The following is a 56,327-nucleotide window of genomic DNA, read 5'->3' on the forward strand; positions in this document are numbered from 1 at the left end:
GAAGATATTCAGCCCGTCCGGCGTTTGAGGACATCTTGTTCGGGGGTCCAGGGGGCGGAGCCCCTTGGTTTCGGGAAGGGGCGGGATTGGGGAAAGCCCCGCAGGGACCGCCCTACGCCCTCTCCTCAAACGCCGGCAACTCAAAGATCCGGACCTTGGCCGCGTCGTCCATCAGCTCGATCAGCGGCATCACCAGCTCCCACAGATCCCGCTTGCCCACCTCAAGGGCAAGCGCATCCAGGTCAGCCACGGGCAACGCCCCCGCCGCACCGGCAACGACCTTGCGGGACTCCTCCGGCAGCGCCCCGACCAGGGGCAGGAATTCCGCCCACAAGCCCGTCGCCACCACCGCCCGCACGACCCCGCCGAGCACCCCCGCGTCCCGCAGGGAAGGAAGCACCGCGACCGCCCGCCGCTCCTCCTCCCCGAGCAGCGCGACCACCGGCAGCAGTGACTCCCAGAGGTCCTGCTCGCTCACCGTCACGACCAGGGAGTCCAGCTCCTGCGGCGGACGCGCCGCGGCGAGCGAGGCGATGCGTGCCCGCTGCTCCCCCTGCACCATCCCCGCCACAGCCAGCGCCTCCGGCCACAGCCCCTCCCCCGACGCCGAAGCGATCACCGACGCGAGGCGCTCCGGGCCCATCAGCTCGATGATCTGGCCGAGCCGTTCGGGCAGGTCGATCAGGAAGCCGGTCCGCAGGACGGCCGCGTCGTCGACCTGCGGCAGGATCCGGCGCAGGGAAGAGTCGTGGAGGTGGCCCACGAAGCGGCCCATCGTCAGGTAGTCGCCGCGCTCGGCGAGCGCCACCGCGATCCGCACCACCAGGCCCTCGTCGAGCCGGTCGACGATGCCCTTGATCCTGCGCGGGTCGAGATGCCCGCACGACTGGGCCGTGAACGGCACCGGCAGCTTCTCGATGATGTCCGCGGCCCGGGTCGGTTCGAGCCGCCCGGCGACCCCGGCGGCGAGCCTCGGCCCCAGCGCCTTCTGCGAGATCGCCGCCGCCACCCCGGCCGGCACCAGCTTCGTCGCGGACGCGATCCGGTCCAGCATCTCGGGCGTACGGTCGAACAGCGCCGCGACGCAACTCTCGCGGAAGCGGCGGACGTCTTCGACGGGAAGGGTCCGCAAGAAGGCGAGCGACTCCGGCTCCACGTCGAGAAGACGCGCGATCTTCAGGGTCTCCGCCCTGCTCCGCAGCTTGTCCATGACGCCTGCCCTTCCTCTCTCCTACCGGAACAGAATTCGGCGTACGGGACCCCGCGCGAGTGCCGGCACGAGTTTCAGCGCCTCCTCGGCGGCCTCGTTCAGACCCGACGCCCGGCTCTCGCGTTCCCGCCTCAGTGCGTCGGTCAGCAGTGCCAGCTCCCTGGGCGTCAACCGGCCGAAAGATTCCGGTGGTTGGTCGCGCAGCTCCTTGCCCAGCTGCTCCCGCGCTTCGGTGCTCATAGGGCCTCCCATGGCCGGGTACGGCACCCGAGACTGATGCGATATTGACTAATAGTCAATAGAAGCGGAGCCGAGCGGATCCGGAAGGCGCGCTACCGCGAAACCGCACGTACTCTTGTGCGAATGAAACGAGCAGGCCTCCTTCTTCTCGCCGTCGCCCCGGTCGCCACGGTCGCCGTCTACCTCCTGGGCGGGGACTCGGACAGTGATGCCTCCGGAGCCGACGGGAGGCCCTCCGGCACCCAGCGTCCGTACGACAAGGACAAGTCGGCGGCCGAGATCAAGGCCGACGACGAGCTGATCGCGGATCTCCCCGCGGGTCTCGCGGCGCCCGCCAAGAAGGAGTTGGCCCAGCAGCTCATCGCCAGCGCGGAGAACTCCACGCTGAACTGGCGCGGGCAGTACGGCTACATCGAGGACATCGACGACGACCACGGCTACACCGCCGGGATCATCGGCTTCTGCACCGGCACGCACGACCTGCTGACCCTCGTCGAGCGGTACACGAAGGACCACCCGGACAACGGCCTCGCCCGCTATCTGCCCGCCCTGCGCAAGGTCGACGGCACCGACTCGCACGAGGGCCTCGACCCCGGCTTCACCAAGGCCTGGAAGGCGGAGGCCGAAGAACCCGCCTTCCGCAAGGCGCAGAACAGCGCCCGCGACCGCATCTACTTCGACCCGGCGGTCCGCCTGGCCAAGCTCGACGGGCTCGGCACGCTGGGGCAGTTCATCTACTACGACGCGATGGTCCTGCACGGCCCCGGCACCGGACCGCGCGGCTTCTACGGCCTGCGCGAGGCGGCGCTCAAGGAGGCGAACACGCCCGCGCAGGGCGGCAAGGAGAAGGCGTACCTCGACATCTTCCTGGACATCCGCCGGGCGGCCATGAAGGAGGAGAAGTCGCACCGCGACACGACGCGCGTGGACACGGCGCAGCGGGAGTTCCTCTACGACGGCAATCTGGGCCTGAAGACGCCGCTGACCTGGAAGGTGTACGGGGAGACGTTCAGGGTTCCGTAGCCATTTCCGCAGCCACCCCGAACGCCTCCCCCGGGCTCAGCCCTTGACCGCTCCCGCCGCCAGGCCCGAGCCCAGCTTCCGGTGCACGATCACGAAGAAGATCATCACCGGCACGGTGACAAGCGTGGAGCTGGCCATGACCGGGCCCCAGGCCGTGGAGTTCTCACCGAAGAACTGGTAGATGCCCACGGCGGCCGTGTACTTGTCGCTGCCCTTCATGAAGGTGTACGCGAAGACGAACTCGTTCCACGCCGTGATGAAGGCGAAGATCGAGGTCGCGACGAGTCCGGGCGCCACCAGCGGAAGCAGCACCGACCGGAACATCCGCCACCAGGAAGCCCCGTCGATGTACGCCGCCTCCTCGACCTCCTTGGGCACGGTCTGGACGAAGCCGCGCAGGGTCCAGATCGCGAAGGGGAGCGAGAGCGCGACGTAGACGATCGTCAGGCCGAGCAGCGAGTTGAGCATGTCGTAGTCCCGCATCTGGATGAAGAGCGGGATGACGAGCGCCTCCAGCGGCACCATCTGCACTATCAGGACCATGATCAGTACCGAGGTGCGGAACCGGAACTTGAAGCGGGCCACCGCGACGGCCGCGAAGAGCGAGAGCAGCGCGGCGGCCAGGATCGTGCCGAAGCCGACGAGCGCCGAGTTCAGCAGGTACGTGCCGAAGTTGCCCTTCTCGAACACATAGGTGAAGTGCTCGAAGCTGAGGCCGCTGGGCAGCACGTCCGAACCCCGGGTGATCGCCTTCGGGTCGAGCGCCGTGGAGATCATCCAGTACACGGGGAAGAGCGCGAAGAGCAGCAGCGCGGCGACCGCGACGGGCAGCCCGATACGTGCGCCGAGTGTGGCGCGACGGACACTCACAGGTCCTCCTCCCCCTGCCGGAACAGCGTGCGGATGTAGACGATCGTGATGGCGAGCAGCAGCAGGGTCAGCAGGACCGCCGCCGCCGCGCCCGTGCCGTAGTCGTTCTTGGCGAAGGCCTGGATGTACGAGAAGACGCCGAGGTTGTAGACCTCTTCGTTGGCTCCGTCGCCGCCCGGCATCAGATAGATCTGGGTGAAGACCTTGAAGTCCCAGATGGTGGAGAGGATGGTCACCACGAGGAAGACCGGCTTGATCGTCGGCAGCGTGATCTTCCAGAACCGCTGCCAGGCGTTCGCGCCGTCCAGCTCCCCGGCTTCGTAGAGCTCCTTGGGGATCGTGAGGAGGCCCGCGAGGACGGTGATGGCGACGAACGGGAAGCCGTGGTGGACGACGTTCAGGGTCGCGATCGCGTAGAACGGGCCGCGTTCCGTGAACCAGTTGGTGGTCTCGGGGTCGATGAGGCCCATCGAGCCCGCGATCTGGCTGACCATGCCGTCCTGCGGCTGGAAGAGCCAGATCCAGACGTACGTTCCGGTGACGGCGGGCATCGCCCAGGCCGCGAGGATCGCGATGGAGCAGATGAGCCGCCAGGCCGGACCGAGGCGGTTGAGCAGAAGTGCGACGAGCGTGCCGAGGGCGACGGTCAGGCCGACACAGGCGATCGCGAAGAACACCGTGTTGGGCAGGACCGTCTTCCACAGGAGTGCGCTGGTCAGCAAGTCGCTGTAGTGGTCGAATCCGGTGTACGTGCCGACTCCGCCGCCGAACTTGACGGCGTAGTCCTGCATCGAGAGCTTGCCGACCTGGATCAGCGGCCAGAGCAGCAGGCCCGCGAGGACCACGAGGGACGGCGCGAGGAGCAGCCAGGGCCGGGTGAGGCCGATCAGCCTCTTCTTGCGGAGGGCTGCTTCGTGTTCCGGTCGGGGGGAGGAGGGGGGACGGACCTCGGTCACCTTCGGCCCGTCCCCCACCAGCGTGTCTTTCACAGTGCCGACTCGCCCTTGCCTACTTGTCCTTGGCGAAGATCGCGTCCATGTCCTTGGCGGCCTTGTCCGCCGCCTCCTGGACGGAGGACTTCCCGGTCAGGATGGACTGCACCATGCCGGGGATGACCTTCGATGCCTGGATCTCGCCGTACGCCTTGGTCTTGGGGACGGTCGCGCCGGCCTCCAGCATCTGCTTGGCGAACGGCTCGACCAGCGGGTCCTTCTTCGCCTCGATCTTCTTGAGCTCGGAGTTCTGACCGGGGAAGTAGTTGGTCTCCGAGGCCCACTTGGCCGCGAAGTCACCCGTGGTCAGCATCTTCACGAACTCCCAGGCGAGGTCCTTCTTGTCCGTGTTGAACGTGGACAGGTAGGAGCCGCCCAGGAAGGACTTGCTCATGCCGCCGGTCTGGCCGGGGATCGGCACGGCGGCGAGCTTGCCCTTGAGGTCGGGGTTCGCGTCGACGATGGCCTTGGGGGTCCAGTTGCCGCCGACGGCCATGGAGATCTGGCCCTTGTTCCAGGCGTCGCCGACCTCCTTCTCCGTCCAGGTGTTGACCTTGGCCGGGGAGACCTTGTCCTTGGTGGCCAGGCCCGTGTAGAACTCGATGCCCTTCACGGCCTCCGGCGAGTTGATGCCGGACTTCCACTTGCCGCCCTGCTCGGTGGCGAGTTCGCCGCCGGCGCCCCAGATGAAGGGGGCGGCGAACATCTCGGCACCGCCCGCGACCGGGAAGGGGATCATCCCGGGCTCCTTGTCCTTCAGCGTCTTCGCCGCGGACTGGAGCTCCTTCCAGGTGGTCGGCGCCTTGAGCTTGTGCTTCTCGAAGATGTCCTTGCGGTAGACGATGCTGCGCACGCCCGCGTACCACGGCATGCCGTACTGCTTGCCGTCGAGCGTGCCCGCGTCCTTGAGCCCCTCGACGAGGTCGCCGTTGAGGCCCGACTTCTTGACGTTGTCCGTCACGTCGACGAGCGCGCCGGTCTCGGCGAACTGCGGCACCCAGGTCGTACCGACCTCGGCCACGTCCGGGACCTGGTCCTCGCCGCCCTCGATGGCGGTCGTGAACTTCTTCTGCGCGGTGGCCCACTGCTGGTACTCGACGTGGATCTTGGCGCCGGTCTTCTTCTCGAAGGCCTTGCCGGCCTCGGCGAAGAAGGGCCTGGCGTCGGGGTTGGTCCCCTCCATGATCCATACGGTCAGGGTCTTGCCCTTGCCGTCGGTGGCCTTGTTCCCGCTGTCGCTCCCGTCATCGCTGCCGCATGCCGTCGCGGTCAGTCCGAGCGTCATGGCGATACCTGCCGCGATGACCCGTCGCTTCATACCGGCCCCCTCATGGGTTCGTGCTGATTACTGCGCCGATCCGTTCGTGGGAGCGATTGTGGTCACAGGCTCTGGGTGCGGTCTAGACCCATTCGGCTAAGCGGGGCCGAAACGTGATTTGCGTTGCAAGCAATGAGCGTTGCACGGGCTGCATCGGCAATACGGGGCGATCGGGCGGGTGGGTGGGAGACATCGCCGCGCAGCGACGGCCCGGAAACGCCACGACGCCCGCCATGGTCCGGTCGGGGACGAGGCGGGCGCCGCTCAGTTCCGTACGCCGTTGTACGGGACGAATATGGGGTTGTGGTGGTGCTGAAGGACTAGACCATCAGAGATCGGTCCGTGGGGCGAATCGGCGACGGCAAGTCACTCGCACCGGTGAGGAACCGGTCCACGCCCTTCGCGGCCGAGCGCCCCTCGGCGATCGCCCAGACGATGAGCGACTGGCCGCGACCCGCATCACCGGCGACGAAGACGCCGGGCACGTTCGTCTGGAACTCGGCGTCACGCGCGACGTTCCCGCGCTCGTCGAGGTCCAGGGTGAACTGGTCCACCAGACCGTTCTCGCGGTCCGTACCCGTGAAGCCCATCGCCAGGGTGACCAGCTGGGCGGGGATCTTGCGCTCCGTGCCCGGCTTCGGGGTCAGCTTGCCGTCGATGAACTCCACCTCGGTGAGGTGCAGGAACTGGACGTTCCCGTCCTCGTCGCCCTCGAAGTGGGTGGTCGAGACGGCGTAGACCCGCTCGCCGCCCTCCTCGTGCGCGGAGGTGACCTTGTAGAGCATGGGGAAGGTCGGCCAGGGCTGGTTCGCGTTCCGGTCCTCGCCCGGACGCGGCATGATCTCCAGCTGCGTGACCGAGGCCGCGCCCTGGCGGTGGGCCGTGCCCACGCAGTCCGCGCCGGTGTCGCCGCCGCCGATGACCACGACGTGCTTGCCCTCGGCGGTGATCGGGGGCGCCACGAAGTCGCCCTCCTGCACCTTGTTGGCCAGCGGCAGGTACTCCATGGCGAAGTGGATGCCGCTGAGCTCACGGCCCGGCACCGGCAGGTCGCGGGAGATGGTGGCGCCCGCGGCGATGACCACGGCGTCGTGCCGCTTGCGCAGCTTCACCGCGTCTATGTCGCGGCCGATCTCCACGCCCGTACGGAACTTGGTGCCCTCCGCGCGCATCTGCTCGATGCGGCGGTTGATGTGGCGCTTCTCCATCTTGAACTCGGGGATGCCGTAGCGCAGGAGGCCGCCGATGCGGTCGGCGCGCTCGTACACGACGACCGTGTGACCGGCCCGCGTCAGCTGCTGGGCGGCGGCGAGACCCGCCGGGCCCGAGCCGATGACGGCGACGGTCTTGCCGGACAGGCGGTCGGGCGCCTGGGGCAGCACGTCGTTGGCGTCCCACGCCTTGTCGATGATCGAGACTTCGACGTTCTTGATGGTGACGGCCGGCTGGTTGATGCCGAGCACGCACGCCGACTCACAGGGCGCCGGGCACAGGCGCCCGGTGAACTCCGGGAAGTTGTTCGTGGCGTGCAGCCGCTCGGAAGCGGCCGACCAGTCCTCGCGGTACGCGAAGTCGTTCCACTCGGGGATCAGGTTGCCCAGCGGACAGCCCTGGTGGCAGAACGGGATCCCGCAGTCCATGCAGCGCGAGGCCTGCTTGGAGATGATCGGGAGGAGGGAGCCCGGAACGTAGACCTCGTTCCAGTCCTGGACGCGCTCGCCGACCGGGCGGGTCTGCGCGACCTCACGGCCATGGTTCAAAAAGCCCTTGGGATCAGCCATTGGTCGCCGCCTCCATCATCTTCTCGGTGATCTCGGTCTCGGAGAGACCGTCTCGCTCGGCGGCGTCCTTGGCGGCGAGCACTGCCTTGTACGTGCTGGGGATGATCCTGCTGAAGCGCTCCACGGCGGAGTCCCACTCGGCGAGCAGCTTCTCGGCGACGGTCGACCCGGTCTCCTCCTGGTGGCGGCGCACGACGTCGTGCAGCCACTGCTTGTCGGAGTCGTCCAGGGCCTCGACGGCGCCCACGTTGCCGGCGTTGACGTTGTCCCGGTCGAGGTCGATGACGTACGCGATACCGCCCGACATACCGGCCGCGAAGTTGCGGCCCGTCTCGCCGAGGACCACCGCGTGACCGCCGGTCATGTACTCGCAGCCGTGGTCGCCCACGCCCTCGGACACGACCGTCGCACCGGAGTTGCGGACGCAGAACCGCTCGCCCGTACGACCGCGGAGGAACAGCTCGCCGCCGGTCGCGCCGTACGCGATGGTGTTGCCCGCGATCGTCGAGTACTCGGCGAGGTGGTCGGCGCCGCGGTCCGGGCGGACGATGACGCGGCCGCCGGAGAGGCCCTTGCCGACGTAGTCGTTGGCGTCGCCCTCCAGGCGCAGGGTCACGCCGCGCGGCACGAAGGCGCCGAAGGACTGGCCCGCGGAGCCGGTGAAGGTGATGTCGATGGTGTCGTCGGGCAGGCCCGCGCCACCGAACTTCTTCGTCACCTCGTGGCCGAGCATGGTGCCGACCGTGCGGTTGATGTTGCGGATCGCGACCTGTGCGCGGACCGGCTGGGCGTCGGTCGCGCTGGAGGCGGAGAGCGCGTCGGCCGCGAGCTTGATCAGCTCGTTGTCGAGCGCCTTCTCCAGGGCGTGGTCCTGGACCGCGATCTGGTGGCGCACGGCGCCCTCGGGCAGCGACGGCACGTGGAAGAGCGGCTCCAGGTCCAGGCCCTGCGCCTTCCAGTGCTTCACGGCCCGCTCGGTGTCGAGGAGCTCGGCGTGGCCGACGGCCTCCTCGATGGTGCGGAAGCCGAGCTCGGCCAGGATCTCGCGGACCTCTTCGGCGATGAACTCGAAGAAGTTGACGATGTACTCGGCCTTGCCGGAGAAGCGCTCGCGCAGCGCCGGGTTCTGCGTGGCGATGCCGACCGGGCAGGTGTCCAGGTGACAGACGCGCATCATGACGCAGCCGGAGACGACGAGCGGCGCGGTCGCGAAACCGAACTCCTCGGCGCCGAGCAGGGCTGCGATGACGACGTCACGGCCGGTCTTGAGCTGGCCGTCCGTCTGGACCACGATGCGGTCGCGCAGGCCGTTGAGGAGCAGCGTCTGCTGGGTCTCGGCGAGGCCGAGCTCCCAGGGACCGCCCGCGTGCTTGAGCGAGGTCAGCGGGGACGCGCCCGTGCCGCCGTCGTGTCCTGAGATCAGGACGACGTCCGCGTGCGCCTTGGAGACACCCGCGGCGACCGTGCCGACGCCGACCTCGGAGACCAGCTTCACGTGAATCCGCGCCTGCGGGTTCGCGTTCTTCAGGTCGTGGATCAGCTGGGCCAGGTCCTCGATGGAGTAGATGTCGTGGTGCGGCGGCGGGGAGATCAGGCCCACGCCCGGCGTCGAGTGACGCGTCTTGGCGACCCACGGGTAGACCTTGTGGCCGGGCAGCTGGCCGCCCTCGCCGGGCTTGGCGCCCTGCGCCATCTTGATCTGGATGTCGTCCGCGTTGACCAGGTACTCCGAGGTCACACCGAAGCGGCCGGATGCGACCTGCTTGATGGACGAGCGGCGCGCCGGGTCGTACAGACGGTCCGGGTCCTCGCCGCCCTCACCGGTGTTGGACTTGCCGCCCAGCTGGTTCATGGCGATGGCGAGCGTCTCGTGCGCCTCGCGGGAGATCGAGCCGTACGACATGGCGCCGGTCGAGAACCGCTTGACGATCTCGGCTGCCGACTCGACCTCGTCGATGGAGATCGAGGGGCGGTCCGACTTCATGTTGAACAGGCCGCGCAGCGTCATCAGGCGCTCGGACTGCTCGTTCACGCGGTCCGTGTACTTCTTGAAGATGTCGTAGCGGCGGTTGCGCGTGGAGTGCTGCAGGCGGAAGACCGTCTCCGGGTCGAAGAGGTGCGGCTCGCCCTCGCGGCGCCACTGGTACTCACCGCCTATGTCGAGCGCGCGGTGCGCGGAGGCGATGCCGGATGCCGGGTACGCCTTGGCGTGCCGGGCGGCGACCTCCTTGGCGATGACGTCGAGACCGGCGCCGCCGATCTTCGTCGTCGTACCGCTGAAGTACCGCTCGACGAAGGCCTCGTCGAGGCCGACGGCCTCGAAGACCTGTGCGCCGCGGTAGGAGGCGACGGTCGAGATGCCCATCTTGGACATGACCTTCAGGACGCCCTTGCCGAGCCCGTAGATCAGGTTCCGGATGGCCTGCTCGGCGTCCATGCCGGGCAGGAACGTACCGGCGCGGACGAGGTCCTCGACGGACTCCATCGCGAGGTACGGGTTGACGGCCGCGGCGCCGAAGCCGATGAGGAGGGCCACGTGGTGGACCTCGCGGACATCGCCCGCCTCGACGAGCAGGCCCACCTGGGTGCGCTGCTTCGTACGGATGAGGTGGTGGTGGACGGCCGCGGTGAGCAGCAGCGAGGGGATCGGCGCGTGCTCGGCGTCGGAGTGCCGGTCGGAGAGCACGATCAGGCGGGCGCCGGCCTCTATGGCGGCGTCGGCCTCGGTGCAGATCTCGTCGATACGGGCGGCAAGGGCGTCGCCGCCGCCGCTGACGCGGTAGAGACCCGAGAGGGTCGCCGCCGTCATGCCGGGCATGTCGCCGTCGGCGTTGATGTGGATGAGCTTGGCGAGCTCGTCGTTGTCGATCACCGGGAAGGGCAGCGTGACGCTGCGACACGTCGCGGCGGTCGGCTCCAGGATGTTGCCCTGCGGGCCCAGCGAGGAGTGCAGCGAGGTGACGAGCTCTTCACGGATGGCGTCCAGCGGCGGGTTCGTGACCTGCGCGAACAGCTGCGTGAAGTAGTCGAAGATCAGCCGCGGGCGCTCGGAGAGCGCGGCGATCGGGGTGTCCGTGCCCATGGAGCCGAGCGGCTCGCCGCCGGTCTTGGCCATCGGCGCGAGGATGATGCGCAGCTCTTCCTCGGTGTAGCCGAAGGTCTGCTGGCGGCGCGTGACGGAGGCGTGCGTGTGCACGATGTGCTCGCGCTCGGGCAGGTCGGAGAGCTCGATCTCGCCGGCCTCCAGCCACTCCTCGTACGGCTTCTCGGCGGCGAGGGCGGCCTTGATCTCGTCGTCCTCGACGATGCGGTGCTCGGCGGTGTCGACGAGGAACATCCGGCCGGGCTGCAGGCGGCCCTTCTTGACGACCTTCGCGGGGTCGATGTCGAGCACGCCGACCTCGGAGCCGAGGACGACGAGGCCGTCGTCGGTGACCCAGTAGCGCCCCGGACGCAGACCGTTGCGGTCGAGAACGGCGCCGACCTGGACGCCGTCGGTGAAGGTGACACACGCCGGGCCGTCCCAGGGCTCCATCATCGTGGAGTGGTACTGGTAGAAGGCGCGGCGGGCAGGCTCCATCGAGGCGTGGTTCTCCCACGCCTCGGGGATCATCATCAGGACCGAGTGCGGAAGCGAACGTCCACCGAGGTGGAGGAGTTCGAGCACCTCGTCGAAGGACGCCGAGTCGGACGCGTCCGGGGTGCAGATCGGGAAGACCCGGTCCAGCTTGTCGGTGCTGGCCTCGCCGGCGGAGGCGAACAGGCCGGAGGCGAGCTGCGACTCACGCGCCCGCATCCAGTTCCGGTTGCCCTTGACCGTGTTGATCTCGCCGTTGTGCGCGACGAAGCGGTACGGGTGTGCGAGCGGCCAGCTCGGGAACGTGTTCGTGGAGAAGCGCGAGTGGACGAGCGCGACGGCCGTGGCGAAACGGCGGTCGGACAGGTCGGGGAAGAACGGCTCCAGCTGGCCGGTGGTCAGCATGCCCTTGTAGACGATCGTCCGGGCGGAGAGCGAGGGGAAGTAGGTCCCGGCCTCACGCTCGGCACGCTTGCGCAGGACGAAGGCCTTGCGGTCGAGCGCGATGCCGGTGCTCTCGCCGTCGGCCACGAAGATCTGCCGGAAGACCGGCATCGTCGAGCGGGCGGTGGCACCGAGCAGCTCGGGGGCGACGGGCACGTCGCGCCAGCCGAGGACCGTCAGGCCTTCCTCGGAAGCGATCGTCTCGATCTGTGAGACGGCGGCGTCGGTGGTGCCCGCCGTGTCGACCGGCAGGAAAGCGATGCCGACGGCGTACGCGCCGGCCTCGGGGAGCGCGAAACCCGCGACCTCGCGGAGGAAGGCGTCCGGCACCTGCAGCAGGATGCCCGCGCCGTCACCGGAGTCCGGCTCGGACCCGGTGGCACCACGGTGTTCGAGATTGCGCAGTACGGTCAGCGCCTGTTCGACCAGCTCATGGCTGGCTACACCGGTGAGGGTGGCCACGAACCCGACACCACAGGCGTCGTGCTCGTTACGGGGGTCGTACATGCCCTGAGGGGCGGGGCGACCGTCCATGGGCGACCAGGCGTGCGTACGCATTGGCTCTCCCGTCGTCGTCGTGGCATAGGCAAAAAGCGAGGGACGACGTTGGCCCAGGCAAAATTTCGTGCAGGTTACATGATGGAACGCTTCTCGAAAAGCGGATAGCTCATTCCACCATGTGGACACCGCCCATAGGCGTGGGAGCGGCGGGGGGACCTCTGCGGACAGATCGATGACCGTAGGCCCGAGAGCGGCACGAGCCTCATTGCCCGCAGCGCTTACGGCTCATGCCCCGTCGTTAAGGATTCGAAACCGCCGAGTAACGACTACTTATGCAGGACCCCGCATAGGACTGCAAGTCTTTATCCTACGGCGGTACCGAACAAGCTGCCCAGGGCGTACGTCACACCTGCCGCGGCCCCGCCGAGCGCGAGCTGCCGCAGACCGCTGAACCACCAGGACCTCGCGGTCACCTTCGCCACCACCGCGCCGCAGGCGAAGAGGCCGACCAGGGCGAGCAGCAGCGCGGGCAGGAACGTGTTCGCACCGAGCAGGTACGGCAGCACGGGGAGCAGGGCGCCGAGCGCGAAGGCGCCGAAGGAGGAGACCGCGGCGACGGTCGGCGAGGGCAGATCGCCGGGATCGATGCCCAGCTCCTCGCGCGCGTGTATCTCCAGGGCCTGCTCGGGGTCCTTCGACAGCTGCTTGGCGACCTCGCGGGCCAGGCCGGGCTCGACGCCGCGCGACTCGTACAGCTCGGCGAGCTCCTTCTCCTCGTCCGCCGGGTGCTTGCGCAACTCCCGCCGCTCCACGTCGAGTTCGGCCTGGACGAGCTCACGCTGCGACGCCACCGAGGTGTACTCGCCGGCCGCCATGGAGAAGGCGCCCGCGGCGAGGCCGACCAGACCCGTGACGACGATGGTCTGCTGCGAGACGGCTCCGCCGGCGACACCGGTCATCAGGGCCAGGTTGGACACCAGGCCGTCCATCGCGCCGAAGACGGCGGGGCGCAGCCAGCCGCCGTTGACGTCGCGGTGGGTGTGGTTGTCGCGGTGTGCCTCGTGCAGTGCCGCTTCGGTCTCGATGATCGCCATGGTGGGCCCCCTCCGTGCTTGGACGATCTCGAAAGTACGCGCGAAAAATCGCTCTCGCCAGCAAGGAAGGCCGTACTTACCTGCATGAACAAGCGTCTGTCGAACCGGTGAGCGCGTAGGTCGGAGGGGTGACGTGGGCGGTGCGGATGCTCGTCTCAGGGGTGCCGCGTGGCAGAGATACACGCAACGTCTCGGCACGATGGAGGCACGGCATGACGAGCTTGACCGGTGTGACAGGAGTGACCGGAGCGGTCGGAGCGATCAGCCCGCGAGAGCGGGCGCGGGGCGCGCTCCTCGGCCTCGCGGTCGGAGACGCGCTGGGCGCGCCCGCCGAGAACATGAAGCCGTCGGAGATCCGCCGCCGTTGGGGACGCATCACCGGGTACGTCGCCGAGCATCCCTCGGGCACGGACGACACCGAGTACGCGATCTTCTCGGGGCTCCTGCTGGCCCGGCACGGCTCGGAGCTCACCGTCGCGCACGTGGAGGCGGCCTGGCACGAGTGGATCGCGGACCTCGACGAGGGCCCATTCCGGGGTGCGGGCTTCAGCGAACGCGGCACGCTCGAGAACCTGCGCCGGGGACTCGCGGCGCCCATCTCGGCGCAGCACCGGCACGCGTGGAGCGACGGCCTCGCGATGCGGGCCGCCCCGTTCGGGGTCTTCGCCGCGGGCCGCCCCGCCGAGGCGGCCCGGCTCGTGGCGATCGACGGCTCGGTCAGCCATGACGGCGAGGGCATCTACGGCGGGCAGGCGGTGGCCGCGGGGGTTTCGGCGGCGATGGGCGGGGCCTCGGTCGACGCGGTGGTGGACGCCGCCCTGTCCGTCATCCCGGAGGACTGCTGGACGTCCCGTTCGCTGCGGCGGGCGGTGGCAGTGGCCCACCGCGGCGAGCGCGCGGTCCGTACGGCGGTCGTGATCGGCGGCTACCCCTGGACCGACCTCGCCCCCGAGGCGGTGGGGCTCGCCTTCGGGGCGTACGCGGCGGCCTCCGGCCGGTTCCCGGACGCGGTGTTGACCGCGGTCAACATGGGGCGGGACGCGGACACGACCGCGGCGGTGGCTGGGGCGCTGGCCGGGGCGAGTCGCGGGGCGGCGGCCATTCCGCCGCGGTGGTCCGCCGCGATCGGTCCCGCCCGGGGGAGCTGCCTTCCCTCTATGCGGGGGCATCACGTGCTGGACGTGGCGGAGTTGCTTGTCTCTGGCCGGGGGGCCTCGTGACCGCCGACAAGCCCGCCGCGGGGTGGCCCGGAGCCGCCGGCCCCGCCGACAAGCCCGCCGCTTCGCGGCGGATCTCCCCCACCCACCCACCCGTTTACCCCGCATCCGTTTCCGCTGTGGGCAGGCGTTCCGCAGGGCGGAACGGGTGGGCACAGCCCTTGACTCCGGGTGCGGGTGTAAGCGGCGGCCACCGAAGCGAGGCGTCCGGCGCGTACATCGAGGGGCTCCTATTGGGCCTAGCGGCAGGCGACGCCGCCGGTTGGCCCGCTGCACGCCACAGGGCGAGCCGTATGCCCGAGTGGACACGAAGACTCACCCGCGAACTGGACACCTTCGCCGAGCAGAACGCCACCACCACCCTCCCCGTCCCCATCGCCCTGAACCAACCCCCGGAGCCCCTCCGCCTCGGCCCGTCCGACGACGCCGAATGGGCGGCCTTCACCGCGGAGTCCCTGCTCCGCGCGGCGGACGGCACGTTCGACCCCGGGCTGTCCCCGGACCGCCGGGCCCGCGCGGCACTGGACCACGCCTGGACCACCCTCGCCGACGAAATCGCCGCGGCAGCGGCCCGCGCCCCCGAAGTCGAATCCGCCGTACTCCCCCTGCGCGCCCGCATCTCCGTACGCGCAGGCCTCGGCAACCTCGCCGCGGGCCTGCGCCCGCCCGCCACCGGTCACGACAACCCCCACTTCTTCGACGACGCCGCCTGCGTACGCGCCTGCGTCCTCGCCCTCGTCCACCCGGGCGACCCCGAACAGGCCGCCGCCCTGGCGGAGTTCGACGCCCGCTACACCCAGGACGGCGACGGAGTGCACGGCGCCCGCGCCATGGCCGCGGCGATCGCGGCGGCCATCGGCGGCAGCGGCGTCGACGCGACCGTGGACGCCGCTCTCGCCCAGCTCCCCGAGCACACCGAGATCGGCCGCAACGCCTGGCACGCCGTCAAGCTCGCCCGCAGCCAGACACAGGACGGCGCCTTCGGCCTCGTACCCCTCCTGGAACACCAGATCGTCGACCACGTCTACAGCTACGGCATCGCCGCCGCCGAGACCGTCCCGGTCGCCCTCGCCCTGACCACCGCGGCCCGCGGCCGGATCAGCGACGCGGTACCCGCCGCCGCCTGCCTCTCCCGCGTCGCCGACTCCGCACCCGCCCTGGCAGGCGCGCTGACCGGCGCGCTCGGCACGGCCGCCGCCGTCCCCGAGACCTGGCGCGACGTCTGCCGCACGCTCTCCGGCTGCGCTCTCCCCCGCCTCGCCGGCACCGACCTGGTGAAACTCGCCGGGCAGCTGGCAGCCACGGAACTGACCGCTCCGGGAGGACAATTCCGACATGACGTCACCAACACCCCGGACACTGACCACCGACCTGCCCCCCACTGACCTGCCTCTCGCCGACCGCGTCACCGCCTGCCTGGTCGGAGCAGCCGTCGGCGACGCCATGGGCGGCCCGGTCGAGGGCTACTCCCCCGAGCAGATCGTCGAACGGCACGGCGGTCGCGTACACGGCATCGTCGGCCCCTGGAACGGCGACCAGTGGCGCACCGCCCGCCCCATCGCGCCGTACCACAAGGGCGACGGGCACGTCACCGACGACACCTTGATGACGCACGCGCTCATCCGCGTGTACGCGACCGTCCGCGACCACCTGGACGCCTACGCGGTCGCCGACCACCTGGTCCCCGACCTCATGACGACCCCCCGCTGGATCCCGGAGCTGGAGGCGGACGCCATCCCCCTCCAGCGCCTCTTCCTCGCCGAGAAGTGGATCGTCGCCCGCCTCCATTACGGCCACGTCGACCCGCGCGAGGCCGGCACCGGGAACATCGTCAACTGCGGTGCGGCGATGTACATGGCACCGGTCGGCCTGGTCAACGCGGCGAACCCGAAGGGCGCGTACGCCGAGGCCCTCGACGTCGCGGGCGCACACCAGTCGTCGTACGGACGTGAAGCCGCCGCGGTCTTCGCGGCGGCGGTGGCGGCGGCGTGCGCGCCGGGCGCGACGCCGACCTCGGTGATCGACACCGCACTCGGTCTCGCGAAGGACGGCACGCGGGCCGCGATCGAATCGGTGGTCGAAGTCGCCGCCCATCACCACGACTTCGAGTCGGCGCTGACCCCGCTGCGCACCGCGGTCACCCCTTTCGACACGGTCGGCCCGGACTACCGCGCACCGTCACTCGGCGCCCGCCGCCCCTCCCGCCTGCACGCCATCGAGGAACTCCCGATCGCCCTCGGCATGCTCCTGGTGGGCGACGGCGACTACCGCCACACGGTCCTCGGCTCGGTCAACTACGGCCGCGACTGCGACTCCATCGCGACCATGAGCGGCGCGATCGCGGGCGCTCTGGGCTCGGAGGCGCCGCCCGAGTGGTCGAAGACGGTCGCGGAGGCCAGCCGCCTGGACCTGCACGCCCCCGCGAGGACGCTCACCGAGGTCACCGCGGAGATCTTCACCCGCGACGTACGGCGCCGCCGCGCCCACGAGTCGGCGTACACGGCCCTGACGGCCACCCCATGATCCGCCTCACCTGGGTCCAGCCGGAGGATTTGGTGGGCCACGAACTCCGCCAGGCAGAGGAGGAGGGCAAGGACACCCACGCGATCCAGACCCGCTGGCTGTCAGCGGGCGGTCACTTGGCCCCCGCAAGAGCGGGCGCGTCCCCAACCTCGCCGTCCCCGGCGCTGCGGGCCCTGGCTGAGGAACTACTGGCCGAGCTGTCCCGTCTGCCTCCGTTGTGGGCAGGCGTTCCGCAAGGCGATTGGGGCCTCCCCTGCTCGAGCGAAGCCGAGAGCTTGGGGAAGGGTGGGCACAACACCACCCACCCGGCCGCACCGGAGAACAAGGCCCCACAGCAGGCGGTTTCGGGAAGGGGCGGGACTGGGGCAAAAGAAGCCCTACGTCACCGCCTGCACGCCGCCTGGCTAGGCAGAGCCGTCGGCTGCCTGCTGGGCAAACCGGTGGAGAAACTCCCCCTGGAAGGCATCAGAAGCCTGGCCAAAGCAACAGGCAACTGGCCTCTGAACACCTGGTTCACGGAGAGGGGCGTACCCGGGGAACTAAAGGAAACGTACCCCTGGAACAAACGCTCCGCCCCCACCTCCCTCGCCGAAAACATCAACGGCATGCCCGAGGACGACGACCTCAACTACCCCCTCCTCAACCTCCGCCTCCTCCAGCGCCACGGCAGAAACTTCACCACCACGGACGTGGCAAGACTCTGGCTGGACGAGCTCCCCGCGGCCCGCACCTTCACCGCCGAACGCATCGCCTACCGCAACCTCCTCAACGGCATCGAGCCCCCGCACACCGCCACCCACCACAACCCCTTCCGCGAATGGATCGGCGCCCTGATCCGCGCCGACGTCCACGGCTGGACCCACCCCGGCGCCCCCGCGGCGGCAGCGGACAGCGCGTACCGCGACGCGCGCCTGACCCACACCGCCAACGGCGTGTACGGCGCGATGTTCGCGGCGGCCACCATCGCCGAGGCGGCGGCAGGCACCGGAGACGTCCACCACTGCCTCCGTACGGGCCTGACCGTCGTACCGCCGGACTCACGCCTGGCCCGCGCGATCCGTCACGGTATCCAACTGGCCGCCGTATCACCGGACTTCGACCGCGTCGTAGATGAACTGCACGCCGCCTACGGCCACCACCACTGGGTCCACGTCATCCCCAACGCGGCCCTCCTTTCCGCCGCCCTCACCCACGCCGACGGCGACTTCACCGGCTCCATCACCCGCGCCGTGTCCGGCGGCTGGGACACCGACTCGAACGGCGCGACCGCGGGCTCGATCGCGGGCCTGCTCGCGGGCCACCCCGGCGCACTGCCCGACCGCTGGACGTCCCCGCTCAGGAACCGCGTCGCCAGCTCCGTCCCGGGCTTCGACGGCATCGGCTTCGACGCCCTCGCGGACCTCACGACAGAACTCGCCACGACCGAACCCGCCCAGGAGAGATGAGAGACCCCGCCCATGACCCACATCGCCGTGCTCGGCAGCACGAACATGGACCTCGTCGCGTACGTCAGCAAGGCACCGCAGCGCGGAGAGACCGTCACCGGGCGCGAGTTCCGTACGCTCCCCGGCGGCAAGGGCGCCAACCAGGCCGTCGCCGCGGCCCGCGCGGGCGCCGACGCCGTGTCGATGATCGGCGCGGTCGGCACCGACGCCTTCGGCACCCAGCTCCGCAGCGCACTCGACCACTCGGGCGTCGACACCGACCTGCTGCGCACCGTCGACACCGAGGCCACCGGCACCGCGCACATCGTCGTAGACGACGAGGGCGGCAACGCGATCGTCGTCATCCCCGGCGCCAACGCGACGCTCACCGCGCTCGCTCCCGGCGACGAGGGCCTGATCGCCTCCGCCGACACCCTCCTGCTCCAGCTGGAGATCCCCGTGGAGGGTGTGCTCGCCGCCGCGCAGGCCGCCCGCCGGCACGGTGTGCGCACCATCCTCACCCCGGCTCCCGCGCAACCACTGCCCCCCGAACTCCTCGACGCCATCGACCTGTTGGTGCCGAACGAGCACGAGGCCGCCGCCCTCACCGGCCTGACCGACCCGCACGATGCCGCCCGCTCCCTCCTCTCCCGGGTCCCCGAAGTCGTCGTCACGCTCGGCGCGCGCGGCAGCCTGTACGCGACCCGGGACGCGGAGCCCGTCCTGGTGGCGGCCCCGCATGTCACCGCCGTGGACACGACCGGTGCGGGCGACACGCTCGTCGGAACCCTGGCGGTGGCGCTCGCGGAAGGCCGTTCCGTGCCGGACGCGCTCGCCTGGGCGGCGTCGGCGGCGGCGCTCTCCGTACAGCGGACAGGAGCATCGTCGTCCATGCCGTTCCGCGCCGAGATCGACACCCGGGCGAACGGGGGCACCTCATGACGACGGCTCCCCTCAGCGGTCTGCGCGTACTCGACCTGGCGACGCTCTTCGCGGGCCCGCTGGCCGCCACGATGCTCGGCGACTTCGGCGCGGAGGTCATCAAGGTCGAGCACCCGCGCAGGCCCGACCCGTCACGGGGGCACGGCCCGTCGAAGGACGGCGTCGGCCTCTGGTGGAAGCTCCTGGGCCGCAACAAGCGCACGATGACCCTCGATCTCTCCTCGCCGGGCGGTCGCGAGACCCTCCTCCGCCTCGCCGCGACGGCGGACGTCGTCGTCGAGAACTTCCGCCCCGGAACCCTGGAGAAGTGGGACCTCGGCTGGGAGGAGCTGAGCGCGGCCAACCCGCGCCTGGTCCTGACCCGTGTCACGGGCTTCGGCCAGTTCGGCCCGTACTCCCGCCGCCCCGGCTTCGGCACGCTCGCGGAGGCGATGAGCGGCTTCGCCGCGATCACCGGCGAACCGGACGGGCCGCCGACCCTGCCGCCCTTCGGGCTCGCCGACTCGATCGCGGGGCTCGCGACGGCGTACGCGGTGATGACGGCGCTCGCGGCCCGCGACCGTACGGGCAAGGGCCAGGTGGTGGACATGGCGATCATCGAGCCGATCCTCACGGTCCTGGGCCCGCAGCCGCTCTGGTACGACCAGCTGGGCCATGTGCAGCCCCGCACCGGCAACCGCTCCACCAACAATGCGCCCCGCAACACCTACCGCACCGCGGACGGCAGTTGGGTCGCCGTCTCCACGTCGGCCCAGTCGATCGCGGAGCGCGTGATCCGCCTGGTGGGCCGCCCCGAACTGATCGCCGAGCCCTGGTTCGCTTCGGGCGCGGACCGCGCGGCCCACGCGGACGTCCTTGACGGGGCGGTCGGCGGCTGGATCGCCCGGCACACCCGCACGGAGGTGATCGAGGCCTTCGAGAAGGCGGAGGCGGCGGTCGCTCCCATCCAGGACGTACGTGACGTGATGACCGATCCCCAGTACACGGCCCTGGACACCGTCACCACGGTCGACGACCCGGAACTGGGCCCGCTGCGCATGCAGAACGTCCTCTTCCGCCTCTCCGAGACACCCGGCTCGATCGGCTGGGCGGGCCGCCCCCACGGAGCGGACACGCAGGAGGTCCTGACCGAACTGGGCCTGACGGACGCCGAGATCGCCGGGCTGCGCAAGGAGGGCGCACTGTGAGGGACACGCCTCTGACCTGGCTGTACGCGCCGGGCGACCGTCCTGCCGTGGTGGCGAAGGCCCTGCTCGCGGGCGCCGACGCCGTCATCGTGGACCTGGAGGACGCGGTCGGCCCCGACCGCAAGGAGTACGCGCGAGCGGCCACGGCCGAGCTGCTCTCCAGCGCCCCCGCCGTCCCGGTCCACGTCCGCGTGAACGCCCTGGACGGGCCCCTCGCCGATGCCGACCTCCGTGCGATCGCGCACCTGCCCGGAGTCTGTGGCCTGCGCCTGCCCAAGGTGGCCCGTCCCGCCGACGTCGTCCGCGTCGCGGAGCGGGCGGCCCCCGCGGACGGCGGCGCCCCCGCCCTGCACGCCCTCATCGAATCGGCGCTCGGCCTGGAGCACGCCTTCGCCATCGCCACCGCCCACCCGGCCCTGCACGGCCTTTCCCTCGGCGAGGCGGATCTCCGCGCGGACCTGGGAGTACGTGACGACGCGGGCCTCGACTGGCCTCGCGCCCGCGTGGTGGTGGCCGCCAGGGCCGCCGGTCTGGCACCGCCCGCGCAGTCGGTGTACCCCGACATCCGTGACATCGCGGGCCTGACGGCGTCCTGCGCGCACGGCCGTTCCCTGGGCTTCCTGGGCCGCGCCGCGATCCACCCCCGCCAGCTCCCCGCCATCGAACGCGCCTATCTCCCCACCCCGGAGGAGATCGACCACGCCGAGCAGATCGTCAAGGCGTCCACGACGGACGAGGGCGCCCTGGCCCTGCCGGACGGCACGTTCGTGGACAAGGCCGTGGTGGAGGGAGCTCAGCGGGTACTGGACCTCGCGCGGCGGCGCCCATAGCGAAGGGGCCGCCGGATCGGTGATCCGGCGGCCCCTTCGTCGTACGAAGCGTCAGCCCTTCTTGGCGGACTCGGCTCCGTCCTTGTCCTTGGCCTTGTCCTCGACCTTGTCCTTCTCCGCGTCCTTGGACCCTTCGGCACCGTCGTCCTCCGCCTCGTCGGCGGACTTGACCGGTGTGGCGCCCTCGTCGTCAGGAGAGTCCGGGGACTCCTCGCCGGCCGGCACCGGCTCGACGATCTCCTCGCGGCCGGGGCGGGTCCTCGCCGAGAGCACGAAGTACACGACGGCGAGCACGAACACCGCGATGGCGGTCCAGACGTTGAGGCGCAGACCGAGGACGTGGTGCGCGTCGTCGACCCGCATGTACTCGATCCAGCCGCGGCCCGCGCAGTACGACGCGACGTACAGCGCGAACGCCCGGCCGTGTCCCAGCTTGAAGCGGCGGTCGGCCCAGATGACCAGGAAGCCGACGCCGATGCACCAGAGGGATTCGTAGAGGAACGTCGGGTGGTACGTGCCGGGGACCCGGCCGTCCTCCGCCGACGTGATCTTCAGCGCCCACGGCAGATCCGTGGCCTTGCCGTACAGCTCCTGGTTGAACCAGTTGCCCCAGCGGCCGATCGCCTGGGCGAAGGCGATGCCGGGGGCGAGGGCGTCGGCCCAGGCGGGCAGCGGGATGCCACGCCTGCGACAGCCGATCCAGGCGCCGACCGCGCCGAACGCGATCGCGCCCCAGATACCGAGGCCGCCCTCCCAGATCTTGAAGGCGTCCACCCAGTCACGGCCCTCGCTGAAGTACAGCTGGTAGTCCGTGATCACGTGGTAGAGACGCCCGCCGACGAGGCCGAACGGCACGGCCCAGACGGAGATGTCGGCCACGGTGCCTGGGCGGCCCCCGCGAGCGATCCACCGCTTGTTGCCGAGCCAGACGGCGACGAAGACGCCGATGATGATGCAGAACGCGTAGCCGCGCAGCGGAATGGGGCCGAGTTCGACCACTCCGCGCGAGGGGCTGGGAATGAAGGCAAGGTCCATGGCAGGTCCGACGCTACCGTGCCGGGCGGTGCCCGAGGCAACCAGCCCGGCTACGTCTCCATAACAGGAGCCCCCGGAGGGGCCCGCTCCAAGGTGTCGGCTAGCCCTTGTTCGCCGCCTCCACCTTGGCCTTCAGCTGCGCCGGGGTCAGCGGCTTCTTCGGGTCGGCGAAGATGTTCTTGCCGTCGAGCAGCACGCTCGGCGTGCCCTGGAGGCCCGCCTTCTGGAAGGCCTGGTTCGACTTGGTGGCCCAGCTGTCGTGCTGTCCGTCGTTCACGCACTTCTTGAAGGAGTCCGTGACGAGCCCGTCCACCTGGCCGGCGAGGTCGATCAGCTTGTCGTTCTTGCTGAACGCGTCGTCCGGCTCCGGAGGCTGGTTCTTGAACAGCACGTCGTGATACGGGGTGAACTTCCCGGCGTCCTGGGCGCAGGCCGCGGCGTTGGCCGCGCGCAGGGAGCCGCTGCCGCCCATGTTCCCGTCGATGATCGTCGCCAGGTGATACTCGACCTTGAGCTGGCCCTTGTCGGCGAGTTCGTGGATCGTCGTGCGATAGGTGTCCTCGAACTGCTTGCAGGCGGGGCAGCGGAAGTCCTCCCAGATGGTGAGGGTGGACTTGGCGGTGTCCTTGCCGACGGGGATGGAGAGTTGGTCCTCGCCCTTCGCCCCCTTGGGGGCCGACAAGGGGCCCGAAGTCTCCTTGTCGTCGCCGGAGTTGGCGGCCACCAGACCGGCCACGGCGGCGAGCGCGAGCACGCCCACGACGGCGGCACTCACGATCAACACCCTGCGCTGCTTGTCCCGCGACTTCTGCCGCTCTCGATCTTCCGCCAGCCGGTCGCGGGCGGCGCGCTTTCCCTCACGGTTCTTCTCGCTCACACCCGGCCAACGAACCGGGGAGGCACGAGCGTGCCTCCCCGGTCCCAGGTCCACCCGTACGAGTTACGCGGTGCCGCGAACTCCCTGAGCGAGATCGGCGGCGAGCGCGCGGACGGCGGCGAGACCCGCCGCCTCGTCCTCGGCGTCCAGCATCCGCTGGACGAAGGCGGAGCCGACGATCACGCCGTCGGCGAAGCCCGCGACTTCGGCGGCCTGCCGGGCGTTGGAGACGCCGAGGCCGACACAGACCGGCAGGTCGGTGGTGGCCTTGGTGCGCCGCACCAGTTCCTGCGCCTGCTCCCCGACGGACTCGCGGGTGCCCGTGACGCCCATCAGCGACGCCGCGTACACGAAGCCCGAGCCGGCCGCCGTGATGGTGGCGAGCCGCTCGTCCTTGCTGCTCGGGGCGACGACGAAGACCGTGGCGAGGCCGTGCTTCTCCGCGTGCTCCCTCCACAGGCCCGACTCCTGGACGGGCAGGTCGGGCAGGATGCACCCGGCGCCGCCCGCCTCGGCGAGCTCGGCGGTGAAGCGCTCGACGCCGTAGCGGTCGATCGGATTCCAGTACGTCATCACGAGCACCGGCTTGCCCGTCGCCTCGTACGCCTCGCGCACCGTGCGCATCACGTCGGCGATCTTCAGGCCCGCCTTGAGCGCGATGTCGTCGGCGGTCTGGATGACGGGACCGTCGAGGACGGGGTCGCTGTGCGGGAGACCGACCTCCACGACGTCGGCTCCGCCGTCGAAGACGGCCTTGATGGCCGCGATGCCGCCGTCAACGGTCGGGAACCCGGCCGGGAGGTAGGCGATGAGGGCGGAGCGCCCCTCGGACTTGGCCGCCGCGAGGGTCTCGTCCAGCAGTCGGATGTTGCCGCTCACTTGGCGTCCCCCTCGATCTCCGCGGCGTTGCCGGCCGCGTCCGCCGCGACGGCGGCGTCCGTGTCGTACAGGCCGAAGTAGCGTGCGGCCGTGTCCATGTCCTTGTCGCCGCGCCCGGACAGGTTGATGATGATCAGCCCGTCCTTGCCGAGCTCCTTGCCGACTTCAAGCGCCCCGGCGAGCGCGTGGGCGCTCTCGATGGCCGGGATGATGCCCTCGGTGCGCGACAGGAGGCGCAATGCCTGCATCGCCGCGTCGTCGGTGACGGCGCGGTACTCGCCGCGGCCGCTGTCCTTGAGGAAGGCGTGCTCGGGGCCGATGCCCGGGTAGTCGAGTCCGGCCGAGATCGAGTAGGGCTCGGTGATCTGCCCTTCCTCGTCCTGGAGGACGTAGGACCGCGAGCCGTGCAGGATGCCGGGCTCTCCGGCGGTCAGCGTCGCCGCGTGCTCGCCGGTCTCGACGCCGTGGCCCGCGGGCTCGCACCCGACGAGCCGGACCCCGGCGTCCGGGATGAAGGCGTGGAAGAGGCCGATGGCGTTCGAGCCGCCGCCCACACACGCGACGGCGGCGTCGGGCAGACGTCCCGCGCGCTCGATGATCTGGCGGCGGGCCTCCACGCCGATGACGCGGTGGAAGTCGCGCACCATGGCGGGGAAGGGGTGCGGGCCCGCAACGGTCCCGAAGAGGTAGTGCGTGCGGTCCACGTTGGCGACCCAGTCGCGGAACGCCTCGTTGATGGCGTCCTTCAGGGTCCTGCTGCCGGACTTCACGGCGATGACCTCGGCGCCGAGCATGCGCATGCGGGCCACGTTCAGGGCCTGGCGCTCGGTGTCGATCTCGCCCATGTAGATGGTGCATTCGAGGCCGAAGAGCGCGCAGGCTGTCGCGGTGGCGACGCCGTGCTGGCCCGCGCCGGTCTCCGCGATGACGCGGGTCTTGCCCATGCGCTTGGTGAGCAGGGCCTGGCCGAGCACGTTGTTGATCTTGTGCGAGCCGGTGTGGTTCAGGTCCTCGCGCTTGAGGAAGACCCGGGCTCCGCCTGCGTGCTCGGCGAACCGGGGCACCTCGGTGAGGCTGCTGGGGCGGCCGGTGTAGTTGACCAGGAGGTCGTCGAGCTCGCGGGCGAACTCGGGGTCGTTCTTGGCCTTGTCGTACTCGACGGCGACCTCGTCCACGGCGGCGACGAGGGCCTCCGGGATGAATTTGCCGCCGAACGCGCCGAAGTAGCCTTCGGCGCTGGGGACTTGACCCTCCGGGTCGGGGTGGAAGTACTCGCTGGGCATGGCTCTACCTCACGTGGCGTGAATGGGTGATCTGCGATGCGATCGACCCCGCCAGGGGCGCGGGGAACTGCGCGAGCAAGCCCCACCGGGGTGAGGACGGCTACGCGCCGTGAAGGGCAGACGATTCGTCCGGCCGGCGCGACGCCGTGGCTGGTCGCGCAGTTCCTCGCGCCCCTGACGGGGCGCTCGGCCATCGCATCCCGTTCACCTGACCCGGTTCATCGCCGATGACGTACCGCACCCGGCGGCCCCGCACGCGCCGCGCAGGCGCCCGGCAGCCGCGAGGGCGGCAGCCGGGTGCGAGGCGGGCGAAGGCGGTCATCGGGAGGGGTCAGCTCCGCCCGTGCCGGAGAGCGGGGTGTGCGCCCGCGGCGACCAGGTCGGAGACCGCGCCCTTCGGGTCGCGGCCGGTCACCAGGGACTCGCCCACCAGGACCGCGTCGGCGCCCGCGTTGGCGAACGCGATGAGGTCGTGCGGCCCGCGCACACCGGACTCGGCGATCTTGACGACGCTGTCCGGCAGCTCGGGGGCGACCCGCTCGAAGGTGGAGCGGTCGACCTTGAGGGTCTTGAGGTCGCGGTTGTTGACGCCGATGACCCGCGCCCCCGCGTCCACGGCCCGCTCGGCCTCGTCCTCGTCGTGCACCTCGACGATCGGCGTGAGGCCGATCGAATGGGCGCGCTCGATGAGCGACTCCAGGGCGGGCTGCTCCAGGGCGGCCACGATGAGCAGCGCGAGGTCGGCGCCGTACGCCCTGGCCTCCCACAGCTGGTACGAGGTGACGATGAAGTCCTTGCGGAGCACCGGGATGTCGACCTTGGCCCGGACGGCCTCCAGGTCGGCGAGCGAACCGCCGAAGCGGCGCTCCTCGGTGAGCACGGAGATGACGGCGGCGCCGCCGGCCTCGTAGTCCGCGGCGAGGCCCGCCGGGTCGGCGATCGCGGCGAGCGCGCCCTTGGACGGGCTGGAGCGCTTGACCTCACAGATGACCTTGACGCCGTCGCCGCGCAGGGCGGCGACCCCGTCCTTGGCCGCAGGAGCCTTCGCCGCGCGCTCCTTGAGCTCGTCGAGGCTGACGCGCGCCTGCCGTTCCGCGAGGTCGGCACGGACTCCGTCGATGATCTCGTCGAGCACACTCACGCGAGCGGCCCCCTTCCCTGACGGTGAAGCTGCTGTTTGAACCTCAAGCTTGTTCGGCTGCCTCATCAGGCATTTCCGATGGTCACTGCGATGGTATCCGCAGGAGGGCGAAGGCCCCGCATCCGGTTGACGCCAGTCCCACGTCCTGGACACGCTCCAGGGCTGCGGCCTGCGGTTTCACCGCACATCAAGGATGCAGCCATGCCCCGAACGGCAGATTGCGCACAAGGGTGAACACGGCGATGAGCACCCCGATCCCGTACAGCGGCAGGGGCCCCAACTCGATCCGCAACCGTCGCCCGCGCGCCGCACGGACCGCCCAGAGGGTCCACACGACCGCGAAGACGCCGTACCCGGCGACGGCGAGCGCGTTGGCGCCAAGGGCCGTGGTGAGGTCGCCGTGGATGAAGGCGTGGGCGCTGCGCAGTCCGCCGCAGCCGGGGCAGAACACGCCGGTGAGCTGGAGCAGCGGGCAGGCGGGGTAGTGGCCCGGCTCGTTCGGGTCGACCGTGCCGACGTAGGCGAAGGCGGCGATCACCGAGCCGAGCACGCCGACGGGCACGGCCAGCCGCCGCAGGGCGGGGCCGACGGCCGGTGCCGCGCTCTCGGGTTCAGCGTCCACGCGATGCATTGTGCCTTTCGCCGTCGGTCGCCGCCCGCAGGGAAACGCGAAAAGAGGCCGCCCCGGCGCCTGCCGGGACCGCCTCCCGCGTACGACGATCGAGTACGAAGGCCGGGGACTCAGACCTCGGAGTGGGCGAGCTGCCCCTTCGGCTGCGGCGAGCGCTTGGCCTGGCCGAGACCCGCGGCACGCATGACCATGCCCACGACGCCGCCGGCGGCGATGATGACCATGCCGGCCCAGAAGCCCAGCGGGTTGGCCATCACCATGAAGGCACCCGAAACGCAGAAACCGATGAAGGCGATGATGACACCGGTCCAGGCGGCCGGGGTGTGTCCGTGGCTGCTGCCCGACATGGCTTGCTCCTCGTTGCTGTATGCGTGGTGGTGATGCATGAGGTGGTGCTGCATGGGGTGAGCCGAACGCTCACCGCTCCATTGTCCCGTACGCGCGCGCGTGCCCGAGCCCGGGGTCATGCCTCGCGCGTGGGGTCCTCGCCGCGGTCGAGCGCCTTCCACAGGTCCTCGGGCCGGTCCGGGTCCACCTTGGGCGGCGCCTTGCGCGGACGCGGGGCTCCGTCGCGTTCGTAGCGTCCCGACATCGCGGGCCAGGACTTGCCGTACGTCAGGGCGAGCAGCCCGGCGATCAGGATCAGCGCGCCCGCGGCGGCGGCTGCGTACGGCCAGGCGGTGTGGCTGAGATCACCGATGGTGGCGGCGGTGTTGCCGGAGGCCTCGGCGGCCTTCTCGTCGAGTGCGCCGCTGTCGTTCGCGGCGAGGAGGGCGGCGGCCACGGTGCCCGCGCCGCTCAGCGCGAGCAGCAGCGAGACGAGCATGCGTCCGGCCTTGCGGACGGCGAAGACGGCGACGAGCGCGGCGAGGCCCACTATCGCCAGGGCCGCGGGCACGCCCGTGACGTCGCTGCCCGTGGCGCTCAGCGGGAGTTCGCCGCCCGCCACCGAAGCGGTGCCGTTGGCCCATGTCTGGCGGGACGCGAGCAGCGCGAGGGCCGCGCCGACTGCGCCGGACAGCAGGGCCACGGCGATGCTGCGCCGGCCGCTGCGCTGGGCCCGGGTCTCGGGCTCGGCGGCGGCCTCGGCGGCACCATCGGGATCAGCAGCCTGGGTGCGGGGCGGAGGTACGGCAGAAGTCACCCCTCCACTATCCCTCACGGCCGTCGGGGCGCCGCAGCCGGTTCGCCGTGTGCACGGCCCGCAGGACCGCCGCCGCCTTGTTGCGGCACTCGGTGTCCTCGGCCACGGGGTCGGAGTCGGCGACGACCCCCGCGCCGGCCTGCACATACGCCGTGCCCTCGCGCAGCAGGGCGGTGCGGATGGCGATGGCGGTGTCGGAGTCGCCCGCGAAGTCGAGATATCCGACACAGCCGCCGTACAGGCCGCGCCGGGAGGGTTCGACCTCGTCGATGATCTGCATCGCGCGGGGCTTGGGGGCACCGGAGAGGGTGCCCGCGGGGAAACAGGCGGTGAGCACGTCGAAGGCGGTGCGTCCCTCGGCGACCTGTCCGGTGACCGTCGAGACGATGTGCATGACGTGCGAGTACCGCTCGACGGACATGAAGTCGACGACCTCGACCGATCCCGGCTCGCAGACGCGCCCCAGGTCGTTGCGGCCCAGGTCGACCAGCATCAGGTGCTCGGCCCGCTCCTTGGGGTCGGCGAGCAGCTCGTCGGCGAGCGCCTGGTCCTCCTGCGGGGTCGCGCCGCGCGGCCGGGTGCCGGCGATGGGGTGCACCATGGCGCGCCCGTCCTCGACCTTGACGAGGGCCTCGGGCGACGAGCCGACGACGTCGAATCCGTCGAAGCGGAAGAGGTACATGTACGGCGACGGGTTGGTGGCCCGCAGCACGCGGTAGACGTCGAGCGCGCTCGCGTCGCAGGGGGTCTCGAAGCGCTGCGAGGGGACGACCTGAAAGGCCTCGCCCGCGCGGATGCGCTCCTTGATGTCCTCCACGACCTCTTGGTACTGCTCGCCGCCCCACAGCTGCGTGTACTGAGGCAGCTCGGACGGCGGCAGCGCGGCCGGGGGCTGGGAGACGGCCCGCGACAGGTCTGCCTCCATGGCGTCGAGCCGGGCGATCGCGTCGGCGTACGCCTCGTCGACGCCCGTCTCCAGGTCGTTGTGGTTGATCGCGTTGGCGATCAGGAGTACCGATCCGTCCCAGTGGTCGAGGACGGCGAGATCGCTGGTGAGGAGCATGGTCAGCTCGGGCAGCTTGAGGTCGTCCCGCTCGCCGGGGCCGATCTTCTCCAGGCGCCGCACGATGTCGTAGCCGAGGTACCCGACCATGCCTCCCGTGAAGGGCGGCATCCCGGACGCCAGGTCGTGCGGGGTGTGCAGGGCCTGGACGGTGGCGCGCAGGGCGTCGAGCGGGTCGCCGGAGACCGGTACACCGACGGGCGGGGTGCCGAGCCAGTGCGCCTCGCCGTCCCGGGTGGTGAGGGTGGCGGCGCTGCGGACGCCGACGAAGGAGTAGCGAGACCACGAGCGGCCGTTCTCCGCGGACTCCAGGAGGAACGTGCCGGGCCGCTCTGCGGCGAGCTTGCGGTAGAGGCCGACGGGAGTGTCGCCGTCCGCGAGGAGCTTGCGGCTGACGGGGATCACTCGGCGGTCGCTCGCGAGCTTGCGGAAGGTCTCGAGATCCATGGGAGGAGCTTACGGCCGTGCGGGTGGCGGACGGTGTCGCGGCCCGACCGGCGGAACGTCTGCCGATACAACTGGACGATGACCAACCGCCGTACGCTGCCTGCCCTTGCCCTCCTTCTCGCCTCGACCGCGTTCGGGGCCGTCGCCCCGGAGCCCGTCGTGTGGCCCGCCCCCAAGGACGTACCCGAGCGGGTCAAGGCCGCGGGCCTTGAGATGCTCGACTCCGAGGCGATGGACATGCACATCCACACCACCTTGAAGGTCTACTCCGGCGGCCGTCCCGTCACGGTCCCCGCCGACATCGGCATCGACCGATCGGGCCCCAAGCCCCGCTACAGCCCGCTGCACACGCACGACACCACCGGCACCCTGCACGTGGAGTCGGAGGAGTGGCGGGACTTCACCCTGGGTCAGTTCATGACCGAGTGGGGCGTGAGCGGCGTACGCGAGAAGTGCCGCGCCGATGTCGGCGCACAGGCCAGGGCGGGCGATCCGTCCCGCATCGTGCTGCGGGACGGCGAGACGATCACGCTTCGGTGCCGGTGAAGGTGACCGGGAGCTGGTCGGCGTCGAAGCACGTGCGCGTGCCGGTGTGACATGCGGCACCGATCTGGTCGACCTGGACCAGGACGGTGTCCGCGTCGCAGTCGAGGGCCACGGACTTCACGTACTGGAAGTGGCCCGACGTGTCGCCCTTGACCCAGTACTCCTGGCGGCTGCGCGACCAGTACGTGCAGCGGCCGGTGGTGAGGGTGCGGTGCAGCGCCTCGTCGTCCATCCAGCCCAGCATGAGGACCTCGCCGGTGTCGTACTGCTGGGCGACGGCGGGGAAGAGTCCGTCGGCGCCGCGCTTGAGGCGGGCGGCGATCTCGGGGTCGAGGCTGCTGGGCGGAGGCGTGACGGTCATGGGGCCATTGTGCCGCGCCCAAGGGGTCCGGCAGGGCCGTGTCCACTGGGCGGTCCCGTTGCCGAGTCGTAGGCTGGACGGTATGTCGACCCATGCCAAGCGTGAACGACTTCTCCTCGCCGATCTGTTGGAGGCGGAGGGCCCTGATGCCCCCACCCTCTGCGAGGGCTGGAACACCCGTGACCTCGCGGCCCATGTAGTGGTCCGCGAGCGCCGCGCGGACGCCGCGGGCGGACTGCTGATCAAGCAGCTCGCCTCGCGCCTGGAGCGTGTGCAGGCCGAGTTCGCCGCGAAGCCGTACGAGGAACTCATCCAGCTGATCAGGACGGGACCGCCGCGCTTCTCGCCCTTCTCCCTCAAGCAGATCGACGAGGCGTCGAACGCCGTCGAGTTCTACATCCACACCGAGGACGTACGCCGCGCCCGGCCCGACTGGACGCCGCGCGAGCTCGACCCGGTCTTCGCCGACGCCCTGTGGTCCCGCCTGGAGCGGATGGCCCGCCTGGTGGGCCGCAAGGCACCGGTGGGCATGGTCCTGCGGCGCCCCGACGGCCAGACGGCAGTGGCGCACCGCGGCACTCCCGTGGTGACGGTGACCGGCGAGCCGTCCGAGCTGCTCCTGTACGTGTACGGGCGGCAGGAGGCGGCGGACGTCGAGCTGGACGGCGACAAGGACGCGATCTCCCGGCTGCACGAGACGAAGCAACTGGGACTCTGAGGGCTCCGAGGTCTCTGATGATCAAGATCGCCATGACCGGGGTGTACGTGGACGACGTGGCCAGAGCCCACGCCTTCTACACGGACGTACTCGGCTTCGAGACCCGGCACCACGTGGACATGGTGGCCGGCCAGGTCTTCGTCACCGTGGGGGCCGCGGGCGGTCAGGGCGACGTGGAACTGCTCCTCGAACCGGGCGAGGGCCCCATCGCGGAGCCCTATCGCAAGGCACTGCACGAGGCGGGGATCCCGTGCATCGTCTTCGGGGTCGACGATGTACGGGCCGAGCACGAGCGGCTGACGGGCCTCGGGGTGCGGTTCACCCAAGGGCCCGAGGAGCAGGGTCCTGTGATCACCGCGGTGCTCGACGACTCGGTGGGGAATCTGGTGCAGCTGATGCAGGACGCGTCCGCGGGGTAGCGGCAGCCGTCTCAGCCGGGCAGTTCGGCGCGGCGCAGGGCGCGGGAGCAGAGACCGAGCACCCCGCCCGCCGCGCTCACCGCCGCGCTCACGGCGAAGACCGGCCCGGCTCCCCAGGCTCCGATCGCCGCGCCGACGACGGGGTACGAGACGGGGGCGATGCCCACCGTGAAGAGCGTGGCCACCGAGGTGACGCGGCCCAGGTAGGCGGGCTCGGTGACCGTCTGCAGCAGGGCCGCGATCAGCGCGCCGCCGAGCCCGGTGCACAGGCCGACGCAGAGCCCGGCCACCGCCGCGAGGGGGACCGAGGGGGCGAAGGCGATCGCACCCAGGGCGACGGAGCCCGCCACCACTCCCCAGGACTGGACGGATCCGGCCCGCGCGATACGCCCCCGCACCGCGAGCAGCAGCGCCGCGATCCCGGCGCCCACGCCGAAGCCCCCCACGATCCACGCCATACCGGCGGCGCCCCAGCCCCGCTGGTCGGCGAGGAGCACGACGCCGATGTTGGCGGGCCCGGAGAAGCCCAGCTCCATCACCCCGGCCACCAGGAGCAGCGGCGCGAGCACCCGGTGCCCGCGGATGTACTTGAGGCCGTCCACGAGCTGACGCCAGGCGCTGTCGCCCGTCCCCGCGTCCTCGTCCGGGGCGAGCTTCTGGACGCGTACCGCCATCAGCAGCACCAGTGAGCCCGCGAAAAGCACGCCTGCCGCTCCGAACCCGGCCGCGGGCCCGCCCACCGCCACCGCGAGACCGCCCAGCGGTGCGGCGGCGACCGTGGCCACCCGCTGCGCGAAACCCCGCATGCCCTGCACCCGGCCGAGCTGCCCGGGCGCGGTGATGCGCGCGGGCAGGGCGCCGACGCTCGGCAGGAACAGTGCGTCGACGGCGCCGAAGACCAGGGCGACCAGGACCAGGAGCCAGATCCCGGGAGCGGTCACCAGGAGCAGCACGGCGACGGCGAGGATCACCGCGCAGCGCACCGCGTCGCTCCCGATGACCACCCTGCGGGGTCCGAAGCGGTCGGCGATGACGCCTCCGCCGAGCATGAGCGCGGCGCGCGGCAGCGAGCCGACGGCCAGGACGAGCCCGGCCTGCGCGGGGCTGCCGCTGCGGGTGGCCGCCCAGGAGAGCGCCACGAAGTAGATGCTGTCGCCGACCATCGAGGCCGTGTACGCGCCCAGCCAGCGCAGCACATTGCCGTCCCGGTGCGCGGGCTTCTCCTGGGCGGAGGCAGGGGCGGGAGCCGTACGTATGCCGGTGGTGGTCATGTGGGGCAGCCCTCTCAGAGCCGGAAGGGGAAGCTGGCCAGGTGGACGGCGACGTTCTCGCGCCCTTCGGTGTCGCCCGCCGCCTCAGCGGCCTTGCCCTGTTCCTCGTACGTCCTGATCAGGGCGTGGATCTCGCGGTTGAGCCGCGTGAGCTCGGCGGGGTTGAGGCGGGCGAGGAAGTCCGACTGGTCGGCGGCCAGGCGCCACTCGGAGCCCCAGGCCTCCTGCTGGTCGAGGTAGGCCTCGTACTGCTCCTGGCGGTACGAGATCAGGCTGCGCACGACGGCCGCGTGCGTGGCCGCCCCCTCCGGCGTGTCCCTGAAGTCCTCGTGCCGGAAGCTCAGGGTGTCCTGCGCCGCCTGCCACCACCGCTCCCGCGCGTCCTCGCTCTGCACCTCGGCCTGCTCGATGAGGCCGTGCTCCGCGAGCTTGCGCAGGTGGTAACTGACGAGCGAGACCGCCTCGTCGACCTGTGAGGCGAGCTGCGAGGCCGTGGAAGGGCCCGAGACGCGCAGCGTGCCGTAGACCCTCAGGCGCAGCGGGTGCCCCAGCGCCTTGAGCGTGCCGAGGTCCGTGATGCGGCGGGGCTCGCTGCCCTGCTTTGGTTGCTCGGGCTGCTTGGGCTGCTTGTCGTTCATGCCGTCACCGTAGATAGGAAAGAAAATTTGCGCAATACAAATTGCGCAAGTATTCTTTCGCATCTCGGCAGCAAAGAGCCCTGGCCACCCGGGTGGCCAGGGCTCATACACAAAGAACTCAGCGCACGGGGCGCCCCGCCCCCCGCAACGTGTCCTTGACCTCGCCGATCCGCAGATCCCCGAAGTGGAAGACCGACGCGGCGAGCACCGCGTCCGCGCCCGCCTCGATCGCGGGCGGGAAGTGGTCAAGGCGGCCCGCGCCGCCGGACGCGATGACCGGGACGGTGACGTGCCGGCGTACCGCCGCGATCATCTCGATGTCGTAGCCGTCCTTCGTGCCGTCCGCGTCCATCGAGTTGAGCAGGATCTCCCCCGCGCCCAGCTCGGCGGCCCGGTGCGCCCATTCGACGGCGTCGATCCCGGCGGACTTGCGGCCGCCGTGGGTCGTGACCTCGAAGCCCCCGGACGGGGTGCGCCGGGCGTCGACCGAGAGCACGAGCACCTGACGCCCGAACCGCTCCGCGATCTCGCGGATCAGCTCGGGGCGCGCGATGGCGGCCGTGTTCACGCCCACCTTGTCCGCGCCGGCCCGCAGGAGCTTGTCGACGTCCTCGGCGGTGCGGACGCCGCCGCCCACCGTGAGCGGGATGAAGACCTGCTCGGCGGTGCGCCGGACCACGTCGTACGTGGTCTCGCGGTTGCCGGAGGACGCGGTGATGTCCAGGAAGGTGAGCTCGTCGGCGCCCTCGGCGTCGTACACCTTGGCCATCTCGACGGGGTCGCCCGCGTCGCGCAGGTTCTGGAAGTTGACGCCCTTGACGACGCGGCCGTTGTCCACGTCCAGGCAGGGAATGACTCGTACGGCCAAGGTCATGACGACTCAGCTCCCCCGGCTGCCTGGTCTTCGCGGTCCGCGCGGTACGCCTCCACCTCGACCTCGACGACCAGACTCGGGTCGACGAAGCCGGAGACGATGAGCATCGACGCGGCGGGGCGGACGTCGTCGAAGAGCTCCTTGTGGGCCCGGCCGACCTCCTCCACGTCCCGCGCGTGCGTCAGGTACATGCGGGTGCGCACGACGTGTTCCCGGCCAAGGCCCAGCTCCTTCAGGGCCTCGACGGCCACGCGGAAGGCGTTGGCCGCCTGGTCGTAGGGAGTGCCGGCGTCTATGACGCCGTTCACCACCGACGTGCAGCCCGACACCAGGACGAGGCCGTTGGGCAGCTCGACGGCACGGGAGTAGCCGATGGCCTCTTCCCAGGGTCCGCCGGAGCTCACCCTGCGCACGACGTCGCTCATGACGAGGCCACCGCGGCCAGGGCCTCTTCGAGCGTGAAGGCCTTCGCGTACAGCGCCTTGCCGACGATCGAGCCCTCGACGCCCTGCGGGACGAGCTCGGCGATGGCGCGCAGGTCGTCGAGCGAGGAGACGCCGCCGGAGGCGACGACCGGGCGGTCCGTGGCCGCGCAGACGTTGCGCAGGAGCTCCAGGTTCGGGCCCTGCAGCGTGCCGTCCTTGGCGATGTCGGTGACGACGTAGCGGGCGCAGCCCTCGGTGTCGAGGCGCGCCAGGGTCTCGTAGAGGTCGCCGCCGTCGCGGGTCCAGCCGCGGCCGCGCAGGGTCGTGCCGCGCACGTCGAGACCGACCGCGATCTTGTCGCCGTGCTCGGCGATGATCTTGGCGACCCACTCCGGGGTCTCCAGGGCCGCGGTGCCGAGGTTCACCCGGGTGCAGCCGGTGGCCAGGGCCGCGGCGAGCGTGTCGTCGTCGCGGATGCCGCCGGACAGCTCCACCTTGATGTCCATGGCCTCGGTGACCTCGCGGATCAGCGCGCGGTTGTCGCCGGTGCCGAACGCGGCGTCCAGGTCGACCAGGTGCAGCCACTCGGCGCCCGACCGCTGCCAGGAGAGGGCGGCCTCCAGCGGGGAGCCGTAGGAGGTCTCAGAGCCGGACTCGCCATGGACGAGGCGTACGGCCTGGCCGTCGCGGACGTCGACGGCGGGAAGGAGTTCGAGCTTGCTCACAGAGGTCCCTGACATTCCTAGAGGGTTCCGATCCAGTTGGAGAGGAGCTGGGCGCCGGCGTCGCCGGACTTCTCGGGGTGGAACTGCGTGGCCCACAGCGCGCCGTTCTCGACGGCGGCCACGAAGGGCTCGCCGTGCGTGGTCCAGGCGACCTTGGGCGCCCGGAAGGCGGGGTTGCCGACCTCGAAGTCCCAGTGGTGCACGGCGTACGAGTGCACGAAGTAGTAGCGGGCTTCGGCGTCCAGGCCCGCGAACAGCTGGGAGCCCTCGGGTGCGTCGACCGTGTTCCAGCCCATGTGCGGGACGATGTCGGCCTTCAGCGGCTCGACGGTGCCGGGCCACTCGTCGAGGCCCTCGGCCTCCACGTCGTGCTCGATGCCGCGCGCGAAGAGGATCTGCATGCCGACGCAGATGCCCATCACGGGACGGCCGCCCGCGAGCCTGCGGCCCACGATCCAGTCGCCGCGCGCCTCCTTGAGCCCCTGCATGCAGGCGGCGAAGGCGCCGACGCCGGGGACGAGGAGGCCGTCGGCGGCCATGGCCTTGTCGTAGTCACGGGTGATCTCGACCTCCGCGCCCGCGCGCGCGAGGGCGCGCTCGGCGGAACGGACGTTCCCGAAGCCGTAGTCGAAGACGACGACCTTCTTGGGAGCGGTCATACGTGGATCAGCTCCCCTCAGTTCCAGTAGTCGAGCCGCAGGATGCCCGCGACGAGGCACATGGCCGCGCCGATGGAGAGCAGCGCGATCAGGCTCTTGGGCATCCCCTGCTTGACGAAGGAGATGATGCCGCCGATCAGGAAGAGACCGACGACGATCAGAATCGTGTTGAGACCGGTCATGGCTTTACAGCGCGCCCTTCGTGGAGGGAAGGATCCCGGCGGCGCGCGGGTCACGCTCGGAGGCGTAACGCAGGGCGCGGGCCAGGGCCTTGAACTGGCACTCCACGATGTGGTGGGCGTTGCGGCCGTAGGGCACGTGGACGTGCAGGGCGATCTGGGCCTGCGCGACGAAGGACTCCAGGATGTGCCGGGTCATCGTCGTGTCGTACGTGCCGATCATCGGCGCCATGGTCTCGGGCTCGGTGTGCACGAGGTAGGGGCGGCCGCTGAGGTCGACGGTCACCTGGGCGAGCGACTCGTCCAGCGGGACCGTGCAGTTGCCGAAGCGGTAGATGCCGACCTTGTCGCCGAGCGCCTGCTTGAAGGCGGCGCCGAGCGCGAGGGCGGTGTCCTCGATGGTGTGGTGGGTGTCGATGTGCAGGTCGCCCTCGGTCTTGACCGTGAGGTCGAAGAGGCCGTGGCGGCCGAGCTGGTCGAGCATGTGGTCGTAGAAGCCGACGCCCGTCGACACCTCGACCTTGCCGGTGCCGTCGAGATCGATCTCGACGAGGACCGACGTCTCCTTGGTGGTGCGTTCGACCCGTCCAACGCGGCTCATGCCTGCTGCTCCTTCTTCAGTTCGCGTACCGCATCGAGGAACGCGTCGTTCTCTTCGGGGGTTCCCGCGCTGACCCGCAGCCAGCCCGGCACTCCGTTGTCCCGGACCAGGACGCCCCGGTCGAGGATCCGCTGCCACACCGCGTGGGCATCTTCGAATCGCCCGAACTGGACGAAGTTGGCGTCGGAGTCGGTCACCTCATAGCCGATCGCACGCAGCTCGCTCACCAGGCGGTCGCGCTCCTGCTTGAGCTGCTCGACGTACTTCAGGAGCGTGTCGGTGTGCTCCAGGGCGGCGAGCGCGGTCGCCTGCGTGACGGCCGAGAGGTGGTACGGCAGGCGTACGAGCTGCACGGCGTCGACGACCGCCGGGTCGGCGGCGAGATAGCCCAGGCGCAGCCCGGCCGCTCCGAAGGCCTTCGACATGGTGCGGGAGATGACGAGATTCGGCCGTCCCGCGAGCAGCGGGAGCAGCGAGTCGCCGTGGCTGAACTCCACGTACGCCTCGTCGACCACGACCATCGAGGGCCGCGCGGCCTGCGCGGCTTCGTAGAGCGCGAGGACGGTGTCGGCCGGGACGGCGTTGCCCGTGGGGTTGTTGGGCGTGGTGATGAAGACGACGTCGGGCCGGTTGTCGGTGATGGCCTGCGCGGCGGCGTCGGCGTCGATGGTGAAGCCCTCGCCGCGGGGTCCGGAGATCCAGCCCGTGCCGGTGCCGCGCGCGATGAGGCCGTGCATCGAGTACGAGGGCTCGAAACCGATGGCGGTGCGTCCGGGCCCGCCGAAGGTCTGCAGGAGCTGCTGGATGACTTCGTTCGAGCCGTTGGCCGCCCAGACGTTGGCGAGGGCGACCTCGTGGCCGCCGGTGCGCGTGAGGTAGCGGGCGAGCTCGGTGCGCAGCTCGACCGCGTCCCGGTCGGGGTAGCGGTTGAGGTCGCGGGCCGCCACGCGGACGCGCTCGGCGATGCGTTCGACGAGTGCGTCGGGGAGCGGGTACGGGTTCTCGTTCGTGTTCAGGCGTACGGGTACGTCGAGCTGGGGCGCGCCGTAAGGGGACTTGCCGCGCAGTTCGTCGCGTACCGGAAGATCGTCGATGTTGGTCACTTGGTCTCCGGCACCTTCCACCCGAAGCGGGCCTTGACCGCCGCGCCGTGCGCGGGGAGGTCTTCGGCCTCCGCCAGCGTCACCACGTGGTGGGCGACGTCGGCGAGCGCGTCGCGGGAGTAGTCGACGATGTGGATGCCGCGCAGGAACGACTGGACGCTGAGCCCCGAGGAGTGGCAGGCGCAGCCGCCCGTCGGCAGGACGTGGTTGGAGCCCGCGCAGTAGTCGCCGAGGGAGACGGGCGCCCAGGGGCCGACGAAGATCGCACCCGCGTTCTTCACCCGGTCCGCGACGGCCGCGGCGTCCGCGGTCTGGATCTCCAGGTGCTCGGCGCCGTACGCGTCGACGACGCGCAGGCCCTCCTCGAGGCCGTCGACCAGGACGATCGCGGACTGCCTGCCCGCGAGGGCGGGGGCGATCCGGTCCTCGACGTGCTTGGTCGCCGCGACCTGCGGTTCGAGCTCCTTGACCACGGCGTCGGCCAGGGCCAGGGAGTCGGTGACGAGCACGGCGGCGGCGAGCGGGTCGTGCTCGGCCTGGCTGATCAGGTCGGACGCGACGTGCACGGCGTCGGCCGTGTCGTCGGCGAGGACGGCGATCTCGGTCGGGCCCGCTTCGGTGTCGATACCGATGCGGCCCGTGAAGTAGCGCTTGGCCGCCGCGACCCAGATGTTGCCGGGGCCCGTGACCATGTTCGCGGGCGCGCAGGTCTCGGTGCCGTACGCGAACATCGCGACGGCCTGGGCGCCGCCCACCGCGTACACCTCGTCGATGCCCAGGAGGGCGCAGGCGGCGAGGATCGTCGGGTGCGGAAGACCGCCGAAGTCCTTCTGCGGCGGGGACGCAAGCGCCATCGACTCGACGCCCGCCTCCTGTGCCGGGACCGCGTTCATGATCACGGAGGAGGGGTAGACCGACCGTCCGCCGGGTGCGTAGAGCCCGACGCGCTCGACCGGCACCCACTTCTCGGTGACCGTGCCGCCGGGCACGACCTGTGTGGTGTGCGGGGCGCGGCGCTGCTCGGCGTGGACGATGCGGGCGCGCCTGATCGACTCCTCGAGCGCCTCGCGGACGACCGGGTCGAGGCCGGCCAGGGCTTCGGCGATGGCGGCGGCGGGGACGCGGACCTGCGTCAGCTGTACCCCGTCGAACTTTTCCGCGTACTCGATCAGCGCCGCGTCGCCACGATGATGCACGTCCTCGCAGATGGGCCGCACCTTCTCCAGGGCGGCCGCGACGTCGAAGTCGGCACGGGGCAGCAGGGCGCGCAGGGCGGGACCCTCGGGGAGGGCGTCGCCGCGCAGATCGATTCGGGAGATCACGTGGCCAATTCTCTCAGACCCGGATTCCCGGCCCGACCCCGTATCACTGGCTGATATAGACCCACCCGTCACCCACCGCCGCCCTACTTGAAACGCTTCGCGTTGCCCCTCGCTTTTCGTAAGACCTCGTTCACCACTAGCGTTCAGCCCGTCACTGAGCGGGCATGAAACAGGTGTACGAGACCAGGGCGCATCGCAGGACGAGAACGCGGTGCGGGACCGCAGTACGGGACCGCAGTACGGGGAGGACAACAGCAGTGGTCGACGACACCGGCATCGGTGACCCGCCGGACGGACTGACCGCCGCCGAGATCGGCATGTGGCAGGCCTTCCGCAACGGCAGCGTCTACGACCTCAGGTCGGGGGACGCGATGGCGGACGATCCGCACGGCGGCCACCCCTGGGGCCCGGAACGCAGCGTGCGCGCGCGCATCGTGTGCTGGCTCCTCCTGGAGGGCCCGCCCGCGCTCTCCGGCCGGGTCTCGTCGCTGAAGCTCTCGGGCCTCCAGATCACGGACGTACTGGATCTCGCGGGCGGCGAGATCCTGCCCTACGCCGAGCTGAAGCACTGCCGCTTCGAGAAGGAAATACTGGTCCCCGAGGCCAAGTTCACGACGCTGCGCCTGGTCAACTGCTCGATTCCGCGCGTGGAGGCGGCCCGCGTGCACACGGAGGGCGATCTGCACCTGCCGCGCTGCCGGATCCACAACGGCATGCGGCTCACGGACGCCCAGATCGGCACCGATCTGCTCATCAACCAGGCCGTGATCTACCGCGACCGGCGCGGCAACTCGATCATGGGCGACGGTCTTTCGGTCGGCCAGGACCTGCAGGCCGAGATGATGGAGTCGCACGGCCAGCTGAGCCTGCGCGGCGCGAAGGTCGGCGTCTCCTTCAGCCTGCGCGGCAGCAAGCTCGCCAATCCGTACGGCCCGCGGGCGCTCAACGCCCCGCAGATGACGGTGGAACGCACGCTGTACATGACACCCGCCGCGCTCGGCGATCCCCCCATGACCAGCGGCACGACTCCCCCGCGCGGCACCCGCGTCCAGCGCTTCGAGTGCCAGGGCGGCATAAGGCTCGACGACGGGCGCTTCGGGGACGCCGTCGACCTGGCCCAGGCACGCTTCACCCTGGAGAACGACCAGGAGGTGTCGCTGCGCCGCGTCCAGACCCCCGAGCTGCGCTTTCTCGGCGAGGCCCCGCAGCGCGGCAAGATCGTGCTGTCCGGCGCCAAGGTCGTCAACCTCATCGACAAGTCGACCAGCTGGCCGGGCCCCGGCGGCCTCCAGATGGGCGGATTCAGCTACGAGAACCTCGTCCCGCTCGGCAGCTTCCCGCTCTCGCGGCGGCTGAGCTGGGTGGCGGCGGCGACCGCCGAGTACAACCCGGAGCCGTACGAGAAGCTCGCCACCGTCCTGCGCAACGGCGGCGAGGACGCCGACGCCCGCGAAGTCCTGCTCGCCAAGCAGCGCCGACGCCGCGAGACGCTCCCCCTCGCGGCAAAACTCTGGGGCTTCGCCCAGGACTGGACGGTGGCGTACGGCTACCGGCCGGGGCGGGCCGCCCTGTGGATGGCGGTGCTGTGGGCGGTGAGCGCGGTGGCCTTCGCGCACTCCGAGCACCCGGCGATCAAACCGGGCGAGCACCCGAACTGGAACCCCGCGCTCTTCTCCCTCGACCTGCTGCTCCCGGTGATCAACCTCGGCCAGGACAGTTACTGGCAGCTACGCGGCGGCTGGCAGTGGTTCGCGGCGATCCTCATCCTGCTCGGCTGGGTCCTGGCGACGACGGTCGCGGCGGGGGCGACGAGGCTGCTGCGCAGGAACTGAAGCGGACTCCGGGCAGGAATTGGAGCGACCTCCGGGCAGGAACGGGAGCGGCTTCCGGGCTCACCGGGAGCGCAGATTTTACCATCCCTTGACCATATGTCAGGCAACCGGACGATCGATGCAAAAGCTTCACCGGCCATCCCCTGGCACTGCTCCGACCTGCGGTTTTCAATACCCACACGATGGCACTCCTGCGCGCCCTGATCCGCACCGCACGAATGGTCAGGAACACACCGCTCCTCGCCGCCGGTCTGACCCCCGACGACGAGGTGCTCCTCGACGCACCCGACGACCGGCTCGGCCCCGCGCTCGTCGCCGCGGGCCGGGGCGACTACGACCCCGCGGCCAAGCTCCTCGCCATGACCCGCGAGGACAACGAATGGGAGAACCGCGACCGCTACACCACGCGCCTCGCCGCCTTCGCCCGCTCCCGCCCCGAGTGGTTCGACGACTGGCAGTGCGCCGCGCCGCACGATCCGGACGCCCTGCTCGTCAAGGCCGAGCTGGCGGTGGTCCGCGGCTGGGAGTCGCCCGCCCGCGCCGAGCTGCTCCGCGAGACGGCGCCCCTGATCACCGCCGCCGCCGAGGCGGACCCGCGCGACCCCGTGCCGTGGCGCATCGCCCTGGACCACGCGCGCGGCACCCATGCCCCGCACTCGGTCTTCGACGAGATCCGGGCCGAGGCGGTGCACCGCTCCTCGCACCACTACGGCTGCCACGCCTCGGCACTGCGGTACCTGTCCGCCGCCTGGTACGGCTCGCACCGCCAGTGCTTCGACTTCGCCGAGCACGCCGCGCGGGACGCGCTGCCCGGCTCGCTGATCCAGGCGCTGCCCGCACGGGCCGCGTTCGCCTACCTCACCAGCGCGTCGGGGAGCGTGCCGCGCGAGCGCCTGGACGCCGCGGCCGACCTCGGAATCGCCCTCTCCCGTGAGTACGAGGCCGGTGATCCGTGGCCCGCGGAGGTGCGCAACGTCCTCACGTACGTCCTCGTGCGCCTGGAGCGATGGAGCGATGCCCTCGAACAAGTGCGCCTCATCGGGCCCTACGCGACGTCCTTTCCCTGGGACCGCATGTCCGACGACCCGCTCGGCCAGTTCCTGGAACTGCGCGACGGCATACGCATCGAGGTGGCCTCCACGACCCCGCTGCGCACCGGGGGCGGACGTCGGGACCCGGACGACCATTAGGCTTCACGCTCGTGACCACCGTCCGGCTTCCGCTCTTCCCGCTCAACTCGGTGCTGTTCCCGGGACTCGTGCTCCCGCTGAACGTGTTCGAGGAGCGTTATCGCGCCATGATGCGCGACCTGCTCAAGACTCCCGAAGAGGAGCAGCGCCTCTTCGCCGTCGTCGCGATCCGCGACGGCCTGGAGGTGGCGCCCAGCGCGCCCGGCCTCCCCGACCCGACCGCGCAGCCCGAACAGGGACCGACCGCCGGCTTCGGCGACGACCCGCTCAAGGCCTTCCACGCGGTGGGCTGCATCGCGGACGCGGCGACGATCAGGGAGCGCGCCGACGGCGGCTTCGAGGTCCTGGCCACCGGCACCTCACGGGTGCGCCTGCACTCGGTGGACGCGTCGGGCCCCTTCCTGACCGCGGAGGTCGAGGAGCTGCCCGAGGATCCGGGCGAGGAGGCCGGCGCCCTTGCCGCGGGCGTCCTGCGGGCGTTCCGCGCCTACCAGAAGCGGCTTGCCGGGGCGCGCGAGCGTTCCCTGTCCACGGGCGCCGAACTGCCGGACGACCCGTCCGTGGTGTCGTATCTGGTCGCGGCGGCGGCCGTCCTCGACACCCCCACCAAGCAGCGGCTCCTGGAGGCGCCGGACACCGCGTCGCGCCTGCACGAGGAGCTGAAAGTCCTTCGCGCCGAGACCGCGATCATCCGTAATCTGCCGTCGTTGCCCGCGACGGACCTCACGCGCGGCACCACGAGCCTCAACTGACGTAAGGCGCGAGCGCTTTGGCGAAGAAGCAGAAGAAACAGCAGAAGCAGTCCGGCGCGGGCGGCACTCCCGCGACGGTCGCCCTGACCTCGGCGGGCGCCGACTACACCGTCCACGCCTACGAACACGACCCCGCGCACCCCTCGTACGGCGAGGAGGCGGCGCAGGCCATGGGCGTATCGCCCGACCGGGTCTTCAAGACCCTGGTCGCGGAGGTCGACGGCGACCTGACGGTGGCCGTGGTCCCCGTGGCGGGCACCCTGAACCTCAAGGCCCTGGCCACGGCGGTCTCCGGCAAGCGCGCGGTGATGGCGGACCCCGCCGCCGCCGAACGCACCACGGGTTACGTACGGGGCGGCATCTCGCCCCTCGGCCAGCGCAAGAAGCTCCGCACGGTCCTGGACGACTCGGCCTCCTCGCACGCGACGATCTGCGTGTCGGCGGGCCGCAGGGGCCTGGAAGTGGAGCTGGCACCCGGCGACCTGGCACGCCTCACGGACGCGGTACTGGCCCCGATCGGGCGTGAATAGGCCCTCGACGGGGGCCACGGGCTCGACTAGTACCACCCTCATGTCGAAGAAGACGCGCAAGAGGAAGTGGCGGGTGCGCAAGGGCAAGGCGAACCACGGGAGGCGCCCCGCCTGACGGCGGTGGCCTACGCTCCGGCGGAGTCCGGGCGGCCGTCGGCCCGGCCGGGCTCCCCGTGGGGTGCGGCGTCCCCGTACGGAGCGGCGTTCCCGTAGGGCGCGGGATCTCCGTAGGGCGCGGAATCTCCGTAGGGCAGGGGGTACGGATCGGGGTCGCGCGGTCCGAAGAGGCCGGTCAGGCCCAGGTGCACGAGGAGCGCGGCCACCGGCCAGGCAAGGAGCGCGCCCTTCGCCTTGAGCTCCAGGGGGGCGTCGAACGCGACGCCCTTGCCCACCGACTTCGCATGGGCGGCGACATCCGTCTCGGGCCCGAGGAAGACGCCGAGACGCCAGGCGAGCACGGCCCCGAGGAGCCCTCCGGCCGTGAGCCCGACGACCAGCGGGATCCCGCCGCGCTTGCGCAGCAGGAACACCACGGCGCCGGTCACCGCGCCGAACGCGAGCGCGAGCAGGGCAAACGATCCGTCGACCCCGATCGCCTGCTCCCCCTCGGTGTCCTTGAGGTACACCGCCGTGTCGTCGGCCACCAGCGGGACCCGCGGCGCGAGCCACAGCCACAGGAGTCCGAGCAGTACGCCACAGCCAGCGACCGCGACCATGATCACTGCGGCCTGCCGCACTTCGGTCTTCATGCCGGGACCGTCCTCCTCGCCCGCCGGAGAGGGAAAGGCTCCGGACGGCTGGGCAGCCTGCTGCCAGGGGTCGTGCGGGGGACGGCCGTGGGGCGGCTGGGAGGGCGTCAGCGGTGCAGTCACCCACACATGGTGCCAGTACTACCTGATTACCGCTTCACCGCACAGCGGGGTCGCGTCACCGTACGGCCGCGCGGCGGTACGCCCAGGTGGCGATCGCCAGCGAGGCGACGCCGACGCCCGCGCAGACCGCGAGATCCAGGGCGACGACCGCCCAGTTCGGATGCGGTCCGAAGGTGCGGGCGAAGGCCTCGACCCCGTACGTCGAGGGCAGCAGGTCACGCGCGTACTGAAGGAAGCCGGGCATCCGCTCGGCCGGGAGCACGCCCAGGAGCAGCGCCGCCGACATGCCCAGCTGTCCCAGGAGCGTGGCCAGTTCGGGCCGCGGCGCGAGAAGGCCGAGGGCGGCACCGAGCCCGGCGAGCGCGGCACCGGCCAGCGGGATCACCGCGGCGAGGACCCACAGATGCCCCAGGGGAAGCCCGAAGAGGCCGCAGCCGACGACCGCGGTGACGAGGGTGCCCGGCACGGTGAACGAGGCGTAGGCCGCCGCGGCGCCCAGGACGACCGCCGCGGGCGGCACGGGCAGCGTGGCGTAGTGGTCGAGGCCGCCGTCGGCCCGCAGCTGCCCGAAGTACTGCGCGAGCAGGTTGAGCGCGACGAAGGCGACGACGAGCACGGAGGAACCGGCGACGACGGCACGCGCCTCACCACCCCCGTCGACGACGCCCCGCATCAGGATCATGATCCCGACGGACTGGAAGGTCGCCACGAAGAGCAGCGGAATCCGCGCGACACGCGCCCGGGACAGCTGCGCCCGGTAGACGGCCGCGAGCGCGGGGAAGAGCCGCGCACGGGGCCCCAGGGGCGCGGCGGCGTCGGCCTGCCGCTCACGGTCGTCGGCCCGCACAGCGGCTTCCAAAGGAACCGCACTCATCGGACGCCCCTCCTGCTGATGTTCATGTCACGACGCCCACGATTCGATACGGGGCGCTCGGGCGGGTGGGCGGGAAAACTCCGCCGCGAAGCGGCGTCACGAAAAAGGCCCCACCGAGCCGCGGCAGAAGTCACGCCTTCACCAACCCCGTACCGCTTCCGCCGAGGGCCAGATACACGTCCTCCAGGCTCGGCGTGGCCAACGTGAAGTCATCCAGCGAAGCAAAGGCGGCCCCGCCAGTAACCGCGGCGACAGCGGCCCGCGCCTCATCAGGCGCAAGCCGCAACGACCACCGCCGCCCGGACTCCACCGCGGAGGAGCGCAGCGCGGCGACCTCGGGGACGTCGAGCGGTGCCCGCTCCCGCCACACGAGCTCCACCCGTACCTCGCCCGCGACCTGCTCCTTGAGCCCCACGGGGCTGTCGCAGGCGATGACCTTGCCGTGGTCGAGGACGGCGACACGGTCCATGACCGTCTCGGCCTCGATGACGTTGTGGGTGACGAGCAGCACCGTCGTGCCGCGCTCGGCCCTGCGCCGGTCGACGGCGCCCCAGACGGCGCGCCGCGCGATGGGGTCCATGCCGGTCGTCGGCTCGTCCAGGACGAGCAGCGGCCGCTCCCCCACCAGGGCGGTGGCGAAGCAGGCGAGCCTGCGCTGGCCGCCGGAGAGCTTCTTCAGGGGGCGCGAGGCGAGCGGGGCAAGCGCCAGTTCTTCGAGTACGTCGTCCCGCTCGGCCCGTGCCGCGCGCACGTCGAGGCCGCGCAGCCGCGCGGTCGTCTCGACGGCCAGCGAGACGGTCAGCTCGTCGAGCGCGGTGGATTCCTGCCCCAGATACGCGAGGATCCGCGCGGCCCGCTCGGGGTGGCGCAGGATGTCGTGCCCGAGGATCTCGACGCTCCCGCTGTCGGGCCGCATCAGGCCGGTCAGCTGGCGTACGAGGGTGGACTTGCCGGCGCCGTTGGGCCCGAGGAGACCGAAGATCTCGCCGCGCCTGACCTCCAGGCTGATGCCGTCGGTGGCGCGCACCTCGGGCGTCGCGGGCGTGCCGCGCCTGCCGCGGGCGGCCGGATATGTCTTGACGAGGTCGCGCACCGCGCAGACGGCATCACTGCCGTGACCCTGTCGGAGCCCTTGTCGGACTGCCTGTGCCGAGCGCGTACTCACGAAGGACGAGGGTACGGGGTCCGGCGCCCGGTCCGGCGCCCGGGGCGCCCCGTACGCCCCGTATCAGTCATCTGCGGCGGTCTTCCGTCACCCGTTGGCGTGCTCGTTCGGTCACTCGCCGGAGTGTTCGCCCTCATTCGCCCGAGCGGTCGCCCACCGGCGCGTGCTCGACCGCCGTGTGGACGTCGATCTCGCGCCAGAAGCCCGCCCGGATCGCGTACCGGTCGTGTTCGTCGATCTGGTCGTCCTTGTGGGCGAGCAGTCCGAAGCGGGCCGCGTACCGAAGGAGCTCGCCGTCGACGCGGTGCGGGATGCGCGGGTACATCGTCGAGAGCTTCTGCAGGTTGTGCTGTTCCGGCAGGCGGGCCATCCAGCGGCGCGCGAACACCTGCCCGACCTCGAAGGGGTCACCGCCGACCGTGGTGATGTCCTCCTCGCGGTCGGCCCAGCGCTGCTCGGCCGTCGTCAGCTGGGCGAGCGTCGGCAGGGCCGCGGCCTCCGGACTCTCGGCGGCGCCGCCGGGGCGCTCCACCCAGCCCTTGTCGGAGGACCAGCGCAGCGTGGCGTTCGTGGGGTCCTTGGCGACCTGTGTGCCGGGGCCGCGCAGGGCGGCCAGATCCTTGGGGGTGGGCACGCCCTTGCCCGGCGGGATGTGGTGGGTGCCCGCGCCGTCGCCGTTGGTCCCGGCCTCGGCATGCTCGGCGTGCTGGGTGTGGTGGCCGTGGTGCACCCCTGCGGCCTCGTCGGCGGCGCGCTGGGCGCTGGCCGCGAGCGCGGACTCCGGCAGCGGCGCGGAGAGGATCGCGGCGATCTCGGGGCGCGGGATGGGCGAGGGCGCGCAGACGCCGGTGAGCTCCTTGGGGCGTACGGCCTTGGTGATCCAGGCCCGGTCGAGGACGCGGCGCTCGTCGGCCTCGGCCACCAGGTCCTCGGACTGGTTGTAGTCGCCGTCGGCGGCCTGCACGGCCCACAGGTGGACGGCGACGCCGTGCTCCTTGGCGGCCATCATGCCGGGCAGCAGATCCCCGTCGCCGGTGACGAGCACGATGTCCGAGCAGGCGCGGTTGCGGGCAAGCTCCGTCAGCTCGGCGTGCATGGCGGCGTCGACGCCCTTCTGGGCCCACCGTCCGTCGCTCCGGGTCAGGGCGCCGAGCCGGACCGTCACGCGTGGCATGACCCGCAGCCTGCGGTGCTCGGGCTGGGGCACGCGGTCGGGGGCGCCGTCGAACCAGTAGATCCGCAGCAGGGGGCGCTCGGTGTCGGATTCGGCGCGCTCACGGATGCCCTGGATCAGGGCGGTGTGATCGACGGTGATCCGGGACCGGGACGGCTCACCCGCGAGGAGACTCGCGGCGGCACCCAGCAGATACCCGGCGTCCACCAGGACGATGCAGCGGTCCACGCGATCCACCCTCTTTCCCTGGAGATTCCCTGGAAGTAATGGTTCGGGTTTCCTTCGAGTCTGCCCGACCCTGCGGAGGTTAACGGCCGGAACTCGATCTTCGGCGTGGCGTATCGCGACTTCACTCGTCGGCAGGGCTTCGACAGGGCTTATTACGCACGGTAATTCTCTGAAATGCGCAGCTTGTCGCCATATGTGAATCTGGTCGCGTCCTGGCCCCCAGATTTCCTTCAGGAGGAAGATCACTATGGCCAAGAACAAGAACCGCAAGCAGGGCGGCGAGCAGAACCGCGCGTCGGCCGCGGAGCAGGCCCAGGAGCAGGCCAAGTCGTCCGCGGAGCAGGCCGAGCAGCGGGTGCAGTCCGCGGTTCAGTCGCAGGGCAGCCCGGCCGAGGTCGCCCGCAAGCACCAGCGGCGCTTCGGTCACAACTGACGCGCACACAGGCGTATATGCGTGAAGGGGCGCACCCGGATCTCCGGGTGCGCCCCTTCACTCGGTCCTGGACCTACCCGGCCAGACAGGAAGCTCCGAGGAGCACCTTCAGGTCGCCGAAGAGGGCTGCGTCCGGTTGCACGCGGTGACGGTCGAGCCGCAGCACCGTCGTCTTCTGCGCCCCCTGGAGCTTGATCCGCACCTCGCTGTTGCCCCGGTGATGGCTGAGAATCTCACCGAGGCGGCTGACCATCGGCGGGGTCACCCGCACCGTGGGGATGGTGATCAGGACGGGTGCGTTGGTGCCCGCGTTCGACAGGTCGGGGACCTGCATCTCCATGGCGACGAGCCGCGGCACGTCCTCGCGCTTGTCCAGGCGCCCCTTGACGAACACCACGGCGTCCTCGACGAGTTGGGTCGAGACGAGCTGATACGTCGCCGGGAAGAACATGCACTCGATGGAGCCGGCGAGGTCCTCGACGGTCGCGATCGCCCAGGCGTTGCCCTGCTTGGTCATCTTGCGCTGGAGGCCGGAGATGATGCCGCCGATGGTGACGATCGAGCCGTCCGAGTAGTCACCGCCGGTGAGCTGGCCGATGCCCGCGTCGGCCTTGTCGGACAGGACGTGCTCCAGGCCGAAGAGCGGGTGGTCGGAGACGTACAGACCGAGCATCTCCCGCTCCTGGGCCAGGAGATACGTCTTCTCCCACTCGTCGGTGGAGAACTCCACGTCGAGACCGAAGCCCGGCTCGTCGCCGCCGCCCTCGTCGCCCATCCCCCCGAAGAGGTCGAACTGCCCTTCCGCTTCCTTGCGCTTGACCGCCACGACGTTGTCGATCATCGGCTCGTACTGCGCGGTCAGGCCCTTGCGGGTGTGCCCCATGGTGTCGAAGGCGCCCGCCTTGATCAGCGACTCCGTGGTCCGCTTGTTGCAGGCGGCGGCCTCGACCTTGTCGAGGTAGTCGGGGAAGGAGGCGAACTTCCCCTTGGCCTTGCGCGAGCGGACGATCGACTCGACCACGTTCGTGCCGACGTTGCGGACGGCCTCAAGGCCGAAGAGGATCACGTCGTCGCCCTGGGCGGCGAAGTTGTGCACGGATTCGTTCACGTTGGGCGGCAGGACCTTGATGCCCATGCGCCGGCACTCGTTCAGATAGACGGCCGACTTGTCCTTGTCGTCCTTCACCGAGGTGAGCAGCGCGGCCATGTACTCGGCGGGGTAGTTCGCCTTGAGATAGGCCGTCCAGTACGTGACGAGGCCGTACGCGGAGGAGTGCGCCTTGTTGAACGCGTATCCGGCGAAGGGGACCAGGACGTCCCACAGGGCCTGGATCGCGGCGTCCGAGTAGCCGTTCTTCTTCGCTCCCTCCTGGAAGAGGACGAAGTTCTTCGCCAGCTCGTCGGGCTTCTTCTTGCCCATCACGCGGCGCAGGATGTCGGCTTCGCCCAGGGAGTAGCCGGCGATGATCTGCGCGGCCTTCTGCACCTGCTCCTGGTACACGATGAGGCCGTAGGTCAGGCCGAGCGTCTCCTTCAGGGGCTCTTCGAGCTCCGGGTGGATCGGCGTGATCTCCTGGCGGCCGTTCTTGCGCTCCGCGTAGTTGATGTGCGAGTTCATGCCCATCGGGCCCGGCCGGTACAGGGCCGAGACGGCGGAAATGTCCTCGAAGTTGTCGGGCTGCATCTGGCGGAGCAGCGAACGCATCGGGCCGCCGTCGAACTGGAAGACGCCGAGCGTGTCACCGCGGCAGAGCAGTTCGAAGGTCTTGGGGTCGTCGAGCGGGAGCGAGAGCATCTCCAGGTCGATGCCCTTGTCGTTGCGCACCATCTTGACGGCGTCGTCCATGATGGTGAGGTTTCGCAGGCCAAGGAAGTCCATCTTGAGCAGGCCGAGCGACTCGCACTGGGGGTAGTCCCACTGCGTGATCGTCACGCCGTCCGTGTGCCGCACCCAGATCGGCGCGTGGTCCACGATCGGCTCGCTGGACATGATCACGCCGGCCGCGTGCACGCCCATCTGCCGGACCAGGCCCTCGACGCCCTTGGCGGTGTCGATGACCTTCTTCACGTCCGGTTCGTTCTCGTACATCCCCCGGATCTCGCCCGCCTCGCTGTAGCGCGGGTGCTTGGTGTCGGTGATGCCGGAGAGGTCGATGCCCTTGCCGAGGACGTCGGCGGGCATCGCCTTGGTGAGGCGGTCGCCCATCGCGTACGGATATCCGAGCACGCGCGCGGAGTCCTTGATGGCGTTCTTCGCCTTGATCTTTCCGTACGTACCGATCATGGCGACCTTGTCGGCGCCGTACTTCTCGGTCACGTACCTGATCACTTCGACGCGCCTGCGCTCGTCGAAGTCGATGTCGACATCGGGCATGGACACGCGCTCGGGGTTGAGGAACCGCTCGAAGATCAGACCGTGCGTGATCGGGTCGAGGTCGGTGATGCCCATGGCGTACGCGACGATCGAACCGGCCGCGGAGCCACGGCCCGGGCCCACCGCGATGCCGTTGTTCTTGGCCCACATGATGAAGTCGGCGACCACCAGGAAGTACCCCGGGAACCCCATCTGGATGATGATGTCCATCTCGTACTCGGCCTGCTTCTGCCGGTCGTCGGGGACACCCTCCGGGTAGCGGCGGCCCATGCCGACCCGGACCTCCTCCTGGAACCAGGTGACCTCGGTGAAGCCCTCCGGGATCTCGAACTTCGGCATCAGGTCGCGCTTCTCGAACATGCCGGTGGTGTCGATCTGCTCGGCCACCAGGAGCGTGTTGCGGCAGCCCTCCTGCCAGGCGTCCGAGGAGTCGATGGCGTACATCTCGTCCGTGGACTTGAGGTAATAGCCGGTGCCGTCGAAGCGGAAGCGGTCCGGGTCCGAGAGGTTCTTGCCGGTCTGGATGCAGAGCAGGGCGTCGTGCGCGACGGACTCGTGCGCGTACGTGTAGTGGGAGTCGTTCGTCACCAGCGGCGGGATGCCGAGCTTCTTGCCGACCCTCAGGAGGTCGTCGCGGACCCGGCGCTCGATGTCGATGCCGTGGTCCATCAGCTCCAGGAAGTACCGGTCCTTGCCGAAGATGTCCTGGTACTCGGCGGCGGCCTTCACCGCCTCGTCGAACTGGCCCAGGCGCAAGCGGGTCTGGAGCTCTCCGGAAGGACAGCCGGTGGAGGCGATCAGGCCCTCCGACCACTGGGAGATCGTCTCCTTGTCCATGCGCGGCCACTTCTGCAGCCAGCCCTCGGCATACGCGTCCGAGGACAGCCGGAAGAGATTGTGCAGGCCCGTGCTGTTCGCCGCCCAGATCGTCTTGTGGGTGTAACCACCCGAACCGGACACGTCGTCACGCTTCTGGTGCGGCTGGCCCCACTTGATCTTCCGCTTGTTGCGCCGGGACTCCGGGGCCACATACGCCTCGATGCCGATGATCGGCGTGACGCCCGCCTTCTGCGCGGAGTGGAAGAAGTCGTACGCCCCGTGGAGGTTGCCGTGGTCGGACATGGCGACATGCGTCATGCCCATCTCATTACAGGCGTTGAACATGTCCTTGAGCCGCGCGGCACCGTCCAGCAGCGAGTACTGGGTGTGGACGTGGAGGTGCGTAAAGGGCGGCTTGGTCACGGCGGGAGGCCTCCGGAGAACGAACGGTGACAGGCTGCGGGCAGTCTGGGGGGACAGCGTGGAAGTCTAATCCGGAGCACTGACAAGCGACGGGCACTCGGGGGTACCGTCGTGCGTTGGACAGGTCGGAACACCTGTCCCAAATGTTCGGAACACCCGTCCCACAGGCCAAGCACGACCCTGTACCAGGAGGCACCCCGCGATGTCGGACCCGCAGCCCACCGCTGAGCAGCGCGGCGAGCAGATCCTCTCCGTCTTCGACACCGCGTTCGGCGAGCTGCTCGCCGCGGACCCCGCCGCGTTCCGGGTGAAGTTCCGGAAGATGGCCGCCTCCGCCTTCGCGTTCTACCGCGGCACGGCCTGCCTCTTCTACGGGGACCTGGAGCGCGAGCAGCACGGCGGTCCCTACCTGGACGACCGCACGGGACGGGTGTGGATCCACGGCGACCTGCACGCGGAGAACTTCGGCACGTACATGGACGCCCAGGGCCGCCTGATCTTCAACGTGAACGACTTCGACGAGGCGTACGTGGGCCCCTTCACCTGGGACCTGAAGCGCTTCGCCGCCTCGGTGGCCCTGATCGGGTACACGAAGGCGCTCAGCGACGAGCAGATCACCGACCTGGTGCGGATCTACGCGGCGGCGTACCGCGAGCGGATCCACGACCTGTCCACCGGCGCCAAGAGCGACGAGGTGCCGCCCTTCACGCTTGACACCGCCCAGGGCCCGCTCCTGGACGCGCTGCGCGACGCGCGCTCGCTGACCCGTTTCGGGCTCCTGGAGTCCATGACGGAGATCCGCGACTTCGAGCGCCGCTTCGCGCCGGGCGGCGGCTCCATCGAGCTCGACGCGGCCACGCGGTACAAGGTCCTCGCCGCCTTCGACGGCTATCTGGAGACGCTCCCCGAGTCCTCGCTCACCCGCCCCGACTCGTATCGGGTGAAGGACGTCGTCGGACGCCGCGGCATCGGCATCGGCTCGGCGGGCCTGCCGTCGTACAACATCCTTCTGGAGGGCAACAGCGACGCCCTGGAGAACGACGTCGTGATCTACCTCAAGCAGGCCCAGACCCCGGCCGTCTCCCGCCACATCACCGACGGCGCCGTCCGTAGCTACTTCCAGCACGAGGGCCACCGCACGGTCATCTCGCAGCGCGCGCTCCAGGCGCACGCCGACCCGTGGCTCGGCTGGACCGAGCTGGACGGCGCCGGACAGCTGGTCGCCGAGGTCTCTCCGTACGCGGTGGACCTGGACTGGTCGGACATCGACGACTGGGACGAGATCGCCGCGGTCATCGCCGACCTGGGCCGCGCCACGGCCACGATGCACTCCGCCGCGGACGACGAGAGCGGCCACTCGGACCTGGTGCCGTTCTCCACGGAGCGCGCCATCGACGCCGCCATCGCGGCGGACGAGGAGGGCTTCGGAGACCTGCTCGTGGACTTCGCCCATGAGTACGGCGCACGGGCCCGCAGGGACCACCAGATCTTCGTGGACCTCTTCCGTAACGGCCGGATTCCGGGTCTGTAGGCACGAAGACGACGCCGTGTAACTCATAGGCACCCTTTAGGGCTGCCTTACGGGAGCACATGGCACACTCGCTTGCGCGATGGACATATCCGGGACCCAGCTCAGAGCCGTGCGCGCGGCGCTCTTCACGACGCTCGTCGTGACGCTCTCCGCCGCGTCGCACGTGCTGCTCTCGCGCGCCCCGCTGCCGCTGACCACCGTCGCCGTGATCGCCGCCGCGGTCTTCGTCATAGCGTACGCCCTGGCGGGGCGCGAGCGCGGTTACGGCCGCATCGCCGCCCTGCTCATCCCGCTTGAACTGGCCGCCGACACGGTGTTCACCACGGGACAGCACGTCTGTTACGGCCAGGCGGGCGGCCCCGTCGCGGGCCCGCTGCGCTCCGTCGGCTTCGACGTGCTGTGCGGCGGCAGCAGCGTCGGCACCCCGCTGGCACAGATGACCGGCGGCGACGGACACCGCGCCGCCGTGCTGCTCGCCGACGCCGAGCCGGGCGCCGCCTGGCTGCTGCTCGGCGCGCACATCGGGGTCGGCCTGCTCGCGGCGTTCTGGCTGCGGCGCGGCGAGCGCGCCCTGGCCCAGGTCCTGCGCGCGGTGGCGGCCTCCACCTTCCGGCCGCTGCTCGTCGCGGTCGCCGCGGTGAGCGTCCGCCCGCGGCCCGTTCGCCGCGCCCCGCGGCCCGCCCGCCGGGTGCGCACCGCGCGTACGCGGCTTCTCGTGCACTTCGTGGGACGGCGTGGACCGCCGTGCTCGGCCGCCTTCGCCTGAGCACCACCGTCCCCACGCACATCATTCCTACGGAGAACATCATCATGAGCAAGCGCAACAGCCAGGCGGCCAAGTCGGCGGCCCGCGAGCGGATCCGCGCCCAGCAGGAAGCCGAGCGCAAGCGGCAGAAGCGGAAGCGGTCGATGATCGTCGGCGTTTCCGTCGTCGCCGTCCTCGCGATAGCGGGCGGCATCGGCTACGCCATCATGCAGGCCAACAAGCCCGGTCACTGGGAAGCCGCCGCGGACGAGAAGCTGGTCAAGCCGGCGAGCTCCACGGGCACGGACGGCACGACCGTCGTCCTCGGCAAGGAGAGCGCGAAGAAGACCCTGAAGGTCTACGAGGACCCGCGCTGCCCGGTCTGCGCCAGCTTCGAGCAGACGGTCGGCCCGACGGTCGAGAAGGACCTGAAGGACGGCAAGTACAAGATCCAGTTCATCGGGGCCTCCTTCCTCGACCGCAACCTCACCGGTGAGGGCTCCAAGAACGCGCTCAGCGCGCTCGGTGCCGCCCTGAACGTGAGCGACCAGGCCTTCCTCGACTACAAGAAGGCCCTCTTCGCCAAGGAGAACCACCCCTCCGAGCAGGAGGACAAGTTCGCGGACGACGCGGTCCTGACCAAGATCGCGAACCAGGTCCCCGAGCTCAAGAAGAGCAAGACCTTCGCCAAGGACGTCAAGAACGGCACGTACGACCGCTGGGCCCTTGAGATGTCGAAGAAGTTCGACGACAACAAGGACGGCGTCGAGGGCACGCCCTCCTTCGTCATGGACGGCAAGAAGCTGACCGGCCCCGACAAGAAGAACGCTCCTTCGACGGTCGAGGACTACAAGACGGCCATCGACGCGGCCCTCAAGGCCTGACGCACTTCACCGAAGAGCGGGCGAACGTTTCACCGTTCGCCCGCTCTTGGCGATTACTGATCAGTAGGGTAATCGCCCGTGACCAGTCGAATCAGCGAACACAGATCGCTCAACTCTCCGGCCCCGAGCCGCCGTACGGTCGTCAAGGCCGCTGCCGCCACCGCGGCCCTCGCCCCGCTCGCCACCGCACCCCTCGCGCACGCCGCCGACGGGCCCGCCTTCCACCACGGAGTCGCCTCCGGTGACCCGCTGCCCGACGGTGTCCTCCTGTGGACCCGCGTGACGCCGGTGCCGGATGCCACGCCGGGATCCGGCAAGGGTCCGGACACCGAGATGAAGTGGGAGGTGGCCGAGGACAAGGGCTTCACCCGGGTCGTCAGCAGCGGGAGCCTCACCGCGCGGGTCGCGGCCGACCACACGGTCAAGGCCGACGTAAGGGGCCTGAGCCCTGCCACCACCTATTACTTCCGCTTCTCCGCAGGGGACGCGCACTCCCCCGTGGGCCGCACCCGCACCACCCCCGCGCACGAGTCGTCGGCCCCCGGCGTCCGGTTCGGCGTGGTGTCCTGCGCCAACTGGGAGGCCGGCTACTTCTCCGCGTACCGCCATCTCGCCGCCCGTACCGAGCTCGACGCGGTGCTGCACATCGGCGACTACATCTACGAGTACAAGAGCGGCGAGTACCCGGCCGCCGAGTACGGGGTGCGGCAGCACGAGCCGCGGCACGAGATCGTCAGCCTCGCCGATTACCGCACCCGGCACGGCGCCCACAAGACCGATCCGGACGCGCAGGCGATGCACGCCGTGCACCCCCTGATCGCGATCTGGGACGACCACGAGTTCGCCGACAACGCCTGGTCGGGCGGCGCGGTGAACCACTCCCCGGAGAGCGAGGGCGGCTGGGCGCAGCGCATGGCCGCCGCCAAGCAGGCGTACTTCGAGTGGATGCCCGTACGCCCTTCCACCGAAGGCACCGTCTACCGCCGG

Annotated in this window: 54 protein-coding genes (1 of these 54 running past the window's edge); 20 read left to right on the forward strand and 34 right to left on the reverse strand. The window is 70.5% G+C overall.

Translation table 11 applies throughout. The features are described from left to right. Nucleotides 1-112: 112 nt before the first annotated feature. The gene (locus tag ACWFR3_RS28920) at nt 113-1,210 is read right to left on the reverse strand and encodes a hypothetical protein (RefSeq protein WP_453737585.1); all 1,098 of its coding nucleotides are present in this window, start codon (nt 1,208-1,210) and stop codon (nt 113-115) included. 21 nt (nt 1,211-1,231) lie between these two features. Further along, the gene (locus tag ACWFR3_RS28925; RefSeq protein ID WP_453737586.1) at nt 1,232-1,450 is read right to left on the reverse strand and encodes a hypothetical protein; all 219 of its coding nucleotides are present in this window, start codon (nt 1,448-1,450) and stop codon (nt 1,232-1,234) included. A 123-nt stretch (nt 1,451-1,573) separates the two neighbouring features. On the opposite strand from ACWFR3_RS28925, the gene ACWFR3_RS28930 reads away from it, so the two are divergent. Further along, nucleotides 1,574-2,473 carry a chitosanase gene (locus ACWFR3_RS28930; protein ID WP_453737587.1) on the forward strand — a complete coding sequence of 300 codons (900 nt, stop codon included), beginning with the start codon at nt 1,574-1,576 and terminating at the stop codon, nt 2,471-2,473. A 36-nt stretch (nt 2,474-2,509) separates the two neighbouring features. On the opposite strand, the gene ACWFR3_RS28935 is transcribed toward ACWFR3_RS28930, so the two are convergent. The 6 genes from ACWFR3_RS28935 to ACWFR3_RS28960 all read right to left on the reverse strand — a co-directional run bounded on the left by ACWFR3_RS28935 (nt 2,510) and on the right by ACWFR3_RS28960 (nt 13,050). Then, nucleotides 2,510-3,343, reverse strand: coding sequence for a carbohydrate ABC transporter permease (locus ACWFR3_RS28935; protein WP_453737588.1), 834 nt, complete (start codon nt 3,341-3,343; stop codon nt 2,510-2,512). Further along, nucleotides 3,340-4,299, reverse strand: coding sequence for a carbohydrate ABC transporter permease (locus ACWFR3_RS28940; RefSeq protein WP_453737639.1), 960 nt, complete (start codon nt 4,297-4,299; stop codon nt 3,340-3,342). The genes ACWFR3_RS28935 and ACWFR3_RS28940 overlap by 4 nt, the downstream gene beginning before the upstream one ends. Nucleotides 4,300-4,351: 52 nt before the next feature. Beyond that, nucleotides 4,352-5,653 carry an extracellular solute-binding protein gene (locus ACWFR3_RS28945; protein ID WP_453737589.1) on the reverse strand — a complete coding sequence of 434 codons (1,302 nt, stop codon included), beginning with the start codon at nt 5,651-5,653 and terminating at the stop codon, nt 4,352-4,354. Nucleotides 5,654-5,973: 320 nt separating this feature from the next. Further along, nucleotides 5,974-7,434, reverse strand: a complete 1,461-nt coding sequence (locus ACWFR3_RS28950) for a glutamate synthase subunit beta (RefSeq protein ID WP_453737590.1) — start codon at nt 7,432-7,434, stop codon at nt 5,974-5,976. Continuing rightward, complete coding sequence (gene gltB, locus ACWFR3_RS28955; protein WP_453737591.1) at nt 7,427-12,013, reverse strand: glutamate synthase large subunit; 4,587 nt, start codon at nt 12,011-12,013, stop codon at nt 7,427-7,429. Before gltB ends, ACWFR3_RS28950 begins: the two co-directional genes overlap by 8 nt. 305 nt (nt 12,014-12,318) lie before the next feature. Continuing rightward, the gene (locus ACWFR3_RS28960; protein ID WP_453737592.1) at nt 12,319-13,050 is read right to left on the reverse strand and encodes a VIT1/CCC1 transporter family protein; all 732 of its coding nucleotides are present in this window, start codon (nt 13,048-13,050) and stop codon (nt 12,319-12,321) included. Between the two features lie 212 nt (nt 13,051-13,262). Here ACWFR3_RS28960 and ACWFR3_RS28965 point away from each other — a divergent pair, with 212 nt between their 5' ends. The 7 genes from ACWFR3_RS28965 to ACWFR3_RS28995 all read left to right on the forward strand — a co-directional run bounded on the left by ACWFR3_RS28965 (nt 13,263) and on the right by ACWFR3_RS28995 (nt 21,173). Beyond that, nucleotides 13,263-14,270 (forward strand): ADP-ribosylglycohydrolase family protein, encoded by a 1,008-nt coding sequence (locus tag ACWFR3_RS28965; RefSeq protein ID WP_453737593.1) that lies wholly within the window; start codon nt 13,263-13,265, stop codon nt 14,268-14,270. 158 nt (nt 14,271-14,428) lie between these two features. After that, nucleotides 14,429-15,652 (forward strand): ADP-ribosylglycohydrolase family protein, encoded by a 1,224-nt coding sequence (locus tag ACWFR3_RS28970; RefSeq protein WP_453737594.1) that lies wholly within the window; start codon nt 14,429-14,431, stop codon nt 15,650-15,652. Further along, nucleotides 15,603-16,790, forward strand: coding sequence for an ADP-ribosylglycohydrolase family protein (locus tag ACWFR3_RS28975; RefSeq protein ID WP_453737595.1), 1,188 nt, complete (start codon nt 15,603-15,605; stop codon nt 16,788-16,790). Before ACWFR3_RS28970 ends, ACWFR3_RS28975 begins: the two co-directional genes overlap by 50 nt. Next, nucleotides 16,787-18,235 carry an ADP-ribosylglycohydrolase family protein gene (locus tag ACWFR3_RS28980; RefSeq protein WP_453737596.1) on the forward strand — a complete coding sequence of 483 codons (1,449 nt, stop codon included), beginning with the start codon at nt 16,787-16,789 and terminating at the stop codon, nt 18,233-18,235. Before ACWFR3_RS28975 ends, ACWFR3_RS28980 begins: the two co-directional genes overlap by 4 nt. 12 nt (nt 18,236-18,247) lie before the next feature. Next, complete coding sequence (gene rbsK / locus ACWFR3_RS28985; protein WP_453737597.1) at nt 18,248-19,156, forward strand: ribokinase; 909 nt, start codon at nt 18,248-18,250, stop codon at nt 19,154-19,156. Beyond that, complete coding sequence (locus ACWFR3_RS28990) at nt 19,153-20,343, forward strand: CaiB/BaiF CoA transferase family protein (RefSeq protein WP_453737598.1); 1,191 nt, start codon at nt 19,153-19,155, stop codon at nt 20,341-20,343. Before rbsK ends, ACWFR3_RS28990 begins: the two co-directional genes overlap by 4 nt. Continuing rightward, the gene (locus ACWFR3_RS28995; protein WP_453737599.1) at nt 20,340-21,173 is read left to right on the forward strand and encodes an HpcH/HpaI aldolase/citrate lyase family protein; all 834 of its coding nucleotides are present in this window, start codon (nt 20,340-20,342) and stop codon (nt 21,171-21,173) included. The genes ACWFR3_RS28990 and ACWFR3_RS28995 overlap by 4 nt, the downstream gene beginning before the upstream one ends. Before the next feature lie 51 nt (nt 21,174-21,224). Here the strand turns inward: ACWFR3_RS28995 and lgt are convergent, their stop codons facing one another. The 10 genes from lgt to ACWFR3_RS29045 all read right to left on the reverse strand — a co-directional run bounded on the left by lgt (nt 21,225) and on the right by ACWFR3_RS29045 (nt 29,673). Continuing rightward, nucleotides 21,225-22,208, reverse strand: a complete 984-nt coding sequence (gene lgt, locus ACWFR3_RS29000; protein WP_453737600.1) for a prolipoprotein diacylglyceryl transferase — start codon at nt 22,206-22,208, stop codon at nt 21,225-21,227. Between the two features lie 100 nt (nt 22,209-22,308). Continuing rightward, nucleotides 22,309-23,085, reverse strand: coding sequence for a DsbA family protein (locus ACWFR3_RS29005; RefSeq protein ID WP_453737601.1), 777 nt, complete (start codon nt 23,083-23,085; stop codon nt 22,309-22,311). A gap of 63 nt (nt 23,086-23,148) precedes the next feature. After that, nucleotides 23,149-23,964, reverse strand: a complete 816-nt coding sequence (gene trpA, locus ACWFR3_RS29010) for a tryptophan synthase subunit alpha (protein WP_453737602.1) — start codon at nt 23,962-23,964, stop codon at nt 23,149-23,151. Beyond that, the gene (gene trpB / locus ACWFR3_RS29015; protein ID WP_453737603.1) at nt 23,961-25,247 is read right to left on the reverse strand and encodes a tryptophan synthase subunit beta; all 1,287 of its coding nucleotides are present in this window, start codon (nt 25,245-25,247) and stop codon (nt 23,961-23,963) included. The genes trpA and trpB overlap by 4 nt, the downstream gene beginning before the upstream one ends. A 100-nt stretch (nt 25,248-25,347) precedes the next feature. Beyond that, a complete protein-coding gene (gene trpM / locus ACWFR3_RS29020; RefSeq protein WP_383819517.1) occupies nt 25,348-25,569 on the reverse strand; it encodes a tryptophan biosynthesis modulator TrpM in 222 nt (73 codons plus the stop codon). A 9-nt stretch (nt 25,570-25,578) separates the two neighbouring features. Beyond that, entirely contained in the window at nt 25,579-26,388 is an 810-nt protein-coding gene (trpC, locus tag ACWFR3_RS29025; RefSeq protein ID WP_249590480.1) for an indole-3-glycerol phosphate synthase TrpC, read from the reverse strand. A gap of 187 nt (nt 26,389-26,575) precedes the next feature. Then, entirely contained in the window at nt 26,576-27,019 is a 444-nt protein-coding gene (locus tag ACWFR3_RS29030) for a DUF2752 domain-containing protein (protein WP_453737604.1), read from the reverse strand. 110 nt (nt 27,020-27,129) lie between these two features. Next, nucleotides 27,130-27,366 carry an HGxxPAAW family protein gene (locus ACWFR3_RS29035; RefSeq protein WP_453737605.1) on the reverse strand — a complete coding sequence of 79 codons (237 nt, stop codon included), beginning with the start codon at nt 27,364-27,366 and terminating at the stop codon, nt 27,130-27,132. Nucleotides 27,367-27,482: 116 nt separating this feature from the next. Beyond that, a complete protein-coding gene (locus ACWFR3_RS29040; protein ID WP_453737606.1) occupies nt 27,483-28,163 on the reverse strand; it encodes a TIGR02234 family membrane protein in 681 nt (226 codons plus the stop codon). Nucleotides 28,164-28,170: 7 nt separating this feature from the next. Beyond that, nucleotides 28,171-29,673 carry an anthranilate synthase component I gene (locus tag ACWFR3_RS29045; protein WP_453737607.1) on the reverse strand — a complete coding sequence of 501 codons (1,503 nt, stop codon included), beginning with the start codon at nt 29,671-29,673 and terminating at the stop codon, nt 28,171-28,173. A 78-nt stretch (nt 29,674-29,751) separates the two neighbouring features. Here ACWFR3_RS29045 and ACWFR3_RS29050 point away from each other — a divergent pair, with 78 nt between their 5' ends. After that, nucleotides 29,752-30,219: a hypothetical protein gene (locus ACWFR3_RS29050; RefSeq protein WP_453737608.1), complete on the forward strand. Its 468-nt coding sequence runs from the start codon at nt 29,752-29,754 to the stop codon at nt 30,217-30,219. On the opposite strand, the gene hisI is transcribed toward ACWFR3_RS29050, so the two are convergent. Then, the gene (gene hisI, locus ACWFR3_RS29055) at nt 30,200-30,580 is read right to left on the reverse strand and encodes a phosphoribosyl-AMP cyclohydrolase (RefSeq protein ID WP_453737609.1); all 381 of its coding nucleotides are present in this window, start codon (nt 30,578-30,580) and stop codon (nt 30,200-30,202) included. The genes ACWFR3_RS29050 and hisI overlap by 20 nt on opposite strands. 82 nt (nt 30,581-30,662) lie before the next feature. Here hisI and ACWFR3_RS29060 point away from each other — a divergent pair, with 82 nt between their 5' ends. Next, nucleotides 30,663-31,298, forward strand: coding sequence for a TIGR03085 family metal-binding protein (locus tag ACWFR3_RS29060; RefSeq protein WP_453737610.1), 636 nt, complete (start codon nt 30,663-30,665; stop codon nt 31,296-31,298). A gap of 17 nt (nt 31,299-31,315) precedes the next feature. Beyond that, nucleotides 31,316-31,717: a VOC family protein gene (locus tag ACWFR3_RS29065; RefSeq protein ID WP_453737611.1), complete on the forward strand. Its 402-nt coding sequence runs from the start codon at nt 31,316-31,318 to the stop codon at nt 31,715-31,717. A gap of 11 nt (nt 31,718-31,728) precedes the next feature. Here the strand turns inward: ACWFR3_RS29065 and ACWFR3_RS29070 are convergent, their stop codons facing one another. From ACWFR3_RS29070 to hisD, 10 genes are all read right to left on the reverse strand, one after another. After that, complete coding sequence (locus ACWFR3_RS29070; protein ID WP_453737612.1) at nt 31,729-32,988, reverse strand: MFS transporter; 1,260 nt, start codon at nt 32,986-32,988, stop codon at nt 31,729-31,731. 14 nt (nt 32,989-33,002) lie between these two features. After that, the gene (locus tag ACWFR3_RS29075) at nt 33,003-33,626 is read right to left on the reverse strand and encodes an ArsR/SmtB family transcription factor (RefSeq protein WP_453737613.1); all 624 of its coding nucleotides are present in this window, start codon (nt 33,624-33,626) and stop codon (nt 33,003-33,005) included. A 118-nt stretch (nt 33,627-33,744) separates the two neighbouring features. After that, nucleotides 33,745-34,500, reverse strand: a complete 756-nt coding sequence (gene hisF, locus ACWFR3_RS29080) for an imidazole glycerol phosphate synthase subunit HisF (RefSeq protein ID WP_453737614.1) — start codon at nt 34,498-34,500, stop codon at nt 33,745-33,747. Beyond that, nucleotides 34,497-34,925, reverse strand: a complete 429-nt coding sequence (locus tag ACWFR3_RS29085) for a RidA family protein (protein WP_453737615.1) — start codon at nt 34,923-34,925, stop codon at nt 34,497-34,499. Before ACWFR3_RS29085 ends, hisF begins: the two co-directional genes overlap by 4 nt. Beyond that, nucleotides 34,922-35,650 (reverse strand): bifunctional 1-(5-phosphoribosyl)-5-((5-phosphoribosylamino)methylideneamino)imidazole-4-carboxamide isomerase/phosphoribosylanthranilate isomerase PriA, encoded by a 729-nt coding sequence (gene priA, locus ACWFR3_RS29090; protein ID WP_453737640.1) that lies wholly within the window; start codon nt 35,648-35,650, stop codon nt 34,922-34,924. The genes ACWFR3_RS29085 and priA overlap by 4 nt, the downstream gene beginning before the upstream one ends. 17 nt (nt 35,651-35,667) lie before the next feature. Beyond that, on the reverse strand, nt 35,668-36,309 hold the full coding sequence (gene hisH, locus ACWFR3_RS29095; protein ID WP_453737616.1) for an imidazole glycerol phosphate synthase subunit HisH: 642 nt from the start codon (nt 36,307-36,309) through the stop codon (nt 35,668-35,670). Nucleotides 36,310-36,326: 17 nt separating this feature from the next. Then, nucleotides 36,327-36,491, reverse strand: coding sequence for a hypothetical protein (locus ACWFR3_RS29100; RefSeq protein WP_361188742.1), 165 nt, complete (start codon nt 36,489-36,491; stop codon nt 36,327-36,329). Nucleotides 36,492-36,495: 4 nt separating this feature from the next. Continuing rightward, nucleotides 36,496-37,089, reverse strand: a complete 594-nt coding sequence (gene hisB / locus ACWFR3_RS29105) for an imidazoleglycerol-phosphate dehydratase HisB (RefSeq protein ID WP_135330188.1) — start codon at nt 37,087-37,089, stop codon at nt 36,496-36,498. Continuing rightward, nucleotides 37,086-38,192 carry a histidinol-phosphate transaminase gene (locus ACWFR3_RS29110; protein ID WP_453737617.1) on the reverse strand — a complete coding sequence of 369 codons (1,107 nt, stop codon included), beginning with the start codon at nt 38,190-38,192 and terminating at the stop codon, nt 37,086-37,088. Before ACWFR3_RS29110 ends, hisB begins: the two co-directional genes overlap by 4 nt. Next, a complete protein-coding gene (gene hisD, locus ACWFR3_RS29115) occupies nt 38,189-39,514 on the reverse strand; it encodes a histidinol dehydrogenase (protein ID WP_453737618.1) in 1,326 nt (441 codons plus the stop codon). The genes ACWFR3_RS29110 and hisD overlap by 4 nt, the downstream gene beginning before the upstream one ends. Before the next feature lie 317 nt (nt 39,515-39,831). Here hisD and ACWFR3_RS29120 point away from each other — a divergent pair, with 317 nt between their 5' ends. The 4 genes from ACWFR3_RS29120 (at nt 39,832) to ybaK (ending at nt 43,818) form a co-directional block, all read left to right on the forward strand. Then, the gene (locus ACWFR3_RS29120) at nt 39,832-41,346 is read left to right on the forward strand and encodes an oxidoreductase (RefSeq protein WP_453737641.1); all 1,515 of its coding nucleotides are present in this window, start codon (nt 39,832-39,834) and stop codon (nt 41,344-41,346) included. A 182-nt stretch (nt 41,347-41,528) separates the two neighbouring features. Continuing rightward, nucleotides 41,529-42,536, forward strand: a complete 1,008-nt coding sequence (locus tag ACWFR3_RS29125; protein WP_453737619.1) for a hypothetical protein — start codon at nt 41,529-41,531, stop codon at nt 42,534-42,536. 11 nt (nt 42,537-42,547) lie between these two features. Beyond that, nucleotides 42,548-43,288 (forward strand): LON peptidase substrate-binding domain-containing protein, encoded by a 741-nt coding sequence (locus tag ACWFR3_RS29130; protein ID WP_453737620.1) that lies wholly within the window; start codon nt 42,548-42,550, stop codon nt 43,286-43,288. Nucleotides 43,289-43,305: 17 nt separating this feature from the next. Then, complete coding sequence (gene ybaK / locus ACWFR3_RS29135; protein ID WP_453737621.1) at nt 43,306-43,818, forward strand: Cys-tRNA(Pro) deacylase; 513 nt, start codon at nt 43,306-43,308, stop codon at nt 43,816-43,818. A gap of 125 nt (nt 43,819-43,943) precedes the next feature. Here ybaK and ACWFR3_RS29140 read toward each other — a convergent pair whose 3' ends face one another. The 4 genes from ACWFR3_RS29140 to ACWFR3_RS29155 all read right to left on the reverse strand — a co-directional run bounded on the left by ACWFR3_RS29140 (nt 43,944) and on the right by ACWFR3_RS29155 (nt 48,131). Beyond that, nucleotides 43,944-44,690 (reverse strand): DUF2567 domain-containing protein, encoded by a 747-nt coding sequence (locus ACWFR3_RS29140; RefSeq protein ID WP_453737622.1) that lies wholly within the window; start codon nt 44,688-44,690, stop codon nt 43,944-43,946. A 55-nt stretch (nt 44,691-44,745) separates the two neighbouring features. Next, nucleotides 44,746-45,564: an ABC transporter permease gene (locus ACWFR3_RS29145; protein ID WP_453737623.1), complete on the reverse strand. Its 819-nt coding sequence runs from the start codon at nt 45,562-45,564 to the stop codon at nt 44,746-44,748. Between the two features lie 130 nt (nt 45,565-45,694). Next, nucleotides 45,695-46,729 carry an ABC transporter ATP-binding protein gene (locus ACWFR3_RS29150; protein WP_453737624.1) on the reverse strand — a complete coding sequence of 345 codons (1,035 nt, stop codon included), beginning with the start codon at nt 46,727-46,729 and terminating at the stop codon, nt 45,695-45,697. 133 nt (nt 46,730-46,862) lie between these two features. Next, nucleotides 46,863-48,131 (reverse strand): NYN domain-containing protein, encoded by a 1,269-nt coding sequence (locus tag ACWFR3_RS29155; RefSeq protein WP_453737625.1) that lies wholly within the window; start codon nt 48,129-48,131, stop codon nt 46,863-46,865. A 247-nt stretch (nt 48,132-48,378) separates the two neighbouring features. Between ACWFR3_RS29155 and ACWFR3_RS29160 the strand changes: the two genes are divergently transcribed. Beyond that, complete coding sequence (locus ACWFR3_RS29160; protein WP_361188766.1) at nt 48,379-48,564, forward strand: hypothetical protein; 186 nt, start codon at nt 48,379-48,381, stop codon at nt 48,562-48,564. A gap of 73 nt (nt 48,565-48,637) precedes the next feature. Here ACWFR3_RS29160 and dnaE read toward each other — a convergent pair whose 3' ends face one another. Next, entirely contained in the window at nt 48,638-52,180 is a 3,543-nt protein-coding gene (dnaE, locus tag ACWFR3_RS29165; RefSeq protein WP_453737626.1) for a DNA polymerase III subunit alpha, read from the reverse strand. A gap of 202 nt (nt 52,181-52,382) precedes the next feature. Between dnaE and ACWFR3_RS29170 the strand changes: the two genes are divergently transcribed. The 4 genes from ACWFR3_RS29170 to ACWFR3_RS29185 form a co-directional block, all read left to right on the forward strand. Then, nucleotides 52,383-53,711: a DUF2252 domain-containing protein gene (locus ACWFR3_RS29170; RefSeq protein WP_453737627.1), complete on the forward strand. Its 1,329-nt coding sequence runs from the start codon at nt 52,383-52,385 to the stop codon at nt 53,709-53,711. Between the two features lie 79 nt (nt 53,712-53,790). Next, entirely contained in the window at nt 53,791-54,477 is a 687-nt protein-coding gene (locus ACWFR3_RS29175) for a hypothetical protein (protein WP_453737628.1), read from the forward strand. Nucleotides 54,478-54,521: 44 nt separating this feature from the next. Further along, nucleotides 54,522-55,340: a thioredoxin domain-containing protein gene (locus ACWFR3_RS29180; RefSeq protein ID WP_453737629.1), complete on the forward strand. Its 819-nt coding sequence runs from the start codon at nt 54,522-54,524 to the stop codon at nt 55,338-55,340. Nucleotides 55,341-55,418: 78 nt separating this feature from the next. Continuing rightward, nucleotides 55,419-56,327, forward strand: the 5' portion of a protein-coding gene (locus ACWFR3_RS29185) for an alkaline phosphatase D family protein (RefSeq protein WP_453737630.1). 750 nt of this gene lie beyond the right edge of the window; 909 of the gene's 1,659 nt are visible here — the first part of the coding sequence; the start codon lies at nt 55,419-55,421; its stop codon lies beyond the right edge, outside the window.

The sequence above is a fragment of the Streptomyces sp. NPDC055189 genome, assembly GCF_053606765.1.

Coding starts and splice junctions, on each gene's coding strand:
- trpM (WP_383819517.1), bottom strand. CDS start 25,569: ATGACCGCCTTCGCCCGCCTCGCACCCGGCTGCCGCCCTCGCGGCTGC.
- ACWFR3_RS28920 (WP_453737585.1), bottom strand. CDS start 1,210: ATGGACAAGCTGCGGAGCAGGGCGGAGACCCTGAAGATCGCGCGTCTT.
- hisF (WP_453737614.1), bottom strand. CDS start 34,500: ATGACCTTGGCCGTACGAGTCATTCCCTGCCTGGACGTGGACAACGGC.
- ACWFR3_RS28980 (WP_453737596.1), top strand. CDS start 16,787: ATGATCCGCCTCACCTGGGTCCAGCCGGAGGATTTGGTGGGCCACGAA.
- trpB (WP_453737603.1), bottom strand. CDS start 25,247: ATGCCCAGCGAGTACTTCCACCCCGACCCGGAGGGTCAAGTCCCCAGC.
- ACWFR3_RS28990 (WP_453737598.1), top strand. CDS start 19,153: ATGACGACGGCTCCCCTCAGCGGTCTGCGCGTACTCGACCTGGCGACG.
- gltB (WP_453737591.1), bottom strand. CDS start 12,013: ATGCGTACGCACGCCTGGTCGCCCATGGACGGTCGCCCCGCCCCTCAG.
- ACWFR3_RS28965 (WP_453737593.1), top strand. CDS start 13,263: ATGACGAGCTTGACCGGTGTGACAGGAGTGACCGGAGCGGTCGGAGCG.
- rbsK (WP_453737597.1), top strand. CDS start 18,248: ATGACCCACATCGCCGTGCTCGGCAGCACGAACATGGACCTCGTCGCG.
- ACWFR3_RS28930 (WP_453737587.1), top strand. CDS start 1,574: ATGAAACGAGCAGGCCTCCTTCTTCTCGCCGTCGCCCCGGTCGCCACG.
- ACWFR3_RS29075 (WP_453737613.1), bottom strand. CDS start 33,626: ATGAACGACAAGCAGCCCAAGCAGCCCGAGCAACCAAAGCAGGGCAGC.
- ACWFR3_RS29060 (WP_453737610.1), top strand. CDS start 30,663: ATGTCGACCCATGCCAAGCGTGAACGACTTCTCCTCGCCGATCTGTTG.
- ACWFR3_RS28975 (WP_453737595.1), top strand. CDS start 15,603: ATGACGTCACCAACACCCCGGACACTGACCACCGACCTGCCCCCCACT.
- ACWFR3_RS29050 (WP_453737608.1), top strand. CDS start 29,752: ATGACCAACCGCCGTACGCTGCCTGCCCTTGCCCTCCTTCTCGCCTCG.
- ACWFR3_RS29125 (WP_453737619.1), top strand. CDS start 41,529: ATGGCACTCCTGCGCGCCCTGATCCGCACCGCACGAATGGTCAGGAAC.
- lgt (WP_453737600.1), bottom strand. CDS start 22,208: ATGGACCTTGCCTTCATTCCCAGCCCCTCGCGCGGAGTGGTCGAACTC.
- ACWFR3_RS29145 (WP_453737623.1), bottom strand. CDS start 45,564: ATGAGTGCGGTTCCTTTGGAAGCCGCTGTGCGGGCCGACGACCGTGAG.
- hisI (WP_453737609.1), bottom strand. CDS start 30,580: ATGACCGTCACGCCTCCGCCCAGCAGCCTCGACCCCGAGATCGCCGCC.
- ACWFR3_RS29065 (WP_453737611.1), top strand. CDS start 31,316: ATGATCAAGATCGCCATGACCGGGGTGTACGTGGACGACGTGGCCAGA.
- ACWFR3_RS28960 (WP_453737592.1), bottom strand. CDS start 13,050: ATGGCGATCATCGAGACCGAAGCGGCACTGCACGAGGCACACCGCGAC.
- ACWFR3_RS29120 (WP_453737641.1), top strand. CDS start 39,832: ATGTGGCAGGCCTTCCGCAACGGCAGCGTCTACGACCTCAGGTCGGGG.
- ACWFR3_RS28950 (WP_453737590.1), bottom strand. CDS start 7,434: ATGGCTGATCCCAAGGGCTTTTTGAACCATGGCCGTGAGGTCGCGCAG.
- ACWFR3_RS29175 (WP_453737628.1), top strand. CDS start 53,791: ATGGACATATCCGGGACCCAGCTCAGAGCCGTGCGCGCGGCGCTCTTC.
- ACWFR3_RS29045 (WP_453737607.1), bottom strand. CDS start 29,673: ATGGATCTCGAGACCTTCCGCAAGCTCGCGAGCGACCGCCGAGTGATC.
- ACWFR3_RS29085 (WP_453737615.1), bottom strand. CDS start 34,925: ATGAGCGACGTCGTGCGCAGGGTGAGCTCCGGCGGACCCTGGGAAGAG.
- ACWFR3_RS29170 (WP_453737627.1), top strand. CDS start 52,383: ATGTCGGACCCGCAGCCCACCGCTGAGCAGCGCGGCGAGCAGATCCTC.
- ACWFR3_RS29160 (WP_361188766.1), top strand. CDS start 48,379: ATGGCCAAGAACAAGAACCGCAAGCAGGGCGGCGAGCAGAACCGCGCG.
- hisB (WP_135330188.1), bottom strand. CDS start 37,089: ATGAGCCGCGTTGGACGGGTCGAACGCACCACCAAGGAGACGTCGGTC.
- ACWFR3_RS28925 (WP_453737586.1), bottom strand. CDS start 1,450: ATGAGCACCGAAGCGCGGGAGCAGCTGGGCAAGGAGCTGCGCGACCAA.
- ACWFR3_RS29180 (WP_453737629.1), top strand. CDS start 54,522: ATGAGCAAGCGCAACAGCCAGGCGGCCAAGTCGGCGGCCCGCGAGCGG.
- ACWFR3_RS29035 (WP_453737605.1), bottom strand. CDS start 27,366: ATGTCGGGCAGCAGCCACGGACACACCCCGGCCGCCTGGACCGGTGTC.
- ACWFR3_RS28945 (WP_453737589.1), bottom strand. CDS start 5,653: ATGAAGCGACGGGTCATCGCGGCAGGTATCGCCATGACGCTCGGACTG.
- ACWFR3_RS29030 (WP_453737604.1), bottom strand. CDS start 27,019: ATGCATCGCGTGGACGCTGAACCCGAGAGCGCGGCACCGGCCGTCGGC.
- hisH (WP_453737616.1), bottom strand. CDS start 36,309: ATGACCGCTCCCAAGAAGGTCGTCGTCTTCGACTACGGCTTCGGGAAC.
- ACWFR3_RS29070 (WP_453737612.1), bottom strand. CDS start 32,988: ATGACCACCACCGGCATACGTACGGCTCCCGCCCCTGCCTCCGCCCAG.
- ACWFR3_RS29100 (WP_361188742.1), bottom strand. CDS start 36,491: ATGACCGGTCTCAACACGATTCTGATCGTCGTCGGTCTCTTCCTGATC.